Annotated in this window: 36 protein-coding genes; 8 read left to right on the top strand and 28 right to left on the bottom strand. The window is 39.5% G+C overall.

What is annotated here, in order from left to right; translation table 11 throughout:
- Positions 1–149 precede the first annotated feature (149 nt).
- The 3 genes from IW510_RS20555 to IW510_RS20545 form a co-directional block, all read right to left on the bottom strand.
- Positions 150–1,946 carry a 1-deoxy-D-xylulose-5-phosphate synthase gene (locus IW510_RS20555; RefSeq protein ID WP_202062939.1) on the bottom strand — a complete coding sequence of 599 codons (1,797 nt, stop codon included), beginning with the start codon at positions 1,944–1,946 and terminating at the stop codon, positions 150–152.
- A gap of 30 nt (positions 1,947–1,976) precedes the next feature.
- Positions 1,977–2,375, bottom strand: a complete 399-nt coding sequence (locus IW510_RS20550; RefSeq protein ID WP_202062937.1) for a MerR family transcriptional regulator — start codon at positions 2,373–2,375, stop codon at positions 1,977–1,979.
- Between the two features lie 397 nt (positions 2,376–2,772).
- Positions 2,773–4,167, bottom strand: coding sequence for a 6-phospho-beta-glucosidase (locus IW510_RS20545; RefSeq protein WP_202062935.1), 1,395 nt, complete (start codon positions 4,165–4,167; stop codon positions 2,773–2,775).
- A gap of 710 nt (positions 4,168–4,877) precedes the next feature.
- Between IW510_RS20545 and IW510_RS20540 the strand changes: the two genes are divergently transcribed.
- Positions 4,878–5,870 carry a LacI family DNA-binding transcriptional regulator gene (locus tag IW510_RS20540; RefSeq protein ID WP_202062933.1) on the top strand — a complete coding sequence of 331 codons (993 nt, stop codon included), beginning with the start codon at positions 4,878–4,880 and terminating at the stop codon, positions 5,868–5,870.
- Between the two features lie 54 nt (positions 5,871–5,924).
- Here the strand turns inward: IW510_RS20540 and IW510_RS20535 are convergent, their stop codons facing one another.
- From IW510_RS20535 to IW510_RS20505, 7 genes are all read right to left on the bottom strand, one after another.
- The gene (locus IW510_RS20535) at positions 5,925–7,187 is read right to left on the bottom strand and encodes an ABC transporter permease (protein ID WP_202062931.1); all 1,263 of its coding nucleotides are present in this window, start codon (positions 7,185–7,187) and stop codon (positions 5,925–5,927) included.
- Entirely contained in the window at positions 7,180–8,079 is a 900-nt protein-coding gene (locus IW510_RS20530) for an ABC transporter ATP-binding protein (RefSeq protein ID WP_202062929.1), read from the bottom strand. Before IW510_RS20530 ends, IW510_RS20535 begins: the two co-directional genes overlap by 8 nt.
- A 31-nt stretch (positions 8,080–8,110) precedes the next feature.
- Positions 8,111–8,287, bottom strand: a complete 177-nt coding sequence (locus tag IW510_RS20525; RefSeq protein ID WP_202062927.1) for a DUF6440 family protein — start codon at positions 8,285–8,287, stop codon at positions 8,111–8,113.
- 19 nt (positions 8,288–8,306) lie between these two features.
- On the bottom strand, positions 8,307–8,996 hold the full coding sequence (locus tag IW510_RS20520; protein ID WP_202062925.1) for a DUF2812 domain-containing protein: 690 nt from the start codon (positions 8,994–8,996) through the stop codon (positions 8,307–8,309).
- A complete protein-coding gene (locus tag IW510_RS20515) occupies positions 8,986–9,309 on the bottom strand; it encodes a PadR family transcriptional regulator (protein WP_202062923.1) in 324 nt (107 codons plus the stop codon). Before IW510_RS20515 ends, IW510_RS20520 begins: the two co-directional genes overlap by 11 nt.
- Positions 9,310–9,406: 97 nt before the next feature.
- Positions 9,407–9,868 (bottom strand): DUF6442 family protein, encoded by a 462-nt coding sequence (locus tag IW510_RS20510; protein ID WP_202062921.1) that lies wholly within the window; start codon positions 9,866–9,868, stop codon positions 9,407–9,409.
- Positions 9,865–10,074 (bottom strand): helix-turn-helix transcriptional regulator, encoded by a 210-nt coding sequence (locus tag IW510_RS20505; RefSeq protein WP_202062919.1) that lies wholly within the window; start codon positions 10,072–10,074, stop codon positions 9,865–9,867. The genes IW510_RS20510 and IW510_RS20505 overlap by 4 nt, the downstream gene beginning before the upstream one ends.
- Before the next feature lie 201 nt (positions 10,075–10,275).
- Here IW510_RS20505 and IW510_RS20500 point away from each other — a divergent pair, with 201 nt between their 5' ends.
- Positions 10,276–10,644 carry a nuclear transport factor 2 family protein gene (locus IW510_RS20500; protein ID WP_202062917.1) on the top strand — a complete coding sequence of 123 codons (369 nt, stop codon included), beginning with the start codon at positions 10,276–10,278 and terminating at the stop codon, positions 10,642–10,644.
- Positions 10,645–10,720: 76 nt separating this feature from the next.
- On the opposite strand, the gene uvrC is transcribed toward IW510_RS20500, so the two are convergent.
- Positions 10,721–12,520 carry an excinuclease ABC subunit UvrC gene (uvrC, locus tag IW510_RS20495; protein WP_202062915.1) on the bottom strand — a complete coding sequence of 600 codons (1,800 nt, stop codon included), beginning with the start codon at positions 12,518–12,520 and terminating at the stop codon, positions 10,721–10,723.
- A 366-nt stretch (positions 12,521–12,886) separates the two neighbouring features.
- Between uvrC and IW510_RS20490 the strand changes: the two genes are divergently transcribed.
- The 5 genes from IW510_RS20490 to IW510_RS20470 are packed head-to-tail and all read left to right on the top strand — an operon-like array spanning position 12,887 to position 16,886.
- Complete coding sequence (locus IW510_RS20490) at positions 12,887–13,150, top strand: hypothetical protein (protein ID WP_202062913.1); 264 nt, start codon at positions 12,887–12,889, stop codon at positions 13,148–13,150.
- Position 13,151: 1 nt separating this feature from the next.
- Entirely contained in the window at positions 13,152–13,514 is a 363-nt protein-coding gene (locus IW510_RS20485; RefSeq protein ID WP_202062911.1) for a hypothetical protein, read from the top strand.
- On the top strand, positions 13,505–15,178 hold the full coding sequence (locus IW510_RS20480) for a DUF4474 domain-containing protein (RefSeq protein WP_202062909.1): 1,674 nt from the start codon (positions 13,505–13,507) through the stop codon (positions 15,176–15,178). Before IW510_RS20485 ends, IW510_RS20480 begins: the two co-directional genes overlap by 10 nt.
- A gap of 53 nt (positions 15,179–15,231) precedes the next feature.
- On the top strand, positions 15,232–15,993 hold the full coding sequence (locus IW510_RS20475) for a hypothetical protein (protein ID WP_202062907.1): 762 nt from the start codon (positions 15,232–15,234) through the stop codon (positions 15,991–15,993).
- Positions 15,994–16,052: 59 nt separating this feature from the next.
- The gene (locus IW510_RS20470) at positions 16,053–16,886 is read left to right on the top strand and encodes a hypothetical protein (RefSeq protein ID WP_202062905.1); all 834 of its coding nucleotides are present in this window, start codon (positions 16,053–16,055) and stop codon (positions 16,884–16,886) included.
- A gap of 65 nt (positions 16,887–16,951) precedes the next feature.
- Here the strand turns inward: IW510_RS20470 and trxA are convergent, their stop codons facing one another.
- From trxA to zapA, 4 genes are all read right to left on the bottom strand, one after another.
- The gene (gene trxA / locus IW510_RS20465; RefSeq protein ID WP_202062903.1) at positions 16,952–17,266 is read right to left on the bottom strand and encodes a thioredoxin; all 315 of its coding nucleotides are present in this window, start codon (positions 17,264–17,266) and stop codon (positions 16,952–16,954) included.
- Between the two features lie 194 nt (positions 17,267–17,460).
- A complete protein-coding gene (locus IW510_RS20460; protein ID WP_202062901.1) occupies positions 17,461–19,827 on the bottom strand; it encodes an endonuclease MutS2 in 2,367 nt (788 codons plus the stop codon).
- A 96-nt stretch (positions 19,828–19,923) separates the two neighbouring features.
- The gene (locus IW510_RS20455) at positions 19,924–20,472 is read right to left on the bottom strand and encodes a CvpA family protein (protein WP_202062899.1); all 549 of its coding nucleotides are present in this window, start codon (positions 20,470–20,472) and stop codon (positions 19,924–19,926) included.
- 18 nt (positions 20,473–20,490) lie between these two features.
- Positions 20,491–20,943 (bottom strand): cell division protein ZapA, encoded by a 453-nt coding sequence (gene zapA, locus IW510_RS20450; RefSeq protein WP_202062897.1) that lies wholly within the window; start codon positions 20,941–20,943, stop codon positions 20,491–20,493.
- A 560-nt stretch (positions 20,944–21,503) separates the two neighbouring features.
- On the opposite strand from zapA, the gene IW510_RS20445 reads away from it, so the two are divergent.
- Entirely contained in the window at positions 21,504–22,502 is a 999-nt protein-coding gene (locus tag IW510_RS20445; protein ID WP_202062887.1) for an NAD(P)-dependent oxidoreductase, read from the top strand.
- A gap of 78 nt (positions 22,503–22,580) precedes the next feature.
- Here the strand turns inward: IW510_RS20445 and IW510_RS20440 are convergent, their stop codons facing one another.
- The 13 genes from IW510_RS20440 to IW510_RS20380 form a co-directional block, all read right to left on the bottom strand.
- On the bottom strand, positions 22,581–26,936 hold the full coding sequence (locus IW510_RS20440) for a PolC-type DNA polymerase III (protein ID WP_202062886.1): 4,356 nt from the start codon (positions 26,934–26,936) through the stop codon (positions 22,581–22,583).
- Between the two features lie 418 nt (positions 26,937–27,354).
- Entirely contained in the window at positions 27,355–29,796 is a 2,442-nt protein-coding gene (locus tag IW510_RS20435; RefSeq protein WP_202062884.1) for an ABC transporter permease, read from the bottom strand.
- Complete coding sequence (locus tag IW510_RS20430; protein ID WP_202062882.1) at positions 29,793–30,485, bottom strand: ABC transporter ATP-binding protein; 693 nt, start codon at positions 30,483–30,485, stop codon at positions 29,793–29,795. The genes IW510_RS20435 and IW510_RS20430 overlap by 4 nt, the downstream gene beginning before the upstream one ends.
- Positions 30,486–30,565: 80 nt before the next feature.
- On the bottom strand, positions 30,566–31,471 hold the full coding sequence (locus IW510_RS20425) for a sensor histidine kinase (protein ID WP_202062880.1): 906 nt from the start codon (positions 31,469–31,471) through the stop codon (positions 30,566–30,568).
- A gap of 1 nt (position 31,472) precedes the next feature.
- A complete protein-coding gene (locus IW510_RS20420; protein ID WP_202062878.1) occupies positions 31,473–32,150 on the bottom strand; it encodes a response regulator transcription factor in 678 nt (225 codons plus the stop codon).
- Positions 32,151–32,296: 146 nt separating this feature from the next.
- Positions 32,297–34,009 (bottom strand): proline--tRNA ligase, encoded by a 1,713-nt coding sequence (locus IW510_RS20415; protein ID WP_202062876.1) that lies wholly within the window; start codon positions 34,007–34,009, stop codon positions 32,297–32,299.
- A 168-nt stretch (positions 34,010–34,177) separates the two neighbouring features.
- A complete protein-coding gene (rseP, locus tag IW510_RS20410) occupies positions 34,178–35,437 on the bottom strand; it encodes an RIP metalloprotease RseP (RefSeq protein ID WP_202062874.1) in 1,260 nt (419 codons plus the stop codon).
- Complete coding sequence (gene dxr / locus IW510_RS20405) at positions 35,434–36,597, bottom strand: 1-deoxy-D-xylulose-5-phosphate reductoisomerase (RefSeq protein ID WP_202062872.1); 1,164 nt, start codon at positions 36,595–36,597, stop codon at positions 35,434–35,436. Before dxr ends, rseP begins: the two co-directional genes overlap by 4 nt.
- Before the next feature lie 55 nt (positions 36,598–36,652).
- Positions 36,653–37,453, bottom strand: a complete 801-nt coding sequence (locus IW510_RS20400) for a phosphatidate cytidylyltransferase (RefSeq protein WP_202062870.1) — start codon at positions 37,451–37,453, stop codon at positions 36,653–36,655.
- A complete protein-coding gene (locus IW510_RS20395) occupies positions 37,450–38,253 on the bottom strand; it encodes an isoprenyl transferase (protein WP_202062868.1) in 804 nt (267 codons plus the stop codon). Before IW510_RS20395 ends, IW510_RS20400 begins: the two co-directional genes overlap by 4 nt.
- A 280-nt stretch (positions 38,254–38,533) precedes the next feature.
- Positions 38,534–40,177, bottom strand: a complete 1,644-nt coding sequence (locus IW510_RS20390; protein ID WP_202062866.1) for a PASTA domain-containing protein — start codon at positions 40,175–40,177, stop codon at positions 38,534–38,536.
- Positions 40,170–40,844 (bottom strand): ABC transporter ATP-binding protein, encoded by a 675-nt coding sequence (locus tag IW510_RS20385; protein WP_202062864.1) that lies wholly within the window; start codon positions 40,842–40,844, stop codon positions 40,170–40,172. The genes IW510_RS20390 and IW510_RS20385 overlap by 8 nt, the downstream gene beginning before the upstream one ends.
- A gap of 12 nt (positions 40,845–40,856) precedes the next feature.
- Positions 40,857–42,341, bottom strand: a complete 1,485-nt coding sequence (locus tag IW510_RS20380; RefSeq protein WP_202062862.1) for an ABC transporter permease — start codon at positions 42,339–42,341, stop codon at positions 40,857–40,859.
- Positions 42,342–42,703: the final 362 nt, after the last annotated feature.

Here is a 42,703-nt window from a genome sequence, read left to right as displayed (position 1 = left end):
AGAAAAAAATAGAGAGATAGCGGTTGGCGGTCTCTTAAAAAGCTCCCTTGAAGGGAGCAGCAAGTAATGAGCCCTTCTAGGGCTATTAAAAAGCCACCCGCTATGCGGGTGGATAATTACTTTTCTGTTCTTCTCTATGCCTTTAATACCTACTTCAGTTCTTTTAGCACATCTTCTGCAATCAACTCAGGAAGCAAACGAAACTCTCGGTTCAGCTCTTCCATTGTTTGATGATTATTAAATCGCTTTAATGCCCCATAATTCAAGACTTTCATCTCACGACGCCCATAGTACCGACTGATTTTTTCACCATATCCGCCATCCAAACTACCATCTTCTAATGTAACTACTACTTGATGGTCCTCTTGTAATTTATTCAGAAGCTCTGATTCAAAATAAGTAAAGGAACGTGGATTAATCAATGTTGCTTCAATTCCCTGTTTTTCTAACTTCTCTACTGTTTCTCTTCCCAAAGCTAAGAAACTTCCAGCTGCAATAATCGCTGCTTTTTCTCCTTGCTTCTCTATCTTCCATTCTAAAGGATGGAAGCTTTCTTCATCTATTGGTTTAGATACAAATCCTCTTTCCGGAATCCGAATCGCAACCGGATGTTCCTTTTGGTCAATTGCCCAATGAAGCATTGCCTGAACCTCTTCCTTGCTGGTTGGAGCTAAATAAATAATATTTGGAATACTTGTAATATAAGGAATGTCAAAGCTTCCTTGATGGGTCGGATCACCACCACTGATTCTTCCGCCCTTAACAATCAAAACAGCCGGTAAATCATTAATTCCCAAGTCATGAGAAAGCTGATCGTAAGCTCTTTGCAAGAAAGTACTAGAATGGAAAACAATTGGCTTAGCGCCGGATTTTGCTAAACCAGCTGCATAAGTGATAGAATGCTGTTCAGCAATACCCACATCAATATAATGCTCCGGATGCAGCTTTTGAAGCTCCTTCAAGCCAAACAGTCCCGGAATAGCAGCTGTTATTGCTACTATTGGTTGTTTCTCTTCTTTTATTTTCTTGTCTAATACATCAACAATAACAGAGTCATAGCTTTCTCCTGAGCTAGTATGCTTACTGTCTCCAGTTTCCAAGTCAAAAGGCATCTGCCAATGGAAGCGTTCCTTATTTGCCACAGCAGGTTTATAGCCATGCCCCTTTTCCGTATGAACATGAAGAACGAGTGGCTGCTTACTGTCCTTCACTGACTCAAAAGCTTTAATCATTTCTGTTATATTGTTTCCTTCTTCTACGTAATGATAGCCTAAGCCCATCGCTGTAAACAGGTTGGTTTCCGCCTGCCCATTGTTTTTTCTGAGCTCTGCCAAATTACGGTACATCCCACCATGATTTTCTGCGATTGACATCTCATTGTCATTCAAGATAACAATCAAATTGGAATCCAGCTCTGCGGCATTGTTCAGTCCCTCAAGCGCCAAGCCACCAGATAAAGAGCCATCACCCAATACAGCAACGATATTTCCTTCTTGCTTTTGGATATCTCTAGCTTTAGCCATGCCAACTGCCAAGCTCACAGATGTCGATGTATGCCCCACCGTAAAAAAGTCGTGCTGACTTTCTTCAGGTTCTGTATAGCCCGTCACTGTCTTATACTTTGTCTCATCTAGCCACGCATATTTTCGCCCTGTCACAATTTTGTGTGGATAAGACTGATGGGAAACATCCCAAACGATTTTATCTATTGGTGAATCAAATACATAGTGAAAAGCTAAAGTTAATTCCACTGTTCCAAGATTGGGTCCCACGTGTCCACCCGTTTGACTGACCTTATTTAAAAGTAAGTCCCGTATCTCACTGGCCAAGACTTCCAGTTCTTCTATTGATAATTTTTTTAAATCTGATGGTTGATTTATTTTATTGATTATTGTCAATTTTATCCGTCCTTCTATTCTCAATTTTTTTGATAATGTGTTAGCCATCCCTTCGCCCATACTTTAAGAAAATTATGGCTAATTTACTTTATAACTTAAGGAATGTTCCAACTGTTTCAATTTCTTCGCATTTTCTTTTTCTGCCAGCTCTTGATGAATGGCTATTTTTCGATCCAGATAGCTGCGGGTTTCCTCAAGCTCCATGATTTTCCGATCCAGTTCTTCTTTTGTTTTAGCGAGTACACTCAGAGAAAAATTATGATCATTGCTGTGTGCCAAAACGCGGCGAATATCCTCCAAAGACATGCCAACATTCCGATAGTGAAGAATTGTTTTTACTCGTGTAATGGAACGCTCGTCAAAATCCCGAATCCCTCGTTCATTTCTGGGAATTGCAACCAGTTTTTCCTTCTCATAAAAACGTATTGTATGGGTTGTGATTCCAAACTTTTCAGAAACTTCTTTGATTGTAATCAAGAACACTCTCCCCTTTCTCTTTAAGTGGTTGATTGAACAGCGTATGCCAATTTTATTCTATTAGAGTAGGTCTAAGTCAATACTGTTTATCGTTTTTTGTATGTTTATTCACAAAATGAAAAACGGGTTCCTTTAGGAAAGCGCCAAAATCATTTTCCTTCGTATATTACCGTCCATTTTCATCAGTGACCTACTTTTTTTCATACCTGTTTCTATCATACCGAGTTAAAGTTAGGTTTAGTCAATAGGAAAATATTATTTTTTCAAAAAAAAGAAAAGTGAACGATTGTTTTACTTTCTTATAAAACAAGCCAAATACCCTGAGAATAGTTTTACAATTCTCAGGGTTTATTGACTTATTTCAGCGGATATTCCCACCAATTTAGATACCTATAGATTAGTTGCTCTTCATCAATTCAGTAACATAAGCAACTGTTTCAGGCTGATCCTTTTCGATTCTTGCGATATCGTCTGCAAAGTTTGGCAGATGAGCTTTATGAGCAATCAATAGCTCATCCAGCAATGTTCTTGCCATTGTACCACCTGGCACTAATGGGTTGATAGTGAATGCATGTAATGCTGCACCGTAATCGCCATCAATCGCTGCACGAATAACAGTTTCTTCCATTGCCTTCATATTTTGAATGATACCACGTGCTGGTGATGGGAATTCTCCCCAGTTATACGGCTCATGACCATGAGAAGTAACCGGTCCTGAAACCTCTACAACACAGTCGTAAGGCAGGTCAGTGATTGTTCCATTATTTTCTGTAGAAACAACCATGTCTGTACGTTTGTCATTATAGATAGAAGCAATCATTTCACATGCTGCGTCACTATAGTGTGTACCTCCACGCTGTTCCAATTCTTTTGGTTTATAATCCAATTTAGGATCTTTGTATAGTTCAAATAGACGAGTTTCTGTTTCTTTTACAACCTGAGCTCTTGTTTTTCCTTCTTTGAACTCATCAATTGAGTGTTTCAGCATTTCATCTTCGATATAGTAGTAACGGTGGTAACCACATGGAAGCATACCCAAATCTTTAATTTGCTCATAATGATATGGCGCATCCCAGATATTTTTCAGATGGCTTTCTTGTTCTTCCTGAGGACCATAAATCAAGTCAATCAATTCTTGTGTTCTTTCGTTTCCTGCTTTATCCCATACACGATGCCAGTGGAAATGGTTGATACCTGCAAACTTGAAGAACAAATCTTCCTCTGGTACACCTAATTTTTCTGCTGCTTGTTTTCTATGTCCAATCGGTACATTACATAGACCAACAGTTTTCTTCCATCCGCCATGCTTGATGGCAGCTTCTGTAACCATTCCGGCTGGGTTTGTGAAGTTAACTAACCAAGCGTTTGGACACAGCTCTTCCATATCTTTGATAATGCCTAAGATGATAGGAATTGTACGGAAAGCTTTAAACATTCCACCTGCACCATTTGTTTCTTGTCCTAATACACCATGTGATAAAGGAATACGCTCATCTTTGATACGTGCTTCCAATAAACCTACACGGAATTGTGTGGATACAAAGTCAGCATCCTTCAATGCTTCACGACGATCTAATGTTAAATGAACTTCCCAGTCTAAGCCGGCAGCTTTGACCATACGTTTCGCCATTTCACCAACGATTTCTAATTTTTCTTTACCTGCTTCAATATCTACTAACCAGATTTCTTTGATTGGCAACTCATCTTTACGTTTGATGTAGCCTTCGATCAATTCGGGTGTATAACTTGAACCTCCACCAATTGTTGCGATTTTTAGTGCTCCTCTTGACATATAGTTCCCTCCTGGTGTTTTTTCAGAGTATTCTCTGATATCGTTTACATTTACATTCTAAATTGTGGGAATGTTCCCATGTCAAGCGCTTTTATAAAGTTTTTTCATTTCATCAATTTCCCCCTACTCTTCGCCCGATTATGCAATTGAAGTCGCAGAAAATATCCAGTATACTAAAAGAAAAGCTGAATGAGTTTGATCAGACTTTGAGTAAATTAGGAAATCCATTCAAAGATGCTTTTTATCTTTGAAATGAATTTATCTATTTACCGAAAAGTCTAACTCATGAAGCTAGACAATAAGAAAAGCTGAATGAACTTGGGCAGCTCCCGAACAATAAGAGAAAATTGACACATGGTGCTATTTACCATGAGACAAGTTTCACTTATTGTTGAGAGGAGCTAGTTCATGAAGCTAGATAAGTAGAAAAGCTGAATGAGTTGTTTTGCTCATGAGTGCTATAGGAAAATGATTCTTAACTGGCTAGCTCATCTTCAATGAATAGGATTTTTGCTTCACATACCATTCTGCTAAAAGTTCCTACATAAGCAGAACTGGCAATGTTTTCTATCTTTGAAATGGATTTATCTATTTATCGAAAAGTCTAACTCATGAAGCTAGACAATAAGAAAAGCTGAATGAACTTGGACAGCTCTCGAACAACAACTAATTCAATACACAATCATCTCAATACGGAGGCGAATCAGCCAATGCCAACAATCATAGATGTTGCAAAAGCAGCGAATGTGTCTAAATCAACTGTATCAAGAGTCATTTCCGGTAATGGATACGTCAGTAAAGAAAGTCGGGAAAAAGTATTAGAAGCGATGGAAAAATTGGCTTACTCGCCAAATTTGATTGCACGAAACCTTCAAAGCGGTGAGACAAAAACAATTGGTTTCCTGGCACATGGCTACTTCGATTTGCTGGGCATTTTCCTAAGTAATTTCATTTCCATCGCAAAATCTTATAACTACTATGTAACGGTCTACTTTACAGATGGTGACAAGCAAAAAGAAATCGATGCGCTAAATCAAATGAAATACAAACAGCTGGATGGCATTTTTATTCTGACTAGAGCCAATGAATGGGATGTTATTGAGCCTTACACGATGTATGGGCCCATTGCTACGTGGCACCGAATTGATTCCAAACGAGTATACTCTGCATATGTCGATCATTATTCAGGCTATTTTAATTCGCTTGATTATCTCCACGCGAAAGGCTATCAAAAAATTGGGCATGTCATGGGCAACCCCAAAAATCTAAATACAAAAGCTCGAATTAGAGCCATTGATAGTTTTTATAAACTAGCTGGTTTGGAGATTAATCATGATTGGATTTTTTATGATTCTATGCGAGAAACTAGCGGAATCAAGCTTGCTTATCAATGGCACCATATGACAGATAAACCTGAAGCAATGGCTTTTTACACAGATTCAGTCGCTGCAGAGTTCATCTCTGAGCTGCAAAACCTTGGCTATGAAGTACCTAGGGATGTTGCCGTCATCGGCTTTGATAACAGCCTAGTCAGCAAGCTGATGCACATGACCACCGTTGACTATTCCATCAATCATCAAGCAAAAAACTCTTTTATTCATATTTATAACGAATTGAATAAAGCTGAGCTTCCTAAACGACCATTAGATATTGAATTGATTGAACGGCAAACAACACTTCAAAAAAATAATTTTTTATCCTAAAAAAAAACAGCTATTCACTGATTTAACCCATCAATGAATAACTGTTTTTTCGTTTTATGCTTTCTTTTGTTCGTTTTTCAAAATAGAAATTGATTGTCTTAAAGACTTCAGCATACCGCCTTCGCTGTATACCAGTACATTTGACTTGTATAGCTTCGCTGAAAACAGTGTTAATAGAACACCGAATACCAGCAATACACCTAACGAAATCATCCCCTCAGCTGTAGAAGCTGTTTCAGTAGCCAAACGAATCGGCATGATGAAAGATGAGATTAATGGGATATATGAGGTAATTTTAATAATGATATTCTGCGGATCAGCCGCCCCTAATGAAAGACCGATGAAGTAACCGATCATTGCCAAATAGATGATTGGCTGTACAGCTTTAGGTGTGTCCTCTGGTTTTGAAACCAAAGAACCGCACAATGCAGCAAGCACAGAATAAACAAAGATACCCAGTATAATGAAGACGATTGTGAACCAAAGGAAACTTCCCAAAATCATGTCTAAAGAGAAGCTGGATAAGAATTCCTTCACCATATCCAAGTCCTTGAATTGATTATAGGCAACAACTGCACCTACTGCATAAATAAGAATTTGTGTGAAGGCAACTAAAATGACACCTGTCAATTTACCATAGAAATGCGTCTGCGCTCTTGTACTGGAAAGAATAACTTCCATAATACGTGTTCCTTTTTCGGAAGCAATCTCTTGAGCAATAATAGAAGCATAGGTAATAATGATAATCCATAAAACGATAGTCAATACAAAGGAAATTGCAGACTGAATGGCTGTATTATCGATACCTGTGGTCATTTTTCCATCTTGGTCAAAATTAACTTTTGCTTTTTCAAAGCTTGCCGGCTGCTGTAAACTTGCTACTTGCTCAGCAGTTAAGTTCAACTTGCCAGCATTGATTGATGACTGAATACCATTCAACATTTGCTGAATCGTCAAGTCTGTTGTAGAACCAAGAGAAGATTCAGAATAGAGTGTTCCTTCAATCTCACCACTAGCTGTATTTAATACTAGAAAAGCTTCGATATCGCCAGACTTCAATTGTTTTTCTGCATCTTTCTGTGAGTCTACAGCTTTGAAATCATAATCATCCATATCTACTTGGCTTAACTGTTCGGCTAAAGCAGAATCATCAGAAACGATGGCAATCTTATCAGGTCCTGAAAATCCACCTGAAAATGAGATTGCTGCGTACATGACACCCATCAGCAGAAACGGTGCTAAAATCATAATCAGAAAAGAAACCGATTTAATATTTTTCTTGTAAACATCTAATGCGATTACCCAAAATTTATTCATTTGGTTCACCTGCTTTCATCTTGAATATCTCTTCTAAAGTCGGCGGTTGCTGATTGAACATTGGAATATAGCCGAATTGTGTCGCTCTCGCAAAAATTTCTTCGCCGGCTTTTGGATTACTCAATGTTGCATCTACTATTCCATCGCCACGCTTAACAGCTGAGATAACGCCATCAATAGAAGATACTTCCTCTGCTGAAAGAGCGGATTCCAAAAAGACTTTTGTTCGTCCAAAGCTTTCACGGATTTCATGAACTCTTCCATTTAGAACAATCTTTCCGCTGCGAAGCATCAACAGATGATCACAGATTTTTTCAACGTTGTCCATATTATGACTAGAAAATATGACACAAGAGCCTTTCTTTTTCAGCTCAATGATGCCATCCTTTAAAAGCTCGGCATTCACAGGGTCCAACCCACTGAAGGGCTCATCCAGAATTACCAGCTTTGGTTCATGAATCAACGTGGCAATCAGCTGAACCTTTTGTTGGTTCCCTTTTGACAAAGATTTTACCTTATCTGTCTTTTTCCCTTTGACTTTGAATTTTTCCATCCATTCATCAATTTTCGGTTTAATTTCCTGCTTTGTTTTTCCGCGAAGCTCTGCAAAATAAATCAGCTGGTCTTCGATACTGACTTTCGGATACAAACCTCTTTCTTCCGGAAGATAACCAATATCGTTATAGTCCTTCTCGTTTAGCTCGTGACCGTTCCACAATACAGTTCCACTGTCTTGTGTCAAAAAGTCTAAAATCAAACGAAAAGTCGTTGTTTTCCCTGCACCATTCTGCCCGATTAATCCCAAAATTTTTCCATCTGGTATTTCAAACGAGATATTATCTACTGCCGTGAAATCGCCAAATGTTTTGACCAAATTTTTAACTTCTAACATTTCATACCCTCCTAATTTACATGCATCGTTTCTATTTAGTAACTATCGGTTTCCCATGTTCATCCAGCAAAGGTGTTAACCCGCCGGCATAGCCTTGAGAAACAAATAGATAGTTTACACCTGTTTCCTTATCTACAAGTATTACAGTTTGTTCCTTGATGACGCCTAGATTTTCCCGCAAAGACAGTTCAAACCTTTTTTCACTCATACCCTTTTCCCTCCATTTTTTAGAAATCTGCCAACCCTGTATAGCTCATCAAAGCACCGATGATTGCCCCTATAATCATTAAAACAATCATATCCCTTCTAAACTTCTGCTTCTTGGCAAATTGTTCCGGACGATTATAGAATTTTCTTCGGTCTTTGTAGATGATAAGAGAAAAAACAACATTAAGAATTACTGACAGCGGCATAACCGTGAAAAACGTTCCGAAAAACATAAGAAGCATTCTTACAGAGATGAACCAAACAGAATGAACCATTTTCCACTTTCCCATTTGAACGGGTACCCAAAAAAGAAGCAAACCAATAGGGATAAAAAGCAAGTGCTGCCAAAACATCCATATCCATTCTTTGTACATTCTCACGCCGTAGCTTTCTTCATCCGAATAGATTGTTGGGGTGTATGGGTCCGCTTTAAAATAGAAATATTTTTTCTTATAATTGGCTATGGATTCCCAACCAGCCTCTTTATATAGGCTAAGATACTCTTCCAAGTCATCCTTTGAGCCAGAGAAAAAATCAACAGAAAACTTTTTATTTTCCGGAGCTGCTTTGATAAACGTTAAAAATCCAAGCACATTCATTTTCCGGAATTCCCAACCTTGCTGGGCCTGTTCCTTCAAAATTTCCATTTCCTTCTCCGGATAAAATGCAACGCCTCTTGAAAAAATGTATTTCTTTCCATTAATGATCATTCTCTGTTCTCCTTCTCTCGGCGACTAAGGATTCTCCTGCCTGATAAAGAAGCTTTCTTCGTTTGATATCTCTTTCTAATACTTCAAAGCCCAACTCAGTAATCAGATAAATTTTCTTCCGTTCGTCATTTTCTTCTAAAGTAATATATCCACTTTTTTGAAGTTTTTTCAAAATTGTGTACATACTTGCCGGTCCGATCGACACGCTTCCATTAGTGACCGTACTGACTTGCTTCATAATGGCATAGCCATGCTGTGGCTGAAGTAAGGCCAGTAGAATCAGATAACTAGAATCTGTCAGTGTATCTTCCATTAAGATTCCCTCACTATATCATCTTTAGATATATCATCATGTGATATATCACTTAATGATATAATAGCGAACTCTAAATTTACTGTCAATAGATTTTTTACATTTTCTTTTGATAGTAGATATAAGAAATGAGGTAAAGAACAAGATAAGTGCTAAGCATTGCGGCAGTCAAACTACTATATACTGGATTGAAAAATGCTGTTACCACAGTCACTAAAACGAGGAGGACAATAAATATTCTCAACGCAGTAATCAGTGCTTGATTGTTAATAGCAATATTCCGTTCATCGAGTTCTTCTCGTTTATTCTTCTCCATTTTTTCTTTATTTTTGAGCATTTGCCAATTTTTGAACGACATAAGAGCCCCGACAAAAATCAATCCGACACCAAAGCCTCGTGTGTAAGATGCTGTGTGACTCTCAGAGCCTAAAAAGAAAAATGATAGTCCACTGATTAACACGCCCATTGCGATTACTGCTACGAACAATTTTTTCCTTCTTTGCAGTATCAGTTGATAGTCCTTATTTTGACCATTATTGAACTTCATACCGAATTTCATATGTTTTCCTCCTCCAAATCAAATACAAATATTTCTTCGATTGTCTGATTAAAAAACTGAGCAATTTTATGTGCTAATACCAATGAAGCATTATACCTGCCATTTTCCAACGAAATAATCGTTTGTCTGGTGACACTAACTGCATCTGCCAATTCACTCTGAGTGATCTTGTTTGCTTTCCTTAATTCCTGAATTTTGTTCTGCACATAACTACCTCCCTAATAAAGTATAGCTAGCTTTACAAAAAAAGTATAGCTCACTTTACTATTTTTGTAAAGCTAACTATACTAATAAAAAAATTTTTTTAGACAGTTTTCAAAGAGAAAAATCAGCTTCCTACTACTGCCAAAAACACAGCCTTTACTTTGTTATGTTAGAATGAAAAAAATGACTCTGGAGGGTATACCATGAACAAAGATACTGTCTTTGCATTCGTAGAAGCCATTAACAATCAAGACCTACCGCTGCTTATTCAAATGATGTCAGAGGATTTCCAGTTTATTGATACTTACGGCGAAAAAGAAAGTAAAGAACAAATGAAAATCGGCTGGCAGACTTATTTCGAATGGTTTCCCGACTATTTTATTGAGGTTCATGATTATGTTGAAAATGATAATTTATCCGTCATCATTGGAAAAGCCAGCGCTTCTTATCAAGGAAAGCAAAGCAGGTATTGGGAATTTCCTGCCTGTTGGAAAGCTGTAATAAAAGAGGAGCAAGTTCAATTATGGCAAGTATTTTGCGACTCTAAGAAGCAGCTGGATTCAATGAAATAACTCCTCAACGACACAAAGATAAAAAATGCCCATGAAGACAGGCGTCTTCATGGGCATCAATTATTCGCTCATTCCATTACTGCTCATTCGTCAAACCTTCTGAACTCTCATGGAGGTGATCGTAGACATTTTGAGCAACATTCTTCGGCAGTCCCGCCGTTTTCAAGTCCTCTACAGAGGCAGCAGTAATATTCTTCAATGATTTAAACTGGCGTAGCAGCTCTTTTTTACGTTTGGGTCCTAGCCCATCAATGTCGTCAAGCTTGGACGCAAAGCTGTTCTTGCTTCTAAGTTGACGATGAAAAGTGATTGCAAATCGGTGAACCTCATCTTGGATACGTTGTAAAAGGAAGAATTCTTGAGAATTTCTCTCTAACGGTATCACTGAAAGCTCTGAGCCAAAGAGCAGCTCACTTGTTTTATGCTTATCATTCTTCGCCAAACCAGCAATCGGAATATCTAACCCCAACTGGTTTGCCAAAACATCTCTAGCAACATCCACCTGACCTTTCCCACCGTCAATGACAATCAAATCAGGGAAAGGCAAGCCCTCTTTAAGCACACGAGAATAGCGACGGTAAATAACCTCACGCATGGAGGCATAGTCATCCGGTCCTTTGACCGTCTTAATTTTATATTTGCGATACTCTTTTTTTGCCGGCTTTCCATCGATAAATACAACCATTGCAGAAACCGGATCGGTTCCCATAATATTTGAATTATCAAAGGCTTCAATTCGGATAGGTGTCGGAATGTTCATGGCATCTCCCAATCGTTCAACAGCCCCAATTGTGCGTTCTTGTTTTCGAACAATCAAATCAAATTTCTCCTGTAAAGCAACTGTAGCATTTTTGCCCGCTAGCTGAACAAGCTTCTTTTTTTGTCCTCGCTGCGGTTGGACTACCTGTGTTGACAGCAAGGCCTCTACACTCTCTTTATCAATCGTATCAGGAATTAGCACCTCTTTAGGGATAAAGTGTTCATTCTCCTGATAAAATTGTCCGATAAATGTTAAAAAGTCATCTTCTGCTTCATCGTAGAAAGGAAAAATAGTGACGTCTCGTTCAATCAGTTTTCCCTGACGAACAAAAAAGACCTGTACACACATCCAGCCTTTATCCACCGCATACCCGAATACATCTCTATCGACCAAATCCGCGTTTGTCATCTTCTGGCGTGTCATAACCGTTTCGATTGATTTGATTAGATCACGATATTCCGCCGCTTTTTCAAACTCCATGCTTTCTGCAGCTGAAGACATCTTATCCTCTAGCTGTTTTTGAATTTCCGGATACCCACCATTTAGAAATCTGCGTATCTCGCCAACCATTTCCGTATATTTTTGCTTTGGAATATCAAATACACAGGGAGCCAAGCATTGTCCCATATGATAATAAAGACAAACCTCTTTTGGTAATACTTTACATTTTCGCAAAGGAAACAGTCGATCCAACAGCTTCTTCGTATCGTTTGCTGCCTTGACATCAGGATATGGACCAAAATACAAGGCTCTGTCCTTCAGAACCTTTCTTGTGATTAACAATCTCGGATAGTCTTCATTGGTTATCTTGATAAAAGGATAGCTTTTGTCATCCTTCAACATAATATTGTATTTAGGATCGTTCTTATGAATCAAATTGATTTCCAGTAGCAATGCCTCAATATTTGATTCTGTCACAATATATTCAAAATCCTCGATTTCACTTACGAGGCGTTCCGTTTTTGTATCATGACTCCCAGTAAAATAGGAGCGTACACGATTTTTTAAAATTTTGGCCTTCCCTACATAAATCACCGTACCGTTCTTATCTTTCATCAGATAGCAGCCCGGCTGATCAGGAAGTAGCGCTAATTTGTGTTTTATTCTTTCATTCATTTACCTGTCCCTCTCTTCGCCATCTGACTTATTATAGCATGGAGAAGACGAATGTGCGAGAAAACGGGAATGTACGTTCTTAATTTTGCTGACTATCTTCATCTGCTAAATGTTTCCTTTCAAAATAGCAGTCATACCAGCCGTAAAGCAATCCGACAGTCAAAAAGTTACAACAGAAACTTAAATCGCACCATACTATTTATAAACACACCTACAGAATATTTTATCTTCCAAAAAAACAAACAAACCTAACCATTTTTTTGGTATACTAAAATCATCAAAAAAATAATTATAGATTTAAATACAAAGAAAATAGTATAGAAAAAGCAAAGTCATTCCCATTATCACTTGAAAGGACAGATTTTCATGGAAAAAATTACTTCAACAACAAGTGCAGCGAACGCAGCTGTATCTGCTATCCATTCCATCCTCATCCCTACTGGAAAACAGGTTTCTCTGGGGAAAAGTACCATCCCCAGTATGAAAACAGGGACATCTGTAAACAATCAGCTACTTCCTGATTTATCTAAGCTTGTTTCCTGTGTAAACACCCAAAGCAGCAAATTCCCCAAAATAGCTGAGCTTATGGCACTGAACGATAGTCGTATTGATTTCTCAGGGAGGGAATAATTTGAAGGATACTATTGATAAGCCAGAACGTGCTGCCTATGACCAATTAATCTTAGAGAACGAAAATCAACTTGAGTATCTCGGAGATGAAAAGAGAAAGCTGGAACATACCATCCAAAATCTGGAAGAAGACCTTCAACTAGGTTTTCAAAAGTTAGCTTCACTAAACAACGAGATTTCCAGATATGGTCATCCTAATAGCTTGGCGATACAACAAGAAACCGAAGAGCAAGAGTGGTTATTTCGACAACTACTCCAAGAATCAAATGAGCAAATCGCGACCGCCTACAAAAATGAAACCGCTAAAATAGATGAAGAGCGTGAAATGCTTTATAAAGAACGGAGGGAGCAATCTTGGGATTAATTTATTCAAGCGATGAATCCGCACAACTGATTCAAGCCTTAACCAGCAACCTAGCTAGTGGAAAAGACGTTGTTGATCAGTTAAAATCAGGAAGCCAAAAGGTTGTGGCCGCAGTTGACGGACAATCACTGGCTGGCGCTGCTTATACTGCCGGAAAAGGCTTATTTAGCGAGCTGATTATCCCTACCATTACACGAGTGACTACAGCCGTTGATAAAATCGAGCTGGAATTGCAAAACTATCAGACGGCAGATCAGGAAATTTCAAGCGAAGGATATTTGGATGAAGAGAATCTGCAGCAGCAAATTGCTACAAAAAAAATGATGAAAGCGGCAGTTGATGCCTCTGCCCTTATTACTAAAACTACCTTAAGAAGTAATCCGGTCGCTGCTGTACTTGACTCATTACTCGACTTCCAAAAAAGTCTAACTCGCATGGCAGATACCTTTCAAGAGGACATTGAGAAATTGAATGAGAAGCTGGAAAAGCTTTATCGTTTTTCTTCTCAAACCACCAGTCTGTTTACAAGCAGTCTAAATGATTTAGAATTAGCCATGCAAGGTGTTTTAGTATTAAATGACACAACCGTAAATAGCGATGGAACCTACTCATTTCCAGCTGGTGTGGATAAAAGCTGGTTTACAACCCTTCAGTCAAAAGAAGCCGCAGCACACTATAAGAAGAGTCGCGAAGCCTTCTTGAAAAGGGAAAAAGAATACACGGAAGCTTTAAGGAAAATTTTTAATTTGAATCCAAACGGTACGATTCAAAGTGCAAAGCTTTTCGCAATAGAGCGCCTATTACTAGATGGTAATTTAACAGATGTTGAAAAAGATGTTTTAATGTTTTATTTACACTATCAAATCAGTGGTATGATAGACTCTGGTTCAACAATTGTACACCTATTTGCCGCAAATCCTCTGTTACAAAAAGTAGCAAACGCTGTTGGCTTTGATATTTCTTCAATAAAAGATATGAGCGGCTATGATTTTAAAAATATGCTGGAAAACGGCTTATATAGTACGCCAGGACTAAATCAAACAATCAAGAATGGCTTGAGTTTTGAATATAATGCGAAGGAAGATTATTACTATACCAACGAATCCGGTATGCAAAGTCATTTTGGATTTGGTGATACGTATGATCATTTTGGTTATCCGCTGGGAATGGATTTAAATACTAGCGTCTACGAATTCCAAGTTAATGGCAAAGAGTACCGCTATCAGCTTTGGAAAGGAACCTATGGATTTGGACAAGCCTACGGTGCAGAACAAGGCTGGTATGTCCGAGATGCAAATAATTCACTCAGCGCTCCTGAGCATGTAGGACAAACAATCGGCGGTAAAGGCTGGCAGCCAGTCGCTGATGAAGCCAATCAGATTCGAATGTATAATGAGACTTACGCAAAAGAAACAGATAAAATGCTAATAACTAATGATACAAAAAAGGAAACAAATGGTGCTTCAAACGGCACACATTACTGGAACTTGGCAATTAAATCTGATCCGAATCAAAACAAAAGCAATTTATACAATAAAGCTGTTCTTTACATTCCGGACAGAGAAATACGAGATGCTCTTGTTGCACAAATGAGTCAAGATGGGCAAGTGACAGAACTTAAGAATAATCCAGACGGGACGGTAACATATACATGGGGAAAATAAGCAGACTAGCATCATTGCTCGTTATCAGCACTCTGGGTTTAGGAGGATGTAAAATGACAGATACAACTGAACACACCGATGAATTTACCTCTCAAGAAAAAGCCGAAGCTTTTTTAATTGACACGATGGAAGAAGAATTTAAAGGGCGAACGTTCACTATTTATTCACGAGATAAAAACACGTACACGCTGAACGGAGAGAAATATGGAAGCAGCCTGTACTCCTACATCATTGACCAAGATGGAAATATCGCCAATGCCGGGATTACAGCTGATGGTAAGCTGTGGACAGATTATCTCCCCTCTTACTACATGAAAAAACTGGCACAGCCGATTGAAAATTTATTAAATCAATTTGATTTTATTGAGAACTACGCCATCACATTGGATGATTGGGATGAAAGTGATTCATTTAACGACTTAGACTGGACTGTTGATGAGTTCTTTGAGCATACTCGACGTGTATATCAAATCAAACTATTTCTTCCTCAAGAGCAAGACAAAGAAACATACGTGAATCAGGCCTATGAAGTCTATGAGCATGTTTATAAAGGAATCACCGAGTCTTTTGATATGGAATTCTATATTGAAGGAAGCTACTATGTTCGTGAAGCTGGAAACTCTGGAATAGAAAAAATTTTTTCAAATCGTATTCACCAATCCATCCATAACCATGTAGGAGATTTTGGAAAAGATCCAAAATCCTATTTTGAAGATGATTTAAAACCAAATCACGCTGAAGATGATTTTTACAGTAACCTCTTTGAAGATTACGGTGTTGTATGGAAGCATTTGCCGGAAAAAATAACAGAATGATTTCTAAAACAACTGAAGCCGCTCCTGCTCAAGTTATTTTAGAAAAGGAGAAGTCTTGCATGAGGAGAACATCTCAATTAGTGATATTACTTTTTGTCATCACTCTAGGTTTAGGAGGATGCAAAATAACAGATACAACTGAACACACCGATGAATTTACTTCTCAAGAAAAGGCCGAAGCTTTTTTAATCGACACATTGGAGAAAGAGTTTGAAGGACGAACATTTACTATTTATTCACGAGATAAAAACACATACACACTGAATGGAGAAAATTACGGAACCAGCCTGTACTCTTACATCACCGACCAAGATGGTAATGTCGCTAATTCTGGGATTACAGCCGATGGAAAGCTTTGGACGGATTATCTCCCCTCTTTCTATATGGAAAAACTGGCAGAGCCGATTGAAGCACTTTTAAATCAATTTGATTTTGTCGAGAACTATGCCATCACATTAGATGATTGGGATGAAAGTGATACATTTAACAACTTAGACTGGACTGTCGATGAGTTCTTTGAACATACTCGGCGCAGATATCAAATTAGTGTTGTTTTAAGTTCAGGAAAAGATGCTGAGACATACATTGCTGAAATTACCAAAATCTACAACTCTATATTTGATTTACAAGAACAAACCTTTGATTTAGAATTTATTTTGAGTAACCACCTATATTATGGTATTTCCAATCATCTAGGTGGAAATACTAAATATTATTACGGATTCTATATTTCGCACCAAATCAACAACCATACCTCCAATTTTGGTAAGGATTCTGAAGAAATGATCAAAAAGGATTTGAAACCATTGGATCAAGAAGACACGTATAACGTAAGTGGATTCAATGATTACGGTGTTGTATGGAAACATTTACCGGAAAAAGCAGCAGAATAGTTTCTAAAACTAGAGCTTTGCAAAAAAAAGAATCAATGGTCAAAGACCATTGATTCTTTTTGCTTTTATAGATATTTACCGACTACGTCAGCTAATTGATCTTTTGAATGAACACCAACTAGACGTTCAACAACTTCACCGTCTTTTTTCAACAGTAATGTTGGAATACTCATGATTCCGAATGAACCTGGTGTTTCCGGATTTTCATCAACATCCATTTTCACGATTTTCAGTTCGTCTTCTTCATATTCACCTGATAATTGATCTAGAATTGGCGCTTGCATACGACAAGGACCACACCATGTTGCCCAAAAGTCAATCAGGACTAATCCTTCGTCTGTTTCAGCAGCGAATGTTGCATCTGTAATTGCTTCAGCCATCTTTCATTCCTCCTATTTCTAAGTACATACTTATTATAACACTTACCGCTTTGTTAGACTATTTTTCTGCTTACCAATAGTAAGAGAAACGTCGCTTAGCTGCTTCATTAGAAGGATAATATCCTTTCTCTAATGTTTGCCACTAAATCAAATGACTTCTTCTCAAGTCAAAGCGATAGCTTTCTCACTTTGCATCATTTAAATTTGACGATTGTTGCCCCGTTCCCACCTTGGTTTGCCGGAGCGAACTCAAAGCTGCTCACACTACGATGATTTTTTAAATAATCCGTAATTCCTGTACGTAGTGCACCTGTTCCTTTGCCGTGAACAATTGTCACCTGAGGGTATCCGGCAAGTATCGCAGCATCCAAATATTGGTCTACTTCTGCCAATGCTTCTTCATATCTCTTCCCTCGTAAATCCAATTGATTGGAAACATGACTTGATTCAGCCGAGCGAATTGACGTAATCTTCTGAACAGGCTCTTTTTCCTTTCCAACTAAGGTCATATCTGACTCATTGACCGTCATTTTCAAAATCCCCAGTTGTACTTGCCAGCTGTCTGCGCCAGATTTCTTCAAAAGAGTTCCTCTCTGACCATAAGTATTTACAATCACTTCGTCGCCTTCTTTAAGCTTTTTCTGCTCCTTAGCTTTCTTCAGGATTTTGTTCTTTTCTAAATGATTTTCCTGATGATGAAGATTTGACAGTTTGGTTTTAGCATCAATCAATTGGTGTTCTTTCACTCCACCTTGATTGCCGCTTTCCAACTGAAGCTTGCGGATATCAGAAATAATTGTTTCGGCTTTTTCCTCCGCTTCGCTGACTAACGTATTTGCCTGTTTGCGGGCTTTTGCCATTTCCTTCTCTCGTTCATCAATAAAATAGTCATAAGCATTCTTTAAATCGCGATAGAGAACTTGAGATTCTTCTACAAAATGACGAACCTCCAAGTATTCAGTCTCCGCCATTTTCCTGCGATTCTCAAGGTCAGCAATCATTTCATTCAAATCTTGGCTTTCTCCATCCATAATTTGCTTCGCTTCACCAATAATCGCTTCGTCCAATCCCAATCGGCGAGAAATTTCAAACGCATTGCTTCGTCCCGGAACACCAATCAACAGTCGATACGTCGGGCTAAGTGTGTCCACATCAAACTCCATGCTGGCGTTGATTGTTTTTGCACGATTATAACCGTATACCTTCAGCTCAGGATAATGTGTCGTAGCAACCACATAAGCACTTTTACTTCCTAACGCATCCAAAATGGAGATTGCCAATGCTGCGCCCTCCTGTGGGTCTGTTCCTGCACCCAATTCATCAAAAAGTACGAGGCTTTGTTCATCTACCTTTCCTAGGACATCAACAATATTCGTCATATGAGAGGAGAACGTACTTAAGCTTTGTTCGATGGATTGCTCATCCCCAATATCAGCAAAAATTTCTTTAAAAATCCCGATGACACTTTCTTCATCTGCCGGTATCGGCAAACCAGACTGTCCCATCAGCTGTAATAAGCCCAGCGTTTTTAATGTAATGGTTTTACCACCGGTATTAGGCCCTGTAATAACAATCGCCTGATACTCATCGCCAAGCATGATGTCGTTGGCTACAGCCTGTTCCTGATTCAACAGCGGATGTCTGGCTTGTTTAAGAAAAACATGATTTTCCAGGCTCAATGCAGGAACGATAGCCTTCAATTCTTTTCCAAATCGAGCTTTCGCGTTGATAAAATCAAACTTACCAAGAACGTAAGCATTATGGATGATTTCCTGTTGGTAAGGAACCAACTCAGCTGATAGTTCTGCCAGTATTCGTTCAATCTCATTCCGCTCAGCAATTTGGTGTTGGCGTAAACGATTGTTCAATTCAACAATCTGTTTCGGCTCGATAAACAGTGTTTGACCGGAAGAACTTTGATCGTGAACAACACCGCCAAAAATCCCACGATACTCTTGCTTCACAGGAATTACATAGCGCTCATTTCTCATTGTCACAATGGCATCACTTAGATAGCGAGCATTTTTCCCGCGAACAATACCGTCAAGCTGCTCACGAATTGTCTGTTCGCTTCTGCGAATATTATTTCTAACGATTTTCAGCTCCTGAGAAGCCTCATCCTGAACATACCCATCCTCAGCAATAGCTGTTTTCAATTTTCGATTCAGTTCGGGAATAGTCACCAGCTGCTCTGTCCATTCATACAATCGGAACAGCTCAATTTCACTGTCCTTTAAATCATCAAAAAAGCGTGACAGCTCACTTGTAGTGGAAAGAACGCGACCAATTTGAGCCAGTTCAATTCCATTTAAATCTGCCCCAATTTCAATACGCTTGATATGCGGGCGAATATTTTCTAGTTTTGGAACAGGAATTCCACCACGTAAACGCTGTACCTTCAGACCATCTTCCGTTTCATTCAACCATGACTGGATGACAGCAGCATCATTGCTTGGCAAAAGCTGTTCAATTTCTTCCAACCCTTGAGCAGTAACTGTATACTCAATCATGAGCTGCTTCACTTTATCAAAATTAAGTGTTGATAAAATCTTTTTATTCATTTTTTCACCTTCGATTCCTTTATGCTTCCCTTGTACAAAAAAAGTTGAAACAAAGAGCCTGTCGGGCATTGTCTCAACCTTCCATTCAACTTTTTGTTAATTAATCATTTGCTCCACCCATAGATTATAGATTTGCTTCGAAAATATCGGTGTATCTTTAATCATGAAACGGGCCAGCCCACTGCTCTCAAATTGATTCTGGATAAAATCCACCGGAATCATAGAGACCGCATTTAAAACAAGAAATATACCTATATACAACACTACCATACTTAAAACGCCACCGGCAACCCAATCAGCCTGTTTCAGGACAGGCATAAATGTCAGTCCGCGCGCAAAAATTGCGGCAAAACGAACGATTAGCCATCCGGCAAACAGTATAATCAGAAACGCAACTGCCCCATAAAAGGCTTGGTCCAGCTCAAGAATAATCTCCTGATTAAAGAACACCAATTTTGTTTCCTGTGTCGCAGAAGGATAGGGAATATATAACTCTAAATGTGAGGCCAAAGCTTTGTAATTGCTCTTCGCTACCAAATAAGAAATCAGGTAACCCACACTATATAAAATCTGTAGAACAAATCCTCTTTTAGCACCGCTGTAAAATCCAACAGCTAAAATAATAAGTATCAGTAATGTTAGCATCCTGCCACCCTTTCAAGCTTAGTTTTCCTGGGTATCCTGTGTCCCTTTGTTTTGAATCTGTTGTTTCCGATTCTCATTTAGGATTTGCTGCGCTTCCATATGATTATGGATTTCAACATCTTCTTGGCCGTTTTTCTTCAGTACGCCCTTTGCTTCCTCTTCGATTGCTTCGATTCGCTTGATTCTATTTTCCAGTTCAGTAATTCTGATAGTGCGGCGTTTCAGTTCTTCAACCTCTTGCCTCAGCTTCAAAACTTCTTCCTGTTTTTTCAATTGGTCTGAAACAGCATTGACAGCTAAAAGGACGGAAGCCTGTTCGGTATTGGTCTGAGGAGATATATGCTTGATTTCAGCTAACTGTTCGTTGACAATACGTGTAACCAAGTCCATATGTTTTTTTGTTTCCTGTCCAATAATTGTATACGTATGATTCGCTATCATCGCTTTGTATCTTGTTTTATCTTTTGCCATATTTTTCTCCTCCTGTAAATAAACCCGTAAAGCTGTATTATACCATGAATCCTCTATGAGGATACGCTTCCTGAGAACAATCCTTTTATATTATATGCTACTTATAGAAAAAATTAAAGGTTTTAAAAAATTATTCTCCATTGCTTTAGAGATAACTTAACACTCTTTGCTTGGAAATAAACCAAAAATTCCGTAAAATAGGAAAAGTTGAACATATCGTCTAGCTCATGAGTGATATAGGAAAATGATTCAGTGATAAGGGACATCATTGAAATCAGTTTATCTTATCACCGATTGAGCTGATCTGTGAAACTAGACATTAGGAAAAGTTGAATGAGTTCGACCAGACTTTGAGTGATATAGGAAACCCATTTTTAATCGGCTGACTCTCCTGAATTCATTACTTTTTTACGAGTTTAGATTTTAGCTCATGGTGGCAGTCATCATCCACTCTTGAACAGATTGGTACCTGTGTCATCATCAGCTTCAATTGCTTAAGCATTATCTCTCAAGATATGTCAAAACTTTGACGTATCACAGAACAAGAAAGGAAGATTTTTATGAAAATTTTTATCTTCGGTATCGGTAAAAAAGAACAACCTGTTGCAGAGCAATGGGCTGCTGAATATGGCATTACACTGGAAACAAGTGATCAAGAATTGAATGCTGAGACCATCAGCTTAGCAAAAAACGCAGATGCTGTTTCTTTTCAACAAATGGCTGCTGTCCATGATGAAGCTACCTATCAAAAAATGGCAGACTATGGGATTCGATTTCTGTCCACCCGTTCTGCCGGCATTGATGGGCTGTCAAAGGAATACCTAAAAAAATATAACATTAAAGCAGCGAATGTGCCAGTATACAGCCCCCGCGCGATTGCTGAACATGCACTAACACTAAGCTTTATGCTGCTTCGACATATGCCAAGGCTTTTACAAAGAGAACAGCAGCAAGACTTTGTTCTTGATGGATTGATTGGCAGAGAAATTCATGACCTGACTGTAGGCATCATCGGAACCGGACATATTGGTCTAACTACTGCTGAGCTATTCCGCTCATTAGGAGCCAATGTTATTGGCTATGACAAGTTTCCAAAAAAGAATGTCGAGTCAATATTAACGTATTTGCCAACCATTGAAGCCGTAGCCGAAAAAGCAGATATTCTTAGTCTGCATACGCCTTACACACCGGAAAATCACCATTTAATTGATGAAAAACTACTACGCGTAATGAAACCAGATGCACTAATTATAAATACAGCTCGTGGCCCATTAATCGATACTAAAGCTCTTCTTTCAGCTCTGGAAGCAGGGACAATTGGTGGTGCCGGACTGGATACATTGGAAAACGAAGACCTGTATATCAATAAAACGAAAGAAGAACAGACTAGGGAGCATCCTTACATTGCCGATCTTCTTGCTCTGGATACAGTTATTGTAACGCCTCATATTGCCTTTTATACACTCGAAGCATCGAAAATTTTGATGGAGAGCTCCTTAAACAGCCTCTTAGAACTAGAAAAAACCGGACAAACAGACAGCCTAATTCCTTTAGACTAAGAAACTTAACAAATAAAACAGCAATCTGATTAAGCTTTATGAAATGGCTTAGTCAGATTGCTGTTTTCATTTTACATCTTATAGCATATCGAATAATGACAACTGATTTTCATCAGGTAAATCCTTCAATACACCATTATCATTCATATATTCAATCAGTGTTTTTGATACCTTTCCGCGGGTTGCTAAATCTTCTTTAGATAGGAACTCACGGTCCTGTCTTGCTTCAACGATTGCATTCGCCACGTTCAATCCCAAGCTTGGTACTGCACGGAATGGTGCAATCAAGGTATCCCCATCAATAACAAAGTTTTCTGCATCAGATTTATACAAATCAATCATACTGAATTTATAGCCTCTTTCCAGCATTTCATTGGCAATCTCTAAAACCGTCAGCAGGTTTTTCTCTTTTGTTGACGCTTCAAGCCCTTTATCCTGAATCTCCTTCATACGTGCTTTCGTTGCTTCTTTCCCTTGAGACATAGCAACCAAATCAAAATCATCCGCACGGACAGAGAAATATGCACAGTAATAAAGAATCGGGAAATACACTTTGAAATATGCTACCCGTAATGCCATCAAAACGTAGGCAGCCGCATGGGCTTTGGGGAACATATACTTTATCTTGGAACAAGAATCAATGTACCATTCAGGCACATTATTCTCGCGCATAGCTTTCAGGTACTCTTCCCTTAACTCATCAGGAATCTTATTCCATAGTCCTTTACGCACTGTTTCCATGATTTTAAACGCCATGCCATCATCCAATCCGGCATGAATAAGATAAACCATGATATCATCTCGACAACCAATTACCTCTGCAAGATTGGCTTCACCGCGACGAATCAGCTCTTCTGCATTCCCCAGCCATACATCGGTTCCGTGAGAAAGTCCGGAAATCTGCAGCAGCTCAGCAAAGGTGGATGGGTGTGTTTGCTCCAACATGCCCCGAACAAAACGAGTACCGAATTCTGGGATACCCAGTGTTCCGGTCTTGGAGAATATCTGATCTGAATTAACGCCGAGTACCTCTGTTCCTTCAAAAATGCGCATGACCTCAGGATCATCGGTAGGAATAGTTTTAGGATCAATTCCGGAAAGGTCCTGAAGCATCCGAATGACGGTAGGATCATCGTGTCCAAGTATATCAAGCTTTAGGACATTATCATGAATGGAATGGAAATCAAAATGCGTTGTTTTCCATTCAGCATCCTGGTCATCTGCTGGAAATTGAATCGGCGTAAAATCATAGACATCCATATAGTCGGGGATAACAATAATCCCCCCCGGATGCTGACCAGTGGTTCTCTTCACACCTGTAGAGCCTTTTGCCAATCGATCAATTTCAGCAGCCCGAAAATGTAAATTATGATCTCTTTCATAGCCCTTCACGAAACCATAAGCTGTTTTATCAGCAACCGTACCAATCGTTCCTGCTCGGTAAACATACTCTTCCCCAAACAGAACCTTCGTATAGCCATGAGCTTCAGCCTGATAATCTCCGGAGAAGTTCAAGTCAATATCGGGGACCTTGTCCCCATGGAAACCAAGGAACGTTTCAAACGGAATATCATGACCATCTTTAAACAGACGTGCGCCGCAATTTGGGCAGCTCTTTTCAGGCATATCGAAGCCGGAACCATAAGAACCGTCTTCAAAGAATTCTGAGTATTGGCAGTTTGGGCAATGGTAGTGAGGTGCTAAAGGATTAACCTCTGTGATTCCTGTCATCGTTGCTACAAAGCTGGACCCAACAGACCCCCGCGAACCAACCAAATAGCCATCCTCCATGCTCTTGTGTACAAGCTTTTGCGAGATTAAGTAAATAACCGAAAACCCATTTCCGATGATACTGTCCAGCTCTTTTTTCAATCGCTTTTCAACTATATCAGGCAACGGTTCACCATAAAGCTCTTTGGCTCTTGAATAACTAAGATTACGAATCTCATCCTCAGAACCAGGAATTTTCGGTGTATATAAGTCATCTTTCACCGGAGTGATTTCCTCACACATATCCGCAATCGCATTTGTATTTTCAATGACAATTTTTCTGGCTGTTTCCTCACCTAGAAAATTAAAAGCTGTCAGCATTTCATCTGTCGTTCTAAAATGAACCGCTGGTAAGCTGCTACGATTCAGTGGATTGGCTCCTCCCATAGAGCCAATAAGAATTTTACGGTAGACACTATCCTCTTCGTTTAAGTAATGAACGTTCCCGGTAGCAACAACCGGCTTATCCAGCTCATCACCAATTTTAATCAGGTTTTTAATAATTTCCTCTAAATCGGCTTCATTTTTAACTAGTTCCTGCTCCAATAACGGCGCATAAACCGCTTTTGGCATTACCTCAATGTAGTCATAGAATTTCGCCCGATTTTTTGCTTCTTCTACCCCTTTTTGCATCATCGCTTCAAAGACCTCACCATTTGAACACGCCGTACCAATAATCAAGCCTTCACGCAGTTTGTTTAATTGAGAACGGGGAATTCTTGGAATTCGGAAGAAGTAATTAACGTTTGACATTGAAATCAGCTTAAACAGGTTCTTCAATCCCGCTTGAGTGGTTGCCAAAATAGTTGCATGGAAAGGTCGAGCTCGCTTGTAGGAGTCACCTTCACCAATATGCATGTTCAGCTGATCGTGATAAATCATTTGATGGTTCTCTTTCGCATCCTTCAAAAATATCCAGCATAAGTGACCCGTTGATTCCGAGTCATAAATTGCACGGTGATGCTGTTCAAGATTGACACCGAACTTCTTGGACAACGTATTCAAACGATGACTCTTAAAGGTAGGGTGCAGATAACGAGATAGCTCCAACGTATCGATGACTGGGTTTTCCGCTTCCGGAATCCCATATTTTCCATTACTTGTATTCAAGAAGCCCATATCAAAGGAAGCATTATGGGCGACTAAAATAGTTCCCTCAGCAAATTCCTTAAATAATCTTAGTACTTCTTCTTCAGATTTCGACCCTCGAACCATCTCATCTGTAATTCCTGTCAGGTTGATTGTCGTTTGTGATAACGGATGCCCCGGATCAATAAACTGCTCGAAAGTCTCAATAATATTTCCTTTATGCATTTTGACTGCCGCAAGCTCAATGATTGTATCGTAAACTGCGGATAGACCTGTCGTTTCCACGTCAAAAACAACATAGGTTGCTTCACTCAGTTCAATATGTGCTTCATTATAAGCAATTGGAACACCATCATCAACGACATTTGCCTCAACTCCATAAAGAATCTTGACTCCTGCCTTTTTACCGGCACTGTGGGCATCCGGGAATCCCTGTGCTCCACCATGGTCGGTAATCGCAATCGCTTTATGCCCCCATTTTCCAGCCTGGGCTACCAAATCGCCAATATTGTTTGTTGCGTCCATTGTACTCATGTTGCTATGGACATGAAGCTCGACTCTTTTTTCGCCTTCAGGCAGATAATCTTTTCTTGATTCATGAGTGACTTCCATCAAATCCTGGGCGTTCATTACTAAGTCACGCATAAAGGTGTCTTCCTGAACGCTTCCTCGAACACGAATCCAACTTTTCGGCTTAATCGCTTCAAAAACCTGTTCATCCTTCTCACCGTTCGAAAATTTCTTCACAATAAAAGAGGATGTGTAATCGGTAATTTTCAAAATCAAGATTTTTCTCTTTGAACGCAGCTCCCGAATTTCCTTATCGAAAATAAATCCTTCAATTGTGACACGACGCTCTTCTTCTAAAATATTGGACATCGGCAGAATTGCTTCATCACTTGGGATATTTCTTCCTAGCTTAACAGGTCCATCTAATGTGCCCACGGATGCCTGTTTTTCCTTTTTGCGCTGCTCATGCTTCACAAGAGACTCGGCTGCCTGCTGTTGGAAAGCCTCTGCTTGTTCTTGCTTTCTTTCTTCAAACAACTTCAGCACACGCTCCGCCTGCTGCTGATCCATTTTAGGCTCAATATGAAACCTTTTAAACCCGTATTGGCTATATAGATTTTCAATAATCGGTAAATACTGCTGCTTCAGATAAGAGATGACCGCCTCATTGTCTACAGGTAAAATAACCTTCTGATCCTGTATAAGCGGTGTCTGCTGCTTCACCACCCGTTGAACTAACGGAGACTCACATTGATTATTCAGAAGTGCCAGCTGCCAGTAATCTACTAATTGCTGTTCTGTGTAAGCTCCACCATTCGCTGTTTCAATCGTAACAGATGTTGCAGCGATTTGTTGAAACCCAAGTTCAATATGCTGAATCAACGATTGATACAACATAACCGGTAAAATTTCAGGCATTTCCAAATGAAATTCCCAAAGTCGGCTTTTTTGGTGCACCAACACCTTCTTTATCTTTCCTTCTTTTAAGATGGGATGCTCTCTTTCAGATTCTTCTAACTGGATCTGATCCAATAATTTTTTAAATAAGTCTTGTTCTTGCTCCAAAAATCGAACCTCCTCTTACTACTATAGCTCTCTGCGGACAAAAAAGACCCTTGGGGAAAACGATGCCTTATCTTTTTTATACCTTCGTTTTATCAAAAAGATACTGTTGTAAAAAAAGCTTTTCCAGCACTCATTCTTTCCCATTTATAGGTCTGAACATTGTTAAGTATACTATTAAATTTTCGGAAATACAATCGAGCGTATACGAGAAAACACTGCCTCATTTTCCATTAAAGTCTCGCTTTCAAAGGCTCTGTCTCTCTTATTTTAAAAATGAGACTTTCTGGTGTTGCGACCTCTTTTTATCATTTATTCTTTTTATTCATGCTGAAAAGGTACCGCCCGCTATGGATTAAGACGTCCATAGCGCTTGCAGTACCTTTTATTAAAATCTATTAAAACCCTCAACCTATTTTCGTCATGCTTTGATTCTGTCTGCTAATTCCTGACGAACGGAGAGCTTCATTACAATCAACGGTGTCATTATACATATCCCAATAATCAACAACAGCGATACACCCATCGTTGCAAACGGGAAGGTAAACACGGCCATCGGTGTTGCGCTTTTCACAACCTGAAACAGGCCAAACGTTACTATGGAACCTAGTGTTGCTACTAGCACACTAGTAATTGCGGCATAGTAGAAGCCTTCAAAGGCAAGTACCTGATTTGTTTGCTTACGCGTCATACCAATACTTTCTAATATTGCAAACTCTTGCTTTCTCGCTATCAAGCTTGTGGTAATAATATTTACAAAATTCAATAGGCCAATCAATGCCAGAACGATTGCTAACGTATTTCCCAACAAGCGAAAGGTCATGATTTCTTCTCTTGCCTGTTTCAGCATATCTTTTTTCGTGATGATTTTGAAGTTTGGCTGTTCATCAATCATCGCTTTCAGTTGCTGAATAATCCCTTCCTCCTTCTGACTCTCAATGTTAAACGCTACCGAAAGCAAATCCGCGTTCGGGAACATATTCGCTGCTTCTTTGGCCATATAGAGGACTGGTCCACCGTCTGTCTGAAGTCCGAGATAGTCATTAGCAATCACGCCACCAATTGGGATAGACTGTCGACTGTTTGCTGACAACATCGTAAACGCCAATACAGGTATTTCAGAAAAATCTTCTGGGTTATTTGTTTGAACCAACCCAAATTCTCCTTTTTTGAACCCGGCTTCATCAAAAACTTCGCCAGATTCCTTCATCAATTCAGCCACTTCCTTCGTATCTATTCCTACAAGCTTTCCGATAAAATTCTCTTGATTCACTTCACTTGGCTCATGTCGACCGTATTTGAAATAATCATTGTAAGAATCGATAAAGCCAGAAAATTTTTCTTTATCATAATCGACCAAAATCGGCTCATACAAGTAGGCATGCACGTCTGAGACACCATCTATGTTTTCAATTGCAGCAAGTACATCTTCGCCCTCACCGGTTGCAGTCGATGATTGAACAATCATACTGATATCCACATCATAGGGCAAATCTTTGACAACGATCTGCTCGAAATTCATACTATCTATTGCTGAATTCACACTGATAAATAAAGTGATGCCTAGAAACATCGAAAGAATAACAGTCAGCGCACGTTTTTTATCGCGGAAGATATTTCTCCATGCCATCAAATACAGCTTTCCACCGGCTTTCGAGCGAACCTTTTTCAGCCTAACTGTTGTTTCCACATATTGAATGGCCAGAACAGGAGGCACCTTGGCAGCTACACCAGCCGGTTTGATTGAGCTAATAAGTGTTGTCATAAGAGCAAACGTGCCGGCACTGATATATATCCATGGTGCTGTAGAAACAACCACTGCGTCAGCAAAGGTTGTTGCTTTCAATGCCACAGGGACCAGCCAATAGGATAGGAACCAACCAAGTAGTAGTCCGGCCGTAATACCCACTACAGACAGAAGCAACGCTTGCTTAATGACTATTTTACGGAGCTGCTTTCCTGTTGTGCCAATTGCCTTCAATAAACCGAAAAAGCGAATATCATTTGCGATTGAAATGTACAGAACATTATAGATTAGTAAGCCACCGGAAACTAAGATAATCGAGGCAAATAAACCAATGCCTAAAAAGACAGTTGTCTTATTTTGAGACGGCTCTTTAAATGTCGACTGAATTTCCTGATAGCCTGACAGCTTAAGGTATTTTGCCAATGTCTTGTTTTGCTCCAAAACATCTCCTTGCTTATACTTTACAGACACGGTATTTTTCTTTTCCGGGTCCGGGTATCGCTCTGAAAAGCTATCAGAGACTAAAATATAACTGAGATCAGATGTCACTCGATGTGTAACATACTCCTTGTAATACCCGGATAAAACAAACTCCTGCTCTCTAACCTCTTCGTTAATCCGGACTGTCAAAGGAATCGTCATTCCAAGCTTCGGTTCTTTGATTCCTAACATAGATAATGCAGATAAGGGAACAAGTATCTCATTCTCTTTTTTGGGAAAAGCACCAGTAAAATCAGTAATTGCTTCTTTTCGAAGATTAGTCCATTCGGATTCATTATACCAGTGAAGAATCAACTGCTGCTTTTTTTTAGTTAAGTTAGGGTCTTCAACATCTCCCACTGTTCTCTGTTGCCCATAAGCTTCCAACTGATCATATTTCTTAACTAAATCATACTGTTCATCGGTCAAATCATTCATATTTGCATCTGCTACGGTTCCAACATATCGAAGCGTCTGCTGTTCATTCGCTTCAATCAAGCTAGAACCTAAGCTGATAACAGCAGTAATCAATACAGTTGTCAGAAGAATAGCCAAAACCACAAACCCATTTCTGCGCTTATTACTGATAAAGCTTTTTACCCATAAATTATGTATCGCCTTTCGCTGCTCCCTCATGACCAGTCACCACCGGTCACTTGAATCTCGGCGAGTTTCCCGTCTTCAATACGAATGACTCTGTCTGCCAATTGTGCAATCTGATCATTGTGGGTAATCATGATTACCGTCTGATTGAACTTCTTTGCAGTTGTTCTTAGCAGTCCCAACACATCTTGACTGGTCCGACTATCCAGATTCCCTGTCGGCTCATCCGCCAGAACGATTGCCGGCTTAGAGGCAAGTGCTCGAGCAATAGCAACTCGTTGCTGCTGCCCGCCTGAAAGCATTGATGGCAATGAATCTTCCTTACCGGAAAGACCTAATACTTCAATAATGCTCGTTACAAACGGCTCATCAATTTTGTTGCCATCAAGTTGAATCGGTAAGACAATATTTTCATAGACACTCAAAACAGGGACAAGGTTATAATTCTGAAAGATGAAGCCGACATTTCTTCTGCGGAAAATTGTCAGTTCCTCTTCATTCATGGCTTCAAGATTTTTCCCGGCAATTTTCACGGACCCTTCTGTTGGACGATCCAACCCGCCTAATAGGTTCAACAAAGTACTTTTCCCAGAACCGGATGTGCCGACTATTGTAACAAATTCTCTACTCTTAATCACCAGATTGACATGGTCAACCGCATGTACCTGAGTTTCTTTACTACCGTATGTTTTCACTAATTGATTTACTTCTACTATTTCCATTTCTTTCTCCTCCTCTTGCTTACAAACCTAGTATAAGCAAGGAAGCTTACTTTATAATGACAAAGCCAGCTCTCTTTCTTTCAGTTTAGTAAGAATAGAGATACCGCTGTTTTATTACTTCTGGATTCAATAATGCCATAGCCGCCTTGCTCCTCAAGAATCAACTTAACCAGATACAACCCAATCCCAGCCCCATCCTTCGTTTTCGCATTCGTTCCTCTAAAATATTTTTGAAATGCTTGAAGCTGCTCTGAGGAAGACAGTGTCTGTCCAACATTGACAATTCGTATTCTGGTATAAAAAACTAATTTCTCAATTTCTATCGTCACTTCTGATTCTTCAGAGGCATATTTTACTGCATTATCCAATACATTACTGATTGCTTCCCTCGTCCACCGAATATCATGGGTCAGCTCTATTTGTGTTTGAGCATCAAAATGAAAACGGATATGCTTCCTTTTCCCCTGTTCCTTATTCATCTCAATTGCTTGATAAACAGTTTCATTCAACAGTCCGCTTTCAGCTTGCAGCTGCATCGATTTTGCTTCAAATCTGGAAATCGTAATAAACTCGGAAATCAGCCACGATAACTTTTCTGAACTTAGTGTGATACGATTCAGAAATTCGTCATGCTCCTTTTGAGGCAGCGAAGAATCTGCCATCAATTCTGTGTACATCATGATGCTTGATAAAGGTGTCCGCATTTGATGGGAAATATCGGCAATCAGCTCTTGCGTTTTCTTCTGCTCTGCCGCAGCATTTTCAGCGTATCTTTTATTGATTTCAGCTACTCTCATCGCTTTGAAGACAAGCTTATCCTCCTGTCCCTCTTTATAGCGCAACGCTTCAAAAGGGAAATCATCTTGGATTACTTGTTCTAATAGGTCTGTTGCCTTCTCCAGCTCTTCTTCATATGCGCTCTTGTTTTTCCATAGAAGCAACATTAGCATACACACGGTACCAAGTAATACAGCATAAATCAGCATGTCATCCCTCCTTTTCCCAGATGTAGCCTATACCTCTGATTGTCTTGATGTATTTTGGCTTTTGAGGGTCATCTTCAATCTTCAAGCGAATTCTTCGAATATTAACGGAAAGAGTATTCTCATCTATAAATTTCCCTTGTTCATCCCATAACACGCTAAGGATTTTTTCCTTTTCTAAAACAATTCCTCGATTTTTGATGAAATAGCTGACGATACGGTATTCTGTTGCACTCAACAATACCTCTTTATCATTTTTCAATAAACAGTTACGCTCTATATTGAGCGTAAAGGGTGGAACAATAACTTTTTGCTCATAAGACTCTGCCCGACGGAAAACAGCAGCCACCTTTGCTTTTAAAATGGCTAACGAAAATGGTTTAGTGATATAGTCATCCCCGCCGACAGCTAGTCCTGCTACAACATCCGTTTCCATATCCAGCGCTGTCAAAAAGAAGAGCGGCGTTTGGCTGATTGCTCGAATAGCCTTACACAGCTCCAAGCCGTTGCCATCAGGTAAATTGACATCCAAAATGACTAAGCTAGGCTGTTCGTTTTTTAGTTTTTCAATTGCACCACTTACCCGATCATGGCTGATAACTACATAACCTTCTTGCTCCAAAGTAAAGGAAATTCCTCGACGTAAATGCTCATCGTCTTCTATTAATAAAATTTTTTTCATTTGTATGCCCTCATTTCATTGGTTACTATCATTATACTGAAAAAAGGTCAATTCGAAAGCTAACCTGATAAATCATTTCCAAGATTTTCATGACTAGGTAAAAAAACAGCCCAAACCACTATAGAATGATTTGGACTGCTCGTTCATTATTCTGTTTCAGTATTCAATAAGATAGAGAGTGTGCTTGCAAGCTCTTCTTTACGAACCTCCAGCATTTCTCCTGTCTTCTTGATTTTGACTTCTACAACACCGTCAACAGCTTTCTTACCGACAGTGATTCGAATTGGACAGCCGATTAAATCAGCATCCGCAAATTTCACTCCCGCACGTTCATTACGATCGTCAACCAGCACTTCATAGCCGGCTTCGTTCATGGTTTGCTCAACTTCTTGAGCAAGCTTCGTTTGATACTCATCCTTGATGTTCATCTGAACAACATGAAGATCAAATGGTGCGATTCCTTTTGGCCAGTTAATGCCATTTTCATCAGCATTCTGTTCAACGATTGCTGACAGAAGACGACTCACACCAATACCGTAGCACCCCATGATTACAGGAGTCTCTCTACCGTTTTCATCTAGTACGTTAGCTCCCATAGATTCGCTGTAGCGTGTTCCCAGCTTGAAGATATGACCAATCTCAATTCCTTTCGTAAAGGCTAGAACACCATTACCATCAGGGGACGGATCACCTTCCTGAACAAAGCGCAGGTCTTCGTAACTGATTGGGTTGAAGTCTCGCTCAGGATTGACATTTTTCAAATGGAAGTCGGTTTCATTCGCACCGGCAATCGCATTCCCCAAATCCTGAACATGAAGATCCGCATAAAGCTTCACTTCTTCTGCTAAGCCCACAGGACCAATCGAACCAAATGACGCACCGATATATTTCTTCACATCTGCTTCAGTTGCTTCCTCCATGAAATCTGCCCCAAGGAAGTTCTTCAGTTTGATATCATTGACTTCGTGGTCTCCGCGAACAAGAACCATTACTGGTTCTTCATCTGCAATGAATAATACAGATTTAATGATTTTTTGAGGTTCTACCTCAAAAAAGTCAGCCACTTCCTGAATTGAAGCAACATTTGGTGTTGCTACTTTTTCCAGCTCCTGTTGGCTTTCGTGAGATTTTTTGGCAGAGTACAGACTAGAAGCCATTTCCAGATTGGCTGCGTAATCACCTTCTGTGGAATAACAAATCGTATCTTCACCAATATCTGAAATGGCCATGAACTCTTTCGAGTCCTTTCCGCCCATTGCACCACCGTCACCAATAATCGCTCTAAACTCCAAACCGCAGCGCTCGAAAATGGCAGAATATGCTTTTTCATAATCTTTGTAAGACTCATCCAAGCTATCATCTGTTGCATGGAAAGAATAGCCATCCTTCATAATGAACTCTCTACCACGAAGCAAGCCAAAACGAGGACGTTTTTCATCACGGTATTTTGTTTGTATTTGGTATAGGTTTAGAGGAAGCTTTTTATATGAGTTAACTTCATCTCTAATCAGTTCAGTAAATGTTTCTTCATGGGTAGGTCCTAATAAGTATTCTCGTTCATTCCGGTCTTTCAAACGATATAGGTTTGGACCATATGTCTCATATCTTCCGGACTCTTTCCAAAGCTCAGCGGGAAGCAGCGCAGGCATCAGCATCTCTACTGCTCCGATTTTTTCAAATTCTTCACGCATAATCGTCTTCAGCTTTTCCAGTACACGATTTGCTAATGGCAGATATGAATAGATTCCTGCAGATACCTGACGGACATAGCCCGCTCGCAACAGCATCTGGTGACTCAATACCTCTGCATCATTTGGTACTTCCCGTAAAGTTGGTATTAACATTCTTGACTGTTTCATTAAAATTCTCCTTTGTAAGAAAAGCAGATAGACTTATCAAGTTTCCCAATAAACTTGTGGTCAAGTCGTTCCCTTCTTGACGCCTCTCTGCCTTACTAAACACTTATTTAGGTTTGATTGTTCATATAAAGAGTACGTGGGGTTCCCCATCAATTGCTGAATATCATATTAGAAAAAGAAACGTTGGATATCATTCCAAGTCACTAAAATCATCAGCACCATGATAAAGCCGACACCTACCAGCGTAATAATCATTTCTTTTTCCTGACTTAGCGGTTTCCCTCTAATTCCTTCAAAAATATTCAGAACCAATTTACCGCCATCTAATGCCGGAATCGGCAGCAGGTTCACAATACCCAAGTTCACAGATAGCATAGCCATTAGTAAAATAATCGTCTCAATTCCTGCTTTCGATGCTTCAGAAGACATCTGATACATCATTACAGGTCCACCCAATTTATTCAAATTGAAATTGGTAAATAATGAGCCCAACGTTTTAAATATCATAGTGGAATTACTGATTGTTTCTGTAAAACCACCGAGAAGCTTATCTGTCAACTCAGTCTTCTTGGGGGCTGCGACTCCGATTTTTCCAGTATCTGAATTATCCGCTTCCGGAGTAACAGTGATCGTTTGAGTTTTGTTATCACGTTTTACTTCAAAATCAAGTTCCTTTTCCGGATTTTCTTGAATCACGGTAATCATACTCTGCCAATCTGTGATTTTCTCACCATCAATAGAAAGAATTTCATCATTTTCTTTCAGACCGGCTGCAGCTGCAGCACCACCTGGCTGAATCTCTCCGACTTTATTGGTATCAGTTACAGTGACACCACCATTCATGAACACACCAATCGTGAACAAGATAAATGCCAAAATGAAATTATTCATCGGTCCGGCAAAATTTGTCAACATTCTCTGACTAAGCTTTGCTGACTGGAACTGAACATCCACCGGTGCAATTCGTACTTCAACACCGTTAGGCTCAATGATGTTAGCATCGTGATCCACATGATATGTTATTTCCTGTGACTCATCACCATTTTCATAGCCTTTGATAAACAGCTCTTTTTCCAAGTCATAGTCCAACAACTCAATTGGAATGCTATTGGGGAGTTGGATTTTCTTGCTTGTATTGATTTTTACTACCTTATTCTCCTCATCGACGACCAGCGACAGCATCATCCCAGGCTTCAGCTCCACCTCGTCCTCTTCGGCTCCGGCCATACGAACATAACCGCCGACCGGTAAGATTCTTAGCGTGTACGCTGTACCGTCCTTTCCTTGGTGAGAAAAAATCTTTGGACCCATCCCAATAGCAAACTCGCGAACCAAAATTCCCGCGCGCTTTGCAAAGAAGAAATGACCGAATTCATGTACAAGAACAAGAATTCCAAAGACGATAATAAACGTAATGATTGTTTTCATAAGTTTCCTTCTTCCTCTATCCAGCTTTCTACAGTTTTACGAATTTCTTTATCTACAGCAATAACATTGTCTAATGTAACTGGCTGTAGTTCTTTATGAGACTCAACAGCTTTAGCAATCAGCTCTTCAATTTGCAGATAGGAAATCTTTCCTGCAATAAAAGCAGCTACAGCAACCTCATTGGCTGCGTTGAAAACAGTTGGATAAGCGCCGCCAAGTTTACCTACAGTAAATGCAAGCTTCAACATTGGAAAACGTGTCATATCCATTTCAGCAAAATTTAATTGACTGATTTGCGTCAAATCAAAGTCCTTTTCATTCTTTATAGGCAATCTTTCGGGGTAAGTCAACGCATACTGAATCGGCTCTCGCATATCGCTTGGACCCAATTGGGCAAGGTAGGCCCCATCTTGAAAAACAACCATTGAATGAACAATACTTTCCTTGTGCAAAACAACTTTTATTTTATCATAACTCATATCAAATAACCAATGAGCCTCAATGACTTCAAGGCCTTTGTTGACCATTGTAGAAGAGTCCACAGTGATTTTTGCACCCATTGACCAGTTAGGGTGATTTAGCGCTTGTTCCAAGGTTACCGACTTCAAGTCTTCACGAGACAAATCTCTGAAGCTCCCACCGGAAGCTGTAATAACCAACTCTTTAGCATTTGCAGCTGAATGCTGGCCTTCCAAGCATTGAAAAATGGCTGAATGCTCACTGTCAACTGGTAAAATCGATACATTGTTTCTTTTCGCAGCAGCCATAACCCACTCACCGGCCATAACCAGTGTTTCCTTATTAGCTAAAGCGATATCTTTCCCGGCCTCGATAGCTGCTAGTGTAGGATGTAGGCCTATGCTTCCCGTTACAGCTGTCAGAACAACATCAATTTCCGGAAGCTGAGCGGCTTCAATCATGCCTGCTTCACCAACACCAAAACGAATGGTTGGATAAAGTTGCTCCAGCTCTTCCTTGATTTTCTCAGAGCCTACGCCAACATATGCCGGAGAGAGTAAATCAATCAGCTCTTTTCCCTTTGTCACATTTGAATGAAATGTCAGGGAAACAATTTGAAAACGGTCGGGATATGCAGTGACCACATCCACTGTACTGGTTCCTATAGAGCCTGTCGCTCCTAATAATGCTATTTTCTTCATAGTAGAAAGAAAAACTCTGAACGGTCAGAGTTTTCGCACCTTCCCTTCCTTGGTTTTAAAACAGTCCGAGCAAATGCATGATCGGAAAAACAAAAAGCAGGCTGTCAAAGCGATCCAAAATCCCGCCATGTCCCGGAAGAATTTTACCTGAATCCTTAACATCGTAATATCTCTTAATAGACGATTCAACCAAGTCACCAAATTGACCAACCATTGAGAAAATAATTGTCAGTACAATCATAACTGGCATCTCATACGTAAAGGCTTCTTTTCCAGGTACAAAAGCAATATAGAGAACTGCAACAACAACCGCAGATAAAATACCGCCAATGGAACCCTCAATCGTTTTGTTCGGTGAAACCGCAGGAAACAGTTTTCTTTTCCCGTACTTTCTCCCAACCATATACGCCCCGATATCTGTTGCCCAAACAACAAACAAAGCGTAAAGTAAAACCACTAAGCCGGAGCTTCTTGCCGCAACAAAATTCTGGAAGCCGACACCAACATACAAACTGACAATTACAGGAAACCCTGCTTGAGAGATACTATACGTATTTTTTGATGCAACTAAGGCACCCAATAATATCATGACCATAAAATAGAAAAGCATAAAATTATCTGTTTTCTCAGGTAAAAAGAAAAACCAGCGCTCTTTCGGGAGAATCAGGACTACTGCTGCAAGTGATGCAACAATCCCCTCAAAGCTCAGCACCTCAAGTCCCTTCATTCTAAATAACTCATAGACACCAACTACCGCTAAGGCAGCTGCCGTCACTTCTACTGCTATCCCTCCGTAAACGATGATTGGAATAAACAAGGCTAATGCAACGACTGCAGTGATGACACGTTGTCTCATTTGTTCTCCTCCTTATCCTCTTTTAGTCCACCGAATCTTCGATTTCTATTCTGGAATGAAGCAATCGCTGCTTCCAATAATGCGCCATCAAAATCAGGCCATAACGCATCTGTAAAAAAGAACTCGCTATAGGCAATCTGCCATAATAAAAAGTTGCTGATTCGTTCTTCTCCGCTTGTACGAATCATCAGCTCAGGATCTCGCAGCTCCTCTTTTAGAAAAGCCGTCATCAAATGATTGGAAACAGTTGTTTCATCAATCGCTTGCGGCTCCAGCCGTCCTTCTTTTACTTCTTCAGCAATTTCCTGTATCGCTGTAACAATTTCCGCTCTTGAGCCGTAGTTCAAGGCAAAATTAAGAACCATTCCTGTATTATCTTTCGTTTGTTCAATTGCTCGTGCTACAGCATCTTGGGTATGCGAAGGTAAAAACTCTTTATAGCCCATCACTTCAACACGAACATTTTCTTTGATTAGCTCAGGAACAAAAGTATCGAAAAAATCTACCGGCAGCTGCATCAGAAAGTTTACTTCTTCTGATGGGCGTTTCCAATTTTCCGTAGAGAAAGCATACAGGGTTAAAACCTTCACGCCTAAATGACTGGCATGCTTGGTTATTTTCTTAACCGTGTTCATCCCTTCTTTATGCCCTGCAATTCGCGGCAAACGTCTGTTTTGCGCCCAGCGTCCATTGCCATCCATAATAATTGCTATGTGCTTGGGAATCTTTCCTTCTTTATCAAAAGTGTACTCGTACTCTTCTTGTATATATTTGTCTTTCTGTGGAAAAAAACGAAACATACATTTTTCCCTCCAATTTTAGAATCTATCTCACCTATTATATCAATAACTTTCAGAAAAACCTATGCAAAGAGCAAATTTTTCTCAATTGTTAAGAAAATGAAAAGGAGTGATTGACATCGACTGCAAAGGCTTGCCCTATCAGACTCATTGCATCTGATTATCAACACTCCTCTACAGTTGAATCTTCAACCACTCCACTTCACTTCTCCTAAGAAGCGTCCAAAGCTTTTCAGCTTTTTCATTATTGCTTCATACGTTGGTAGAACACAACGGATAATTACTCGTTATCTGTGTTCCCATCTTGCGCTTGCGGCGTGTTGTTGTCTGCAGCCGCATCTTGATTCTGTACATTCCCTCTGCTGACGCCTAGTCGAATTACCGCGTTTGTCGCAACAAACTCATTGTACTGGCTCATTTCGACAACCGTGCCTTTCGTTACAGCTGAATCTACATAATATACTTGATACGTAATTCCAGCCCCTTTTGACTGATACTCTTCATAAAATACTTTTTGAATTTCTCCTTCAAGGGTACTGTTTCTTAAATCTCTCATGAATGGTTTACCAATAGAATAAACTAGCTGGATAGCAGGACGTTCTGCCTCCTTAAAGCTTAGCCTGGCTTCAACAGACTGACTGATGAACCCGCCATACGGGACATTATCATTGTAAATTTGTTTCACAGATACATTATCTGCATTTCCTTCCGCTTCCTCCATTGTTAGATGAGAAAAATCAGGAACAACATACGCTTTTCCGATGGAAATCACTACCGGGAATTTATCCTTTTTAGCCACTTTTGTTCCTTTGCCGATTTCCTGAGAAATCACTTTACCAGCTTCTACTGTATCTGAATTACTTTCAGAAGCTTGGATTGTCAATTCATTTTTCTTTGTCCATTCCTCTACTTCTTCTTTGGTTTTCCCAGCGAAATCAGGAACTTCAATTGTCTTTTCCAAGACTTCGGCACCTTTAGAATAGTAAACCTTAGCTTTATCTTTTCGTTTATAGGTTTCAGCCGTAACATCCTTTGAGACCATCTCAAGTTTGATGAACTCACCAGCTGCTTTTGTCTCGTTATTTTCTTCAATAACACTTAGATTATCGGCTTTATTTGTGACAATCCATTCCTTCAGCGCAGCTGCTGCCATCGTATTGAAATCCGGTAATGGGATATTTTCTTCAGGATCAGGACCCAAACTCGCATTAATAGTCAGCTCCGACCCTTTTTTGATTTTTTTCTTCGTTACACTTTGTGAAATAATCTGATTTGTCTCTTTGTCAAAATCATATACCTGTTCCACTTTCAAAACAACGTCATTCTCAGCAGACCACGTTCGAGCATCAGAAAGCTCTTCTCCGGTAAAATCCGGAACTTCCACATGAGTAAACTGATAATACGTAAAGTATCCGCCAATAATCACTGCAAGTGCAATAACGGCCAATACGATATATTTTATTATTTTCTTTCGACGATAGCTGGGATCAATTTCAGTCAGCTCCTCACCAGGTGCCACAGAAGATGACCGCTCCGGTTGAGGTTCTACACGAGGCTGTGTTTTATGCTGCTGCCTTGTGGGACTTGCAGCTTTAACAGGTGCCTTCTGTTGAGCTGGTTGAGGCTGTGCCGTCTCCAACTCTTCTTCCTGCTCCTCTGCTTCCCTTCGAGCCTGCCGAGCCTTGCGCTCCTGCTTCTTGATTCTAAGCAGCTCTTCAACAGACAAATCTGCATACTTATCTGCAGACTGACGAGTCTCCTGTTTTTCTAGCTCAGGCTGAGCATCAGACTGCTCCTCATGCTGTATCGATTTTTTCTCAGCTGCCGCACTTGCTTTTTGTTTTTCTTTATTTTTTTCATACAGTTTATCTTGACGAGTCTTTTCATAATTCCCGCCTTGAAAATTAGACAGAAAATCACTCATAGCGTTTCAACACACCTTTTTTCAGATAATAGGTTTCATCCGATTCTTTTGCAATATCATTCGAGTGGGTAACAACGATGACACATTTGTTATGCTCTCTTGCCAGCTTTTTGAAGATAGCAACAATTTCCTGCTCCATCTCTTCATCCAGATTTCCGGTTGGTTCATCCGCCAAAATAATATCGACATTCGTAGACAATGCTCGTGCAATTGCCACACGCTGCTGTTCTCCACCTGAAAGCTGGTTAACAAGACGATCAGCTTTGGCTTTCGTGATTCCGATATAATCAAGCAAATTATACGCGACCTCTTTTTGATTGTCAGGCAGCTTATTATCTGTAATTGACATTGCCACTAAAACATTTTCGACAGCGGTCAAATAAGGAACCAAGTTATAGCTTTGGAAAATGATACTGATGGCATCTCTTCTATATTTGTCATAGCCCATCGTTTTGATATCTTTCTTTTTGAAAAGGACCTGACCTGATTGCGGTGTATCCAATGCACTAATCAATGAAAGGAACGTCGTCTTCCCAGAGCCTGATTGACCTAAGATTGTATAAAACTTGCCTTTTTCAAATGCTACATTTGTATCTTTTAAAATGAAGCGGCGCTGGTCACCGTCCTGATAATAGTAGTTCAGTTTTTTGGTTTCAAGTATCGCCATTATGTTTGCCCCCTACATCATGATTTTTTTAGGATTCAGTCGAACAATATACAGTAGTGGTACAATTGCAGAAAGTAATGTCGTTGCTAAACCAACAACTAAATAAGTTACAATGTACGCTAAAGAGAATTCTACTTTATATGAATTCATGATATCCGCAGATGTTAAATCAGAAACACCTAGAGAAGAACCCACATAATACATCATATCTGTTGCTTCATTTGCCGTGCTTAGAATATCACTGTTCAATAAAGAATCAGAAACAATTTTCCCAAGGAAGTTCCCGCTGATTAATGACAGCACAAGAGCAATCCCGCTGATTAGCACCATCTCAATAATAATCTGTCCCATAACATGACTGCGTTTGTCTCCTAATGATAGATAAATCCCAAGCTCATGCTTACGATCCCTCATAAAGAGTAGAACAACCAGAGAAATAATTAACAAGGCTGCAGCAACAGCAATCGTCACAACATAAACGGAAATCTTAGAAAGACTCTTCATGCTGCCGCCGATTTGGTCGTATTGATCGGTTGATGCTTTTACAGCATACAACGGAGGCAACAATGGTTCTGTCTCTTCTTTAAACGCTTCGACATCATCCACATTCTTCAACACGTAAACAGGCGTATAGTACTCATAGGTTTCATCTTCAACTCCTGCTTCTGCCATTGATTCGGCATAGGTTGGAGATTCTTCCATATATTTTTCAGAAAATGCTTTGTCATTTTCAATAACTACTTTATTAGGCATATAGATTGTATTCATTTGTTCCATAGACAAATATTGTTGCTGATCCATCGCCATATTGTTTGAATCATCATCTGATCCATCTTTCACTTCAACCGTCACCGGTTCAAATATGCCTATTATCTCCACAGGAATGTCCATCTTGAAAAGCTCTTTTGTTTCGCCGCTTTCTGCATAGTCATTGGCCACACGATCAATCACCATTTGATCTCCTACAGACAACCCATTCGCCTCAGCAACACCCGATGAAATTAACGCTACATTCTTTCCATTATCAATATCATCTTGTGTAAAGACAGTTCCTTCGATTACTTTGATGTTTTTTTCTTCCACATCAAGAATCTTAGGATAGTTGGAGCCCTTCAGGTTGAACCCGCTGCTGCCATACATATTTTCTTCATCCATTGAAGCTGTTTTCAAATCCTTCGTTTCTGCCCATGAAACGGAATTGTAATCGTAATATTTTACATATGGAGACTCACCGATTTTTTTGATTTTCTCTTCGGTAAGATTCTCAATTACGAGTCCTTCTTCCATAAATTTATCTTGGTTATTTTCATAATCCAATTCAATAGTAGCCATTCCACCTAACTGGCTCTTAACATTTTTTTCTACATTTTGAGTTGATTGCTGGATTGCAATCGCTCCGGCAATAACATTACCCAGAATAAAAATAACAGAAAACAAGATTATTGATTTTCCTTTTTTTCTGGCTATGCTAAACAGGGCTCGTTTTATAAAATTCACATTTTCATCTCCTTGTAGTAGATATTTTCCATTTACCCTTCATTATTCCATAATCAAAGACGAGTTACAATGCTTTTACCAAAGAAATCTACCAAAAAGGAACAAGAATAAAAAAAACAATTATCATCAAAAAATAAGAATCAAATCAATCATCATTAAATATAAAAACAGGATAAAATGATAACAAAAACAAAATTTAATTTTAATTTATACTTTACATAAAGTAATGATAATTTCATAAGTAATTATCCACCCGCATAGCGGGTGGCTTTTTAATAGCCCTAGAAGGGCTCATTACTTGCTGCTCCCTTCAAGGGAGCTTTTTAAGAGACCGCCAACCGCTATCTCTCTATTTTTTTCTA

Source organism: Enterococcus sp. BWR-S5, assembly GCF_016745255.1.
Lineage (GTDB): Bacteria > Bacillota > Bacilli > Lactobacillales > Enterococcaceae > Enterococcus_L.
The sequence above is the reverse complement of the archived record's forward strand: the minus strand, read 5'-3'. Positions and strand labels throughout refer to the sequence as shown.

Coding starts and splice junctions, on each gene's coding strand:
- IW510_RS20420 (WP_202062878.1), bottom strand. CDS start 32,150: ATGAAAAAAATTTTATTAATAGAAGACGATGAGCATTTACGTCGAGGA.
- IW510_RS20520 (WP_202062925.1), bottom strand. CDS start 8,996: ATGATCATTAATGGAAAGAAATACATTTTTTCAAGAGGCGTTGCATTT.
- IW510_RS20540 (WP_202062933.1), top strand. CDS start 4,878: ATGCCAACAATCATAGATGTTGCAAAAGCAGCGAATGTGTCTAAATCA.
- IW510_RS20460 (WP_202062901.1), bottom strand. CDS start 19,827: ATGAATAAAAAGATTTTATCAACACTTAATTTTGATAAAGTGAAGCAG.
- IW510_RS20545 (WP_202062935.1), bottom strand. CDS start 4,167: ATGTCAAGAGGAGCACTAAAAATCGCAACAATTGGTGGAGGTTCAAGT.
- IW510_RS20435 (WP_202062884.1), bottom strand. CDS start 29,796: ATGAGGGAGCAGCGAAAGGCGATACATAATTTATGGGTAAAAAGCTTT.
- IW510_RS20430 (WP_202062882.1), bottom strand. CDS start 30,485: ATGGAAATAGTAGAAGTAAATCAATTAGTGAAAACATACGGTAGTAAA.
- IW510_RS20475 (WP_202062907.1), top strand. CDS start 15,232: ATGACAGATACAACTGAACACACCGATGAATTTACCTCTCAAGAAAAA.
- IW510_RS20510 (WP_202062921.1), bottom strand. CDS start 9,868: ATGAAATTCGGTATGAAGTTCAATAATGGTCAAAATAAGGACTATCAA.
- IW510_RS20455 (WP_202062899.1), bottom strand. CDS start 20,472: ATGCTAACATTACTGATACTTATTATTTTAGCTGTTGGATTTTACAGC.
- IW510_RS20385 (WP_202062864.1), bottom strand. CDS start 40,844: ATGGCGATACTTGAAACCAAAAAACTGAACTACTATTATCAGGACGGT.
- IW510_RS20500 (WP_202062917.1), top strand. CDS start 10,276: ATGAACAAAGATACTGTCTTTGCATTCGTAGAAGCCATTAACAATCAA.
- trxA (WP_202062903.1), bottom strand. CDS start 17,266: ATGGCTGAAGCAATTACAGATGCAACATTCGCTGCTGAAACAGACGAA.
- IW510_RS20390 (WP_202062866.1), bottom strand. CDS start 40,177: ATGAGTGATTTTCTGTCTAATTTTCAAGGCGGGAATTATGAAAAGACT.
- uvrC (WP_202062915.1), bottom strand. CDS start 12,520: ATGAATGAAAGAATAAAACACAAATTAGCGCTACTTCCTGATCAGCCG.
- IW510_RS20535 (WP_202062931.1), bottom strand. CDS start 7,187: ATGAATAAATTTTGGGTAATCGCATTAGATGTTTACAAGAAAAATATT.
- IW510_RS20470 (WP_202062905.1), top strand. CDS start 16,053: ATGAGGAGAACATCTCAATTAGTGATATTACTTTTTGTCATCACTCTA.
- IW510_RS20555 (WP_202062939.1), bottom strand. CDS start 1,946: ATGGCTAACACATTATCAAAAAAATTGAGAATAGAAGGACGGATAAAA.
- dxr (WP_202062872.1), bottom strand. CDS start 36,597: ATGAAGAAAATAGCATTATTAGGAGCGACAGGCTCTATAGGAACCAGT.
- IW510_RS20530 (WP_202062929.1), bottom strand. CDS start 8,079: ATGTTAGAAGTTAAAAATTTGGTCAAAACATTTGGCGATTTCACGGCA.
- IW510_RS20395 (WP_202062868.1), bottom strand. CDS start 38,253: ATGTTTCGTTTTTTTCCACAGAAAGACAAATATATACAAGAAGAGTAC.
- IW510_RS20515 (WP_202062923.1), bottom strand. CDS start 9,309: ATGGAAGATACACTGACAGATTCTAGTTATCTGATTCTACTGGCCTTA.
- IW510_RS20445 (WP_202062887.1), top strand. CDS start 21,504: ATGAAAATTTTTATCTTCGGTATCGGTAAAAAAGAACAACCTGTTGCA.
- IW510_RS20400 (WP_202062870.1), bottom strand. CDS start 37,453: ATGAGACAACGTGTCATCACTGCAGTCGTTGCATTAGCCTTGTTTATT.
- IW510_RS20425 (WP_202062880.1), bottom strand. CDS start 31,471: ATGCTGATTTATGCTGTATTACTTGGTACCGTGTGTATGCTAATGTTG.
- IW510_RS20415 (WP_202062876.1), bottom strand. CDS start 34,009: ATGAAACAGTCAAGAATGTTAATACCAACTTTACGGGAAGTACCAAAT.
- zapA (WP_202062897.1), bottom strand. CDS start 20,943: ATGGCAAAAGATAAAACAAGATACAAAGCGATGATAGCGAATCATACG.
- IW510_RS20490 (WP_202062913.1), top strand. CDS start 12,887: ATGGAAAAAATTACTTCAACAACAAGTGCAGCGAACGCAGCTGTATCT.
- IW510_RS20525 (WP_202062927.1), bottom strand. CDS start 8,287: ATGAGTGAAAAAAGGTTTGAACTGTCTTTGCGGGAAAATCTAGGCGTC.
- rseP (WP_202062874.1), bottom strand. CDS start 35,437: ATGAAAACAATCATTACGTTTATTATCGTCTTTGGAATTCTTGTTCTT.